The organism is Pedobacter sp. BG31, from assembly GCF_042464845.1.
Classification (GTDB): domain Bacteria; phylum Bacteroidota; class Bacteroidia; order Sphingobacteriales; family Sphingobacteriaceae; genus Pedobacter; species Pedobacter suwonensis.
The window spans coordinates 1-57,671 of record NZ_JBHNZK010000015.1 but is presented as its reverse complement, the minus strand read 5'-3'; the positions used below and the strand labels follow the sequence as shown (position 1 = coordinate 57,671).

At 39.0% G+C, this 57,671-nt stretch carries 48 protein-coding genes (1 of these 48 running past the window's edge); 15 read left to right on the top strand and 33 right to left on the bottom strand.

Annotated elements, in window-relative coordinates; all coding sequences use genetic code 11:
* Nucleotides 1–435, bottom strand: the beginning of a protein-coding gene (locus ACFE6N_RS17090) for an AraC family transcriptional regulator (protein ID WP_378938391.1). 435 nt of this gene lie to the left of the window's left edge; the window shows 435 of its 870 coding nt (coding positions 1–435); it begins with the start codon at nucleotides 433–435; its stop codon lies off the left edge, out of view.
* Nucleotides 436–793: 358 nt separating this feature from the next.
* Between ACFE6N_RS17090 and fucP the strand changes: the two genes are divergently transcribed.
* From fucP to ACFE6N_RS17075, 3 genes are all read left to right on the top strand, one after another.
* Complete coding sequence (gene fucP, locus ACFE6N_RS17085) at nucleotides 794–2,104, top strand: L-fucose:H+ symporter permease (protein WP_378938389.1); 1,311 nt, start codon at nucleotides 794–796, stop codon at nucleotides 2,102–2,104.
* A 7-nt stretch (nucleotides 2,105–2,111) separates the two neighbouring features.
* The gene (locus tag ACFE6N_RS17080; protein ID WP_378938387.1) at nucleotides 2,112–3,749 is read left to right on the top strand and encodes a UxaA family hydrolase; all 1,638 of its coding nucleotides are present in this window, start codon (nucleotides 2,112–2,114) and stop codon (nucleotides 3,747–3,749) included.
* Nucleotides 3,750–3,940: 191 nt separating this feature from the next.
* Nucleotides 3,941–4,723: an SDR family oxidoreductase gene (locus ACFE6N_RS17075; RefSeq protein WP_378938385.1), complete on the top strand. Its 783-nt coding sequence runs from the start codon at nucleotides 3,941–3,943 to the stop codon at nucleotides 4,721–4,723.
* 142 nt (nucleotides 4,724–4,865) lie between these two features.
* On the opposite strand, the gene ACFE6N_RS17070 is transcribed toward ACFE6N_RS17075, so the two are convergent.
* The 4 genes from ACFE6N_RS17070 to ACFE6N_RS17055 all read right to left on the bottom strand — a co-directional run bounded on the left by ACFE6N_RS17070 (nucleotide 4,866) and on the right by ACFE6N_RS17055 (nucleotide 11,357).
* Nucleotides 4,866–6,272, bottom strand: a complete 1,407-nt coding sequence (locus ACFE6N_RS17070; protein ID WP_378938383.1) for a TolC family protein — start codon at nucleotides 6,270–6,272, stop codon at nucleotides 4,866–4,868.
* Nucleotides 6,259–9,453: an efflux RND transporter permease subunit gene (locus tag ACFE6N_RS17065; RefSeq protein WP_378938381.1), complete on the bottom strand. Its 3,195-nt coding sequence runs from the start codon at nucleotides 9,451–9,453 to the stop codon at nucleotides 6,259–6,261. Before ACFE6N_RS17065 ends, ACFE6N_RS17070 begins: the two co-directional genes overlap by 14 nt.
* Before the next feature lie 24 nt (nucleotides 9,454–9,477).
* A complete protein-coding gene (locus tag ACFE6N_RS17060) occupies nucleotides 9,478–10,680 on the bottom strand; it encodes an efflux RND transporter periplasmic adaptor subunit (RefSeq protein WP_378938379.1) in 1,203 nt (400 codons plus the stop codon).
* A 71-nt stretch (nucleotides 10,681–10,751) separates the two neighbouring features.
* Entirely contained in the window at nucleotides 10,752–11,357 is a 606-nt protein-coding gene (locus tag ACFE6N_RS17055; protein ID WP_378938377.1) for a TetR/AcrR family transcriptional regulator, read from the bottom strand.
* Nucleotides 11,358–11,610: 253 nt separating this feature from the next.
* Between ACFE6N_RS17055 and ACFE6N_RS17050 the strand changes: the two genes are divergently transcribed.
* Nucleotides 11,611–11,961 carry a GNAT family N-acetyltransferase gene (locus tag ACFE6N_RS17050; RefSeq protein ID WP_378938375.1) on the top strand — a complete coding sequence of 117 codons (351 nt, stop codon included), beginning with the start codon at nucleotides 11,611–11,613 and terminating at the stop codon, nucleotides 11,959–11,961.
* A 303-nt stretch (nucleotides 11,962–12,264) separates the two neighbouring features.
* Here the strand turns inward: ACFE6N_RS17050 and ACFE6N_RS17045 are convergent, their stop codons facing one another.
* A complete protein-coding gene (locus tag ACFE6N_RS17045; protein WP_378938373.1) occupies nucleotides 12,265–12,906 on the bottom strand; it encodes an NAD(P)H-binding protein in 642 nt (213 codons plus the stop codon).
* Nucleotides 12,907–13,300: 394 nt separating this feature from the next.
* A complete protein-coding gene (locus ACFE6N_RS17040) occupies nucleotides 13,301–13,771 on the bottom strand; it encodes an Lrp/AsnC family transcriptional regulator (RefSeq protein WP_025142637.1) in 471 nt (156 codons plus the stop codon).
* Between the two features lie 124 nt (nucleotides 13,772–13,895).
* Between ACFE6N_RS17040 and ACFE6N_RS17035 the strand changes: the two genes are divergently transcribed.
* Together ACFE6N_RS17035 and ACFE6N_RS17030 are read left to right on the top strand one after the other, a co-directional pair.
* Entirely contained in the window at nucleotides 13,896–14,558 is a 663-nt protein-coding gene (locus tag ACFE6N_RS17035) for a metal-dependent transcriptional regulator (protein ID WP_378938371.1), read from the top strand.
* Nucleotides 14,545–16,410: an Nramp family divalent metal transporter gene (locus tag ACFE6N_RS17030; RefSeq protein ID WP_378938369.1), complete on the top strand. Its 1,866-nt coding sequence runs from the start codon at nucleotides 14,545–14,547 to the stop codon at nucleotides 16,408–16,410. The genes ACFE6N_RS17035 and ACFE6N_RS17030 overlap by 14 nt, the downstream gene beginning before the upstream one ends.
* Before the next feature lie 65 nt (nucleotides 16,411–16,475).
* Here the strand turns inward: ACFE6N_RS17030 and ACFE6N_RS17025 are convergent, their stop codons facing one another.
* Entirely contained in the window at nucleotides 16,476–16,955 is a 480-nt protein-coding gene (locus ACFE6N_RS17025; protein WP_293742517.1) for a redoxin domain-containing protein, read from the bottom strand.
* Nucleotides 16,956–17,788: 833 nt separating this feature from the next.
* Here ACFE6N_RS17025 and smpB point away from each other — a divergent pair.
* The gene (gene smpB, locus ACFE6N_RS17020) at nucleotides 17,789–18,238 is read left to right on the top strand and encodes an SsrA-binding protein (RefSeq protein ID WP_090980211.1); all 450 of its coding nucleotides are present in this window, start codon (nucleotides 17,789–17,791) and stop codon (nucleotides 18,236–18,238) included.
* 71 nt (nucleotides 18,239–18,309) lie between these two features.
* On the opposite strand, the gene ACFE6N_RS17015 is transcribed toward smpB, so the two are convergent.
* The 3 genes from ACFE6N_RS17015 to ACFE6N_RS17005 all read right to left on the bottom strand — a co-directional run bounded on the left by ACFE6N_RS17015 (nucleotide 18,310) and on the right by ACFE6N_RS17005 (nucleotide 22,091).
* On the bottom strand, nucleotides 18,310–18,966 hold the full coding sequence (locus ACFE6N_RS17015) for a protein-L-isoaspartate(D-aspartate) O-methyltransferase (protein ID WP_090980213.1): 657 nt from the start codon (nucleotides 18,964–18,966) through the stop codon (nucleotides 18,310–18,312).
* Between the two features lie 258 nt (nucleotides 18,967–19,224).
* Nucleotides 19,225–21,705, bottom strand: coding sequence for a primosomal protein N' (gene priA, locus ACFE6N_RS17010; protein WP_378938366.1), 2,481 nt, complete (start codon nucleotides 21,703–21,705; stop codon nucleotides 19,225–19,227).
* Entirely contained in the window at nucleotides 21,705–22,091 is a 387-nt protein-coding gene (locus ACFE6N_RS17005) for a DUF423 domain-containing protein (protein WP_090980217.1), read from the bottom strand. Before ACFE6N_RS17005 ends, priA begins: the two co-directional genes overlap by 1 nt.
* Before the next feature lie 90 nt (nucleotides 22,092–22,181).
* Here ACFE6N_RS17005 and ACFE6N_RS17000 point away from each other — a divergent pair, with 90 nt between their 5' ends.
* Together ACFE6N_RS17000 and ACFE6N_RS16995 are read left to right on the top strand one after the other, a co-directional pair.
* Nucleotides 22,182–23,750: a hypothetical protein gene (locus ACFE6N_RS17000; RefSeq protein ID WP_378938364.1), complete on the top strand. Its 1,569-nt coding sequence runs from the start codon at nucleotides 22,182–22,184 to the stop codon at nucleotides 23,748–23,750.
* 29 nt (nucleotides 23,751–23,779) lie between these two features.
* Complete coding sequence (locus ACFE6N_RS16995; RefSeq protein ID WP_378938362.1) at nucleotides 23,780–25,192, top strand: DUF5723 family protein; 1,413 nt, start codon at nucleotides 23,780–23,782, stop codon at nucleotides 25,190–25,192.
* A gap of 2 nt (nucleotides 25,193–25,194) precedes the next feature.
* Here ACFE6N_RS16995 and tsaB read toward each other — a convergent pair whose 3' ends face one another.
* The 8 genes from tsaB to ACFE6N_RS16955 form a co-directional block, all read right to left on the bottom strand.
* Nucleotides 25,195–25,884: a tRNA (adenosine(37)-N6)-threonylcarbamoyltransferase complex dimerization subunit type 1 TsaB gene (gene tsaB, locus ACFE6N_RS16990; RefSeq protein ID WP_378938360.1), complete on the bottom strand. Its 690-nt coding sequence runs from the start codon at nucleotides 25,882–25,884 to the stop codon at nucleotides 25,195–25,197.
* Between the two features lie 305 nt (nucleotides 25,885–26,189).
* Nucleotides 26,190–26,420, bottom strand: a complete 231-nt coding sequence (yidD, locus tag ACFE6N_RS16985; RefSeq protein ID WP_378938358.1) for a membrane protein insertion efficiency factor YidD — start codon at nucleotides 26,418–26,420, stop codon at nucleotides 26,190–26,192.
* Complete coding sequence (locus tag ACFE6N_RS16980; RefSeq protein ID WP_145861087.1) at nucleotides 26,404–26,802, bottom strand: ribonuclease P protein component; 399 nt, start codon at nucleotides 26,800–26,802, stop codon at nucleotides 26,404–26,406. The genes yidD and ACFE6N_RS16980 overlap by 17 nt, the downstream gene beginning before the upstream one ends.
* Before the next feature lie 67 nt (nucleotides 26,803–26,869).
* Nucleotides 26,870–27,028, bottom strand: coding sequence for a 50S ribosomal protein L34 (rpmH, locus tag ACFE6N_RS16975; RefSeq protein ID WP_010601723.1), 159 nt, complete (start codon nucleotides 27,026–27,028; stop codon nucleotides 26,870–26,872).
* A gap of 239 nt (nucleotides 27,029–27,267) precedes the next feature.
* Nucleotides 27,268–28,002 carry a LytTR family DNA-binding domain-containing protein gene (locus tag ACFE6N_RS16970; protein ID WP_090980230.1) on the bottom strand — a complete coding sequence of 245 codons (735 nt, stop codon included), beginning with the start codon at nucleotides 28,000–28,002 and terminating at the stop codon, nucleotides 27,268–27,270.
* Nucleotides 27,980–29,041 (bottom strand): sensor histidine kinase, encoded by a 1,062-nt coding sequence (locus tag ACFE6N_RS16965; RefSeq protein WP_244278715.1) that lies wholly within the window; start codon nucleotides 29,039–29,041, stop codon nucleotides 27,980–27,982. Before ACFE6N_RS16965 ends, ACFE6N_RS16970 begins: the two co-directional genes overlap by 23 nt.
* Nucleotides 29,031–29,378: a DUF4288 domain-containing protein gene (locus ACFE6N_RS16960; RefSeq protein WP_145861086.1), complete on the bottom strand. Its 348-nt coding sequence runs from the start codon at nucleotides 29,376–29,378 to the stop codon at nucleotides 29,031–29,033. The genes ACFE6N_RS16965 and ACFE6N_RS16960 overlap by 11 nt, the downstream gene beginning before the upstream one ends.
* A gap of 23 nt (nucleotides 29,379–29,401) precedes the next feature.
* Nucleotides 29,402–30,157 carry a LiaF transmembrane domain-containing protein gene (locus ACFE6N_RS16955; protein WP_378938354.1) on the bottom strand — a complete coding sequence of 252 codons (756 nt, stop codon included), beginning with the start codon at nucleotides 30,155–30,157 and terminating at the stop codon, nucleotides 29,402–29,404.
* A 132-nt stretch (nucleotides 30,158–30,289) separates the two neighbouring features.
* On the opposite strand from ACFE6N_RS16955, the gene ACFE6N_RS16950 reads away from it, so the two are divergent.
* The gene (locus ACFE6N_RS16950; protein ID WP_378938352.1) at nucleotides 30,290–31,162 is read left to right on the top strand and encodes a ChaN family lipoprotein; all 873 of its coding nucleotides are present in this window, start codon (nucleotides 30,290–30,292) and stop codon (nucleotides 31,160–31,162) included.
* Between the two features lie 46 nt (nucleotides 31,163–31,208).
* Here ACFE6N_RS16950 and mscL read toward each other — a convergent pair whose 3' ends face one another.
* Nucleotides 31,209–31,658 (bottom strand): large conductance mechanosensitive channel protein MscL, encoded by a 450-nt coding sequence (gene mscL, locus ACFE6N_RS16945; protein WP_293742503.1) that lies wholly within the window; start codon nucleotides 31,656–31,658, stop codon nucleotides 31,209–31,211.
* Nucleotides 31,659–31,827: 169 nt separating this feature from the next.
* On the opposite strand from mscL, the gene rpoN reads away from it, so the two are divergent.
* The gene (gene rpoN / locus ACFE6N_RS16940) at nucleotides 31,828–33,300 is read left to right on the top strand and encodes an RNA polymerase factor sigma-54 (protein ID WP_090980240.1); all 1,473 of its coding nucleotides are present in this window, start codon (nucleotides 31,828–31,830) and stop codon (nucleotides 33,298–33,300) included.
* A gap of 339 nt (nucleotides 33,301–33,639) precedes the next feature.
* On the opposite strand, the gene ACFE6N_RS16935 is transcribed toward rpoN, so the two are convergent.
* The 5 genes from ACFE6N_RS16935 to ACFE6N_RS16915 all read right to left on the bottom strand — a co-directional run bounded on the left by ACFE6N_RS16935 (nucleotide 33,640) and on the right by ACFE6N_RS16915 (nucleotide 39,848).
* Nucleotides 33,640–34,650, bottom strand: coding sequence for a type IX secretion system membrane protein PorP/SprF (locus tag ACFE6N_RS16935; RefSeq protein ID WP_378938350.1), 1,011 nt, complete (start codon nucleotides 34,648–34,650; stop codon nucleotides 33,640–33,642).
* A 1-nt stretch (nucleotide 34,651) separates the two neighbouring features.
* Nucleotides 34,652–38,209 carry a PKD domain-containing protein gene (locus tag ACFE6N_RS16930; protein ID WP_378938348.1) on the bottom strand — a complete coding sequence of 1,186 codons (3,558 nt, stop codon included), beginning with the start codon at nucleotides 38,207–38,209 and terminating at the stop codon, nucleotides 34,652–34,654.
* Nucleotides 38,210–38,413: 204 nt separating this feature from the next.
* Nucleotides 38,414–38,620: a hypothetical protein gene (locus ACFE6N_RS16925; protein ID WP_090980245.1), complete on the bottom strand. Its 207-nt coding sequence runs from the start codon at nucleotides 38,618–38,620 to the stop codon at nucleotides 38,414–38,416.
* Between the two features lie 56 nt (nucleotides 38,621–38,676).
* Nucleotides 38,677–38,817: a twin-arginine translocase TatA/TatE family subunit gene (locus tag ACFE6N_RS16920; RefSeq protein ID WP_145861070.1), complete on the bottom strand. Its 141-nt coding sequence runs from the start codon at nucleotides 38,815–38,817 to the stop codon at nucleotides 38,677–38,679.
* Between the two features lie 176 nt (nucleotides 38,818–38,993).
* Nucleotides 38,994–39,848, bottom strand: a complete 855-nt coding sequence (locus tag ACFE6N_RS16915) for an HD domain-containing protein (protein WP_378938345.1) — start codon at nucleotides 39,846–39,848, stop codon at nucleotides 38,994–38,996.
* Between the two features lie 224 nt (nucleotides 39,849–40,072).
* Here ACFE6N_RS16915 and ACFE6N_RS16910 point away from each other — a divergent pair, with 224 nt between their 5' ends.
* Nucleotides 40,073–40,726 (top strand): TetR family transcriptional regulator C-terminal domain-containing protein, encoded by a 654-nt coding sequence (locus ACFE6N_RS16910; RefSeq protein WP_090980251.1) that lies wholly within the window; start codon nucleotides 40,073–40,075, stop codon nucleotides 40,724–40,726.
* A 7-nt stretch (nucleotides 40,727–40,733) separates the two neighbouring features.
* A complete protein-coding gene (locus tag ACFE6N_RS16905; RefSeq protein ID WP_378938342.1) occupies nucleotides 40,734–42,038 on the top strand; it encodes an ABC1 kinase family protein in 1,305 nt (434 codons plus the stop codon).
* Between the two features lie 240 nt (nucleotides 42,039–42,278).
* Here ACFE6N_RS16905 and ACFE6N_RS16900 read toward each other — a convergent pair whose 3' ends face one another.
* Nucleotides 42,279–42,830 carry a hypothetical protein gene (locus ACFE6N_RS16900; RefSeq protein WP_378938340.1) on the bottom strand — a complete coding sequence of 184 codons (552 nt, stop codon included), beginning with the start codon at nucleotides 42,828–42,830 and terminating at the stop codon, nucleotides 42,279–42,281.
* 339 nt (nucleotides 42,831–43,169) lie between these two features.
* Here ACFE6N_RS16900 and ACFE6N_RS16895 point away from each other — a divergent pair, with 339 nt between their 5' ends.
* On the top strand, nucleotides 43,170–43,547 hold the full coding sequence (locus ACFE6N_RS16895; protein WP_378938338.1) for a hypothetical protein: 378 nt from the start codon (nucleotides 43,170–43,172) through the stop codon (nucleotides 43,545–43,547).
* Nucleotides 43,548–43,626: 79 nt separating this feature from the next.
* On the opposite strand, the gene ACFE6N_RS16890 is transcribed toward ACFE6N_RS16895, so the two are convergent.
* On the bottom strand, nucleotides 43,627–43,983 hold the full coding sequence (locus ACFE6N_RS16890; RefSeq protein ID WP_378938336.1) for a two-component system response regulator: 357 nt from the start codon (nucleotides 43,981–43,983) through the stop codon (nucleotides 43,627–43,629).
* A gap of 264 nt (nucleotides 43,984–44,247) precedes the next feature.
* On the opposite strand from ACFE6N_RS16890, the gene ACFE6N_RS16885 reads away from it, so the two are divergent.
* The gene (locus ACFE6N_RS16885; protein WP_378938334.1) at nucleotides 44,248–44,850 is read left to right on the top strand and encodes a GIN domain-containing protein; all 603 of its coding nucleotides are present in this window, start codon (nucleotides 44,248–44,250) and stop codon (nucleotides 44,848–44,850) included.
* 208 nt (nucleotides 44,851–45,058) lie between these two features.
* Here the strand turns inward: ACFE6N_RS16885 and ACFE6N_RS16880 are convergent, their stop codons facing one another.
* The 6 genes from ACFE6N_RS16880 to ACFE6N_RS16855 all read right to left on the bottom strand — a co-directional run bounded on the left by ACFE6N_RS16880 (nucleotide 45,059) and on the right by ACFE6N_RS16855 (nucleotide 57,378).
* Complete coding sequence (locus ACFE6N_RS16880) at nucleotides 45,059–47,485, bottom strand: GAF domain-containing protein (RefSeq protein WP_378938331.1); 2,427 nt, start codon at nucleotides 47,483–47,485, stop codon at nucleotides 45,059–45,061.
* A 142-nt stretch (nucleotides 47,486–47,627) separates the two neighbouring features.
* Nucleotides 47,628–51,242, bottom strand: a complete 3,615-nt coding sequence (locus ACFE6N_RS16875) for a BamA/TamA family outer membrane protein (protein ID WP_378938328.1) — start codon at nucleotides 51,240–51,242, stop codon at nucleotides 47,628–47,630.
* A gap of 424 nt (nucleotides 51,243–51,666) precedes the next feature.
* Nucleotides 51,667–52,581 carry an SdiA-regulated domain-containing protein gene (locus tag ACFE6N_RS16870; RefSeq protein ID WP_378938326.1) on the bottom strand — a complete coding sequence of 305 codons (915 nt, stop codon included), beginning with the start codon at nucleotides 52,579–52,581 and terminating at the stop codon, nucleotides 51,667–51,669.
* A gap of 182 nt (nucleotides 52,582–52,763) precedes the next feature.
* Complete coding sequence (ppk1, locus tag ACFE6N_RS16865) at nucleotides 52,764–54,806, bottom strand: polyphosphate kinase 1 (protein WP_378938324.1); 2,043 nt, start codon at nucleotides 54,804–54,806, stop codon at nucleotides 52,764–52,766.
* Nucleotides 54,806–56,020 (bottom strand): Pycsar system effector family protein, encoded by a 1,215-nt coding sequence (locus tag ACFE6N_RS16860; RefSeq protein ID WP_378938322.1) that lies wholly within the window; start codon nucleotides 56,018–56,020, stop codon nucleotides 54,806–54,808. Before ACFE6N_RS16860 ends, ppk1 begins: the two co-directional genes overlap by 1 nt.
* Before the next feature lie 299 nt (nucleotides 56,021–56,319).
* Complete coding sequence (locus tag ACFE6N_RS16855) at nucleotides 56,320–57,378, bottom strand: hypothetical protein (protein WP_378938320.1); 1,059 nt, start codon at nucleotides 57,376–57,378, stop codon at nucleotides 56,320–56,322.
* Between the last annotated feature and the right edge of the window lie 293 nt (nucleotides 57,379–57,671).

Below are 57,671 nucleotides of genomic sequence, written 5' to 3'. Positions count from 1 at the left end.
TTTTGCTTCGATAATCTGTGGCATTAAATGAGCGATTTTTTCTTTCGAAACTCCTTCCAGCTGAATGCCCTGCGTTGATTGTATCAAAATCTTTTTAATTTCCTGGTTTTCGGGAAGATCCAAAAAATCTCTTCCTAAAAAATCTTCTTTAAAATGGATTACATAAACGTCAACCGGTTCGCAAACATTTTCATCAAAAAACTCCGGGTCAAAACGCCAGTAATGCGGCAGGTTGCTCCCGAGTAAAACCACATCCCCCTCCTTAAAATTTTTGATGCTATCGCCAATAAACTGCGTACCTCTTCCTTTTTTAATGTAAATCAATTCCAGCGCTGAATGGTAATGCCAGCGGTTGTTTACATCAGGCATAACATCTCTCCGGGCGCTAAAAGAATCCACAGAATTGGTAGATACATTAAGTAAATGCGGTTTCATAAAAATCTTAAAAAATCAATCTAATATGCAAAATAAATTCGCAATGTAAAAAATCAAGCTAATATCATTTAATAATTAGATGATAAAGTTAAATTTTTATTAACGCTGAAGGGCTTAATTTGTATAACTGCAACTCACCCGAAACATCTTATGAAAATTGGATTATTTATTTCCTGTTATAGAGACCAATTGCTTCCCAAAGTTGCCGTTGCCACATCAAAGTGGGTGGAAAGGCAGGACTTAGTTTCACCGTATCTACCTAAGATTGGGACTTGATAATCAAAATTTTCAGCGGTTTAAACTATTATTATTTTAATTTTAGCGCCAACCTGTTTAAATCCTTTATAACCAAATAAACATGAGCCAAAATCCATCCACAAACTTTAAAGTATCCAACCAACCAAAAAATGGAAAGGGATATCTATTTCCGTTAATTTTAGTTACCAGCTTGTTTTTCTTCTGGGGCTTTGTCCACAATCTCGATCCGATATTGATTCCACATCTACGCAAAGCGTTTCATCTGAATGTTTTCGAATCCACCCTGGTCGATTCATCTGTTTTTATTGCTTACTTTTTACTGGCACTGCCAGCAGGTTATGTTATGCGCAAATACGGCTATAAAAGCGGTATTATTTTAGGACTCGTTTTATTTGCCATTGGCTGTCTACTCTTTATACCTGCCGCCAATACCGCACAATATATCTTTTTCTTAGGCGCACTTTTTATTATCGCCTGCGGTTTAACATTTCTGGAAACGGCAGCAAATCCTTATGTTACTGTGCTCGGACCGCCTGAAACCGCTACACAACGCTTAAATTTCTCTCAATCCTTTAACGGGTTTGCAGCCTTTTTAGCCCCGGTACTTGGTGGTAAATTTATTTTCACGGAAGTAAAATATACTGACGCCCAACTGGCAAAAATGCTTCCTTTGGAAAAACAGGCTTATATGCTCGAAGAAGCATCGACCGTAAAAGCACCGTATTTAATTTTAGGCATCCTGATTATTGTTGTAGCAATCCTATTCATTTTTACAAAACTGCCCGATATAAAGGAAGAAGAAAACATCGAGAAAAAAACCACTTTCCGCCATGTATTAGGCCATAGCCATTTACGATGGGCAATTATTGGTCAGTTTTTCTATGTAGGCGCCCAGGTTTGCATATTAAGTTTATTCATCAGCTTCGTAACCTCATCAGCAAGTATAAGTCAGGACGAAGCAAAATGGTACGCTGGTGCAGCGGGTTTGGCTTTTATGATTGGCAGATTTGTAGGCACCGTTTTTATGAAGTTTGTAGCCCCAAATAAATTATTAATGCTGTATGCGTTGATCAGTGCAGTACTTACCCTTGTATCTATTCTGGGAAGCGGAATGATTACCGTTTACGCCTTAATCGGTGTTGCCTTTTTTATGTCGATCATGTTCCCGACCATATTCTCATTAGGCATAGCCGGGCTGGGTAAAGATACCAAACTGGGTTCCTCTTTAATTGTAATGTCTATTGTAGGCGGTGCATTCCTGCCTCCGGTTTTGGGCCTTATATCAGATGCTACCCACAACATCCAGTATGGCTACCTGGTACCTTTTGTATGCTTCCTTGTGGTCCTTTACTTTGGCTGGAAAGGATGGAAACCTGATCATATCGAAAAAGAAATAAGTTTAGAAGTATAAATTGACAATGAAAAAATCAGTCATCAAGATTAACAATGCGGATAACGTTTTAGTTGCGTTACAGGATTTGCCGGCAGGCACTGCAATATTGCATGATGGAAATACTTATGTTACTGTTGATGAAATCCCGGCCAAGCATAAATTTTTTATGCAGGATATGAAAACCGGTGATGAAGTAATGATGTATGGCGTTTTGGTTGGAAAAGTACAGTTTGATGTAAAAGCGGGCATGCGGATGAATGTTGATAACACCAAACACGCTGCAGAGCCATTTACGTATCGCCATACTCATTACAAATGGGAAGCCCCTGATGTGCTTAAATATGCCAACCGCAGCTTTAACGGTTATCACCGTAAAAATGGTGAAGTGGGCACTGCAAACTATTGGTTGTTTATTCCTACTGTTTTTTGTGAAAACAGAAACCTGGATATCATTAAGGAATCGCTTTACAGTGAATTGGGGTATGCTGTAGATGATAAATATAAATCTTATACCCATAAACTGGTTCAGGCTTTTGAAAAGGGAGAAGACATCAGTACCATTAGTTTTGAGCCTAAGGTAAATCAAACCAACCGGACTTTTAAAAATGTGGATGGCATTAAATTCCTCACGCATAATGGTGGCTGTGGCGGAACACGACAGGATGCGGATACGCTAAGCAAATTATTGGCCGCCTATGCTCATCACCCGAATGTAGCCGGAATAACCGTTTTAAGTTTAGGCTGCCAGCATTTGCAGATAGCAGATTTTAAACGCGATCTTTTTGCATTGGACCCTGATTTCGATAAACCGCTTTTAATTTTCGAGCAGCAAAAAGCACAAAGCGAAGAACAGTTGATCCAAAACGCCATTCGCAGTACGTTTGAAGGTTTAATGTTGATCAACAAACAAAAGCGCGAAGCAGCACCACTCAGCAAGCTGTGTGTGGGAGTGAAATGTGGTGGCAGTGATGGGTTTAGCGGTATTTCTGCAAATCCGGCAGTTGGTTATTGTGCCGATTTATTGGTAGCATTGGGGGCCAGGGTTTTATTGGCAGAGTTCCCCGAACTTTGTGGTGTAGAACAGGAAATGATCGATAGGTGTGTTGAACAGTCAATTGCCGAAAAATTTATCCGTTTAATGACGGAGTATGACGATCTGGCGCATAAAGTTGGATCTGGTTTTTACATGAATCCTTCTCCGGGCAATATTAAAGATGGTTTGATTACCGATGCCATTAAATCAGCAGGTGCTGCCCGTAAAGCTGGTTCCGCACCGATTGTTGATGTTTTAGATTATACCGAACCCGCAACTAAACCCGGCTTAAGTTTAGTATGTACGCCGGGAAATGATGTTGAAGCCACTACGGGTAAAGCCGCTGCAGGAGCAACCTTAATCTTATTTACCACAGGCTTAGGCACACCAACAGGAAACCCCGTTTGCCCGACCATTAAAGTCGCTACCAATTCCGTTCTGGCCAAACGTATGAGTGATCTTATTGATATCGATACCGGACCTGTAATTAACGGGGAAAAAACCATTAGCGAAATGGGCGAAGATATATTGGAATACTGTATTAAAGTTGCCGGTGGAGAGGAAATACCAAAAGCCGTACAGCTCAACCAGGATGACTTTATTCCATGGAAAAGAGGAGTTAGCTTATAATGAGAGGTGAAATGTCAGATGGAAGATGTGAGATGGAAGGTTTAATAAGAGAAACCATTCATTAACTCCCTAAGCTATCAATAGAGTAAAACGTAAGGGGGGAAATCTAAAACAACTAAATCCACCACTATCCCCTCTGCAAAAAACGCTATGCTCAATGATTAAATAATAAAAGAAAAAGATAACCGAATATGAATTTAAATTTAAACGACAAAATAATCCTGGTAAGTGGTGGGGCCAAAGGCATTGGTGGCGCAATTGTTAAGGCCCTGGCTATTGAACATGCTTTGCCGATCATTATTGGCCGCAATGAAAGCGATAATGTAAAACTGCTTCATGAAATCACAGATCTAGGCTTAAAAGCTGATTATTTCACGGCTGAACTCACACTGCCAGAACATTGTAAAAACATTATTGACGCAATATTAACCAGGTATGGCAGAATTGACGGCTTAGTAAACAATGCGGGCGTTAATGATGGTGTAGGCCTGGAGAGTGGTACATACGAAGGCTTTATCGAATCGCTTCATAAAAACGTGGTACATTATTATCTTTTGGCAAAATATGCCCTGCCAGCACTGAAGCAAAGTAAAGGTTCGATTTTAAATATCGGGAGTAAAACAGCAGAAACGGGGCAAGGTGGAACTTCTGGTTATGCAGCATCCAATGGTGCCAGAAATGCTTTAACACGCGAATGGGCCGTGGAATTACTACCCTTTAGTATCCGTGTAAATGCCATTATTGTTGCCGAAGCCTGGACGCCACTATACGAAAAATGGATTAATTCTTTTGAAGACCGAGATGCAAAACTTAAAAACATCACCGATAAAATCCCCTTCGAAAACCGGATGACCACTGTGGAGGAAATTGCAAATACTGCCATATTTTTATTATCAGATAAATCCAGTCATACCACAGGCCAACTGATCCATGTAGATGGTGGTTATGTGCATTTAGACAGGGCTTTGTTGTAAAATTTTGGCGGTATACTACACGAAATTTGTATTACGACGACTGCACTGAAAAAAAAAGCACCAGGAACATCGCGTTCCTGGTGCTTAAATTTATACACAAGCCTATAAGATCTTGAAGAACTTATAGGTTTAGATATTTCAATTAATTCCAACCGCCGCCTAACGACCGGTACAAGCCTACCACCGCATTAAGCTGTTCTGTTTTAATGGTGGTTAATTCCAGTTCGCTCTGCAATAAATTGCCTTGTGCGGTAATGACCTCCAGGTAATTAGCCATACCGCTTTTAAACAAGAGGTTGGCATTGCGTGACGCTTGTTGCAAAGTTTGTGTGCGTTTTTCAGCAATGCTGTATTGTGTTTTTAACTTCTCTACTTTCGTTAATTCATCAGATACTTCGCCAACAGCGTTTAATACCGACTGGCGAAACTGGATCACTGTTTTCTCCCGGTCTATTTTAGCCAGTTCTAAATTGCTTTTTAACTGTCCGCGTTGAAAAATGGGCTGGGTAATGCCTGCCCCTACCAGGCCGAATAAAGATGCCGGTACGTTAAACCAGTTGCTTGCTTTAAAGGCGTTAATCCCCCCGCTCGCGGTAATTACCAATGATGGATACAAGCTTGCTTTGGCTACACCCACCCTCGCATTGGCAACGGCCAACGCCAACTCTGCACTTTTGATATCGGGCCGGCGGCTCAACATAGCTGATGGAAAACCAGCATGCAGATTTTGTGGGATATTCATCTGATCCAAACGACTCTCGCGGTTAATTGATTTAGGCAACGTACCAATCAGTATACTTAGAGCATTTTCCTGTAAGGTTACATTTTGCTCTAAGCGGGGAACCAACTGTGCAGCAACCAGCTGTTGTGCCTGCGCCTGTTGTATCGCCAGTGAGGTAACCTGACCGGCGTCGAACTGTAAATTAATGATTCGTAAGGTACTATCGTTCAATTTCAAGTTCTTTCTGGCAATTTCCAACTGCGCATCAAGCATCAACAAATTGTAATAGCCCTGTGCAACATTAGCCACCAAACGGGTTTGAACGGCTTTACGTGCTTCCTCGGTCTGCAAAAAACTGGCTAAAGCACCAGCTTTTTGATTGCGGATTTTACCCCAGATATCGGCCTCCCAAACCACACCCAGGTTTGCATTATAATCTTCAATGTGTGTGGAACCTGTAAACTGGTTCAGGCTTAATCCGTTTAAACTATTATCACTCGGACGGCTCGAATTCGCCGATACCTGTAGTTTCAGTTCAGGTAAATAACCCAGTTTCGATTGTTTGAACAATATTTCAGCAGCATCGATATTTTTCAATGCCATTTGCATATCATAATTTTTAACCAAAGCCGTATCAATTAAATTTTGAACGGTAAGGTCGCTGATAAAACTTTTCAGTGGCATTGTGCCAATGCTTGAAGAGTCTGTTGATGAATTATTTCTGAAAAAACCAGGTGCAATATTGGGCAGCGCTGTATTTTTAGAAACTGAACATCCACTCCAGATTAACGCCAGGAGCAAAATGGTAATGATATTAAACCGTTTCATAAACTGTATGATTTATAGGTTCTTCATGGTGGCGAACAACCTCATTTGAAGATTTTTTTGATAATTTTTCCTGTAAAGCCTGGAAGATGACAAAAAGTACCGGAATGATGAACAAGCCTAAAATTACGCCCGATACCATCCCTCCTGCTGCACCGATACTGATAGAATGATTACCCTGCGCCGATGGCCCCGTTGCAATACTCATCGGAAATAAACCGAACACAAAGGCAAGTGAGGTCATAATAATTGGCCTGATCCTTAATCTTGCTGCTTCAATAGCTGCATCAACCAAACTCAACCCTGCCTTTCGCCGCTGCACGGCAAATTCTACAATCAGGATGGCATTTTTAGCCAGCAAACCGATCAACATAATCAGTGCTACCTGAACATAAATGTTGTTTTCGATACCGGTTAAGCCCAAAACCACAAACACGCCAAATACACCTGTAGGAATAGAAAGGATTACCGCCAGTGGTAAAATATAACTTTCGTACTGTGCCGATAACAAGAAGTACACAAATACTAAACAAAGCAGGAAGATCACAGTCGATTGTCCGCCTGAAGAAATCTCCTCACGGGTTTGCCCGGAGAATTCATAAGCATAACCGGTTGGCAATTGTTCTCTGGCAGTTTCTTCTATCGCTTTAATCGCATCACCAGAACTGAAACCTGGTTTAGGGATGGCATTTACTTCAATTGAGTTAAACAGGTTATAACGCGCAGCCGTTTCCGAACCATATACACGGGTAAGCTTAACCAGGGTATTGATAGGTACACTTTCTCCGTTTTTATTTTTCACAAATACACGGTCAATACTTGCCGGATCGGTCCTGTCGGCAACATCGGCCTGAACCACTACCCGGTAGTATTTACCAAAGCGGTTAAAATCTGAAGCCTGTGCAGTACCAAAATAAGTTTGCATGGTTTGTAAGATATCTTTTTTGCTTACACCCAGCTGATCGGCCTTTTCATCATTAACATCCAGTTGCAACTGCGGATAATCTGCCTTGTAAGAAGTAAAGGCATAAGCAATAGCCGGTTTAGCCATTAACTTCGCTATAAAGTTATTCGCCACACCACTAAATTTATCCAGCTTGCCATTGGTTTTATCCTGTAACATTACATTCATGGCTTCCACATTGCTAAAGCCTGGTACCGTTGGAAAACTGAATACAAAGAAGGTTCCTGCAGATATGGCGGCCATTTTAGCCCTTACAATGTTTTGTATCTCATCAATGTTTTTTACTGCACCTCTTTCCTCGTTTGGTTTTAACAATAAGAAAATCTGTCCGGCTGAGGGGCTGTTAGATGCAGTTAAGAAATTGTAACCCGCCAGCGACATCACGAATCTTGCCGATGGCATTGCCCTCAACTCCGCTTCAGCCTGCTTTAATATTTTATTGGTATTGGCTAATGAGGTTCCCGACGGACTCGAAACCGCAATGGCCACAAAACCCTGATCTTCTGTTGGGATAAAACCGGTTTTGGTTCTGCTTACCAACAGTACGGTAACTGCTACAATTAAGGCCAGCCCGGCCATGCTGATCCACTTATTACGGATCAACACTTTTAAGCCACCGACATAACGGTTGGTCATGTAATTGAACCCGCCATTAAAGCCTGCGTAAAACTTTTCTACGAACCCTTTTTTAGGCGCAGCATGACCACCTTCGGCATGTTTGTTCTTTAAAAATAAAGCCGCCAACGCCGGACTCAAGGTTAAAGCGTTAACCGCTGAAATAATGATCGCAATCGCCATGGTTAAAGCGAACTGTTTGTAGAAGATACCTGTGGAGCCAGTCATAAAACCTACCGGTAAAAATACTGCCGCCATCACCAGTGTAATAGATATAATGGCCCCCGTAATTTCATTCATGGCTTGCGTAGTTGCTGCTTTTGGGCTAAGCGAAGGGTTTTCTTCCATTTTGGCATGCACGGCCTCCACCACTACAATCGCATCATCAACCACAATACCAATGGCCAGTACCAATGCAAACAGCGTTAAAAGATTAATGGAGAAACCGAACAACTGCATAAAAAAGAAGGTACCGATAATAGCCACTGGCACAGCAATAGCCGGAATTAAGGTAGACCTGAAATCCTGAAGGAAGATAAATACCACGATGAATACCAATAAAAAGGCTTCGATCAGCGTATGCTCCACCTGGTTGATGGATTCATCAAGATCGGTTTTGGTACGGTAAAACTGGTTGTATTTAATACCTGCCGGGAAATCTTTGGATAGTTTCGCCAATAGTTTATCAATGGCAATCTGAATTTCGTTGGCATTAGAGCCTGATAATTGAATTACACCGATGGTAATTCCATCATGTCCGTTTAAACGGTTAACACTGCCATAACTGTAGGCACCCAATTCTACACGCGCTACATCTTTTAAACGTAATATGGAACCATCCGAGTTGGAACGGATCGCTATATTCTGATATTCCTCCGGTTTGGTCAGCTTACCTTTATATTTAACAATATATTCAAAGGCCTCACTGCTTCTTTCTCCAAACCTGCCTGGGGCCGCTTCCAGGTTTTTATCCTGAATGGCGGCAATCACCTCATTAGGCGTAATTTTGTAGGTAGCTAGTTGACTTGGGTTTAACCAGATCCGCATCGAATAGTCTTTAATCCCCCCAAATACACTGGCAGAACCTACGCCCGGGATACGTTTAAGCTCGGGAATGATATTGATCTGTGCATAGTTGTTGACAAAAACAGCGTCGTATTTTTTTGGATCTTCAGAATATACACCAATGGCACCGATAAAGCTGTTTTGCTGTTTGGTCGTGGTGATACCATACTGAACCACCTCTGCCGGTAATTGACTGGTAGCCTGCGACACCCGGTTTTGTACGTTAACTGCTGCCTGATCCGGGTTGGTACCCTGCTGGAAGTAAACGGTAATGGCCAAAGTACCATCATTACTGGCACTGGAGGTCATGTAGGTCATATTCTCCACACCGTTAATGGCTTCCTCCAATGATGGGGTTACCGAACGTAAAATCGTTTCGGCATTGGCTCCAGGGTAAACTGCAGTTACCAATACCGACGGAGGTGCGATATTTGGAAAGCGCTCTAGGGGCAGCTTGGTTAAACCCAGTATTCCCACTATTACCAATAAGATGGAAATGACGGTCGACAGTACAGGCCTGTCTATAAATTTTTGAAACATGATTGCTTAAACTTTAGTATTTTATTATTTTTTTGTTCTGGCCACAGCTACTTTATCGGCTGCTTTTTGAGGCTGGATTACCATACCTTCCTGTAATTTATCAACACCGCTCAACACAATCTGGTCGCCAACTTTTACGCCTTCTTTAACCAGGTAATTTTCACCGGCTTTACCCACAATGGTAATCGCCTGTTTCTTCACTTTGCTGCTATCGCCAACGGTAAATACAAATACTTTATCCTGCATTTCTACCGTCGATGCCTGCGGCACCAAAATGGCATCATCATGCTGCAGACCTAGACGGATCTTGCCGGTATTACCCGAACGAAGCGTTCCGCTGGCATTCGGAAAACTGGCCCTTAAGGTAATGGCGCCTGTGTTTTTATCAAACTGTCCGTCAATCATATCAATCTTACCTTTAATCGGGTAAGCGGAATTATCAGCCAATAAAAGTTCTACGGCAGGTAAATGTTTAATCCTGTCAGCAGGGGTTTTGCCAGGATAATTTGCGTTGAAATTGTTGAAGTCGTTTTCACCCAGTGAGAAGTAAACATGTACTTCGTGGATATCAGATAATTGTGTTAAAGCAACCTGATCGGTTGGCGAAACCAAACTTCCCTGTTTCTTCGGAATACGGCCGATGTAACCGCTTACCGTAGCTTTAACATTGGTGTAACCTAAGTTGATTTTTGCCGCTGCAACACTGGCTCTAGCCTGCTCGGCATTGGCCTGCGCAATTTTATAAGCTGTTTTAGCCGTTTTTAACTGGATATCTGACACAACCTTGTTCTGTACTAAAGGCGTTAGCTTATCCACTTCCAACTGTGCATTTAACATGGCCGCCTCCGCTGCATGTAAGCTGGCTTTAGCATTGTTTAGTGCTTCGCGATAAGGGTTTTCGTTAATTTTGAATAGCGTTTGTCCCGCGGTTACATAAGCACCCTCATTAACCAGAACGCTTTGTAAATAACCGCTCACCTGTGGCCGTACATCAATATCAACAGCACCCTGAATAGACGCCGGGTATTCAATATAAGTAGTTTCGGTGCTGGCATTAATGGCGCTTACCGGCAAAGCGGGCGGAGGCGGTGCTGCAGCTGACTGATCCGGAGCTGATTTACAGCTGGATAAAATTATTGAAAGCAGCGAAACAGTTAACAATGATTTAACACTAGTAAACTGCTTAACAGTGTTAAGTGTTAGGCGCAAGCGATGTAGAGATTTCATATGGATTAAATTTAATTGAATTATAGTGTATAAATAATTTAACAGTGTTAAGTTACTGTTTAAAAAAAATGCTAACTGTTAATAGATAAGGTGATGCCTTTGATGGCATCTTTTAAAATTTGCTGGTTTAGCTCATCGGTTGTTCTTCCATTCGGGCGCACCAGGTTAATCGAAATCAAACCATGAATGATTGACCAATACGTGTAATACTTCATGCAGATATCATCATCAGAAACTGGTTTCTTCTTGAATAAAGATTCGATTACCTCACCTAACATACCACCTACATTTTCAGCTTCGGGCAATGAATTTTTAACCGTACAACAAACCATATCCACCCCGTACATCAGTTGATAAAATTCTTTATGGGCAAAGGCGAAGTTCCAGTAGGCAATCCACATGGCTTCCATTTTTTCTTCGGGAGATTTGTGTTTATCCCTGGCTTCACGGATATCTTTAGCCAAAATCAAATACCCTCTTCTGGTGAGTTCCAGTAAGATGCCATCTTTATTAGAAAAGTACTCGTAAATGATGGGCGCAGTATATTCAATCTGGTCGGCAATTTTACGCATACTCAATGCCTGCCAGCCCTCTGTTTGAACAATGTTCAAGGCAGCATCCAGAATTTTTGTTCTGGTTTCATCTTTTAAACGTAGAATTCTTTCTTTACTTCCCATGACTGGAATATTAGGTGTAAATAATCTAACACCGTTAAGCAAATGTAGAACCAATTCTAGAATTCACAATCATTCATTTGTCATAAACATTTTATTGCTTAGTTTTAAGATTAATAATCAACGCTTAGCGCATTTAAAAGGCTTTTTCAAATCATTAACTTTCTCAATAACTGATCAAAAATGATTTTTCGCGAGGCAAAAACTACTGACATAGCTGCGATGCAAATTGTCAGGCATACCGTAAAAGAACATTTTGTCTGATCCGGCTTTGGTTACTGACAAAGATTGCGAAGAATTTATTACGCAACGTGGTAAAGGTTGGGTTTGCGAAGTTGCTGGAGAAGTAGTAGGTTTCTCTATTGTAGATTTAAAAGAACATAATATCTGGGCCTTATTTCTGCGTCCGGAGTTCGAAGGCAGGGGAATTGGCAAAAGATTGCACCGCTTGATGATGGATTGGTATTTTAATCAAACACAAGAATTGGTATGGCTAGGTACAGCGCCCAATACCCGTGCAGAAGAATTTTACACCAGGCAGGGCTTGAAAAAAGTGGGGATGGTAAATAAAGGGGAAGTGAAATTTGAAATGAGTGATGCGGATTAGGGAAAACAATGCCTAAATATTGACCCGCAAATAAATCAAGGGTTCTACCTGGCAGATTTCAATATAAAAGGTCGTCATCCCGACTGAAGCGCAGTCCCGAACGTTCGGGAGAGAAATCTATTACATAAAAGACCCTGAAACAAGTTCAGGGTGACGGACTGCAAGAGTAATCGTCTTTGCGAGAAGGCTTTTTCAGCCGACGAAGCAATCTCTCCAGCAGGATCGCTACCATTAAAAATTGCTTTCCCGAGAAATCGGGACTGGCTGTCGTACCTCCTCGCAGTGACGATAAAAGTTATAAACCTAACTATTCCAAATAAAAGGGGCCTGATTTATAAATTTTATTTCTGCTAACTGATCAATAATAAATACCGCCACATTAGCTGCATTAATCTGATCGCCAACGCAATTCACCAGGCTTGTTCCTATCGTCGTTTTTTCATCGGTCTGAATAATTAGAGGCAAGCGAATTAAGGTCCAATCCGAATCACTTTCTTTCAGTAAATCATACTCTTTTTGCCTGTCAGCCGTTGAAACTGGATAATTATCATACATCCATCGGGTAGCAAATTTGGTCTTTTCGTCTTTATCGTCAAAAAGTGTATCTACATTAATGCCGGTAAGCACTAAATAACAATTAAGTTTAAGGGCTTTCATAGCTTTCAGGACGTTTCCTGTTGATTGGGTAAATATTGTTTTTTCACTTGCTGGTTGCCCCAACCCCAGCGCACTGATAACTGCATCGCAACCTTGTATAAGTTTTTGCACAGTTTCTTGATCTTTAACGTCACCGGTTATCATTTCAAGCGAAGAATGATTGATCTGAAGTTTTTCCGGATTTCTGACCAGCACTTTTACCCTGAACTGCTGCGCCAAAAGCGCTTTTAAAATATAGGTACCAGCTTTACCTGTAGCACCAATTAAAGCAATTTTTAAATCTTGCATGATGTTCTCTTTATAGATTTTAGAAAATAATGTTTTAGTCCCAGTTATCGGGCGGATAAGGGAAATTCAGAACGGCGTTCTGTTTTGGGGAATATTTATAAAGAGATTTTAATGATACTAAAATACAAAAATTCTTATCCGAATCTGGGGAATTTAATTTTAAATCAATTCCCTGAAATAAGTTCCGGGTGACGAACCACTAGAGCCGCCAAGCCGGAAACATATAAGGAAAATAAGTACATATAAGCTCCATATCTGACATGTCCTTTCTGTTTCTTATATGGTAAAAAACGATAGCAAAAGTTTAACATCTAAGTCCCTGAAACAAGGGTGACGCGCCCGACAGATACAGTGATTCTAAATGATAAAAGAAGAACCATGCAGGTATTTAAGTCTAATATTCCAACGGAACAATAGGCTCTTTCTTCGTGGTAGACATGATCATCATTGTTTGGAAGGTTTTCACTACAGAAATCTTACTGATTTTATCCATAATTAAACGTTCGTAAGCTTTAATATCCTTCACATAAACCTTTAACAAAAAATCAGCCTGACCTGTAACATGGTGACATTCTGTGATCTCTTTGATTTGATTCACTTCATCTAAAAAGATCTGGATGGTATTGTTTTTATGAAAATCGAGTTGAATCTGAATAAAGGTTTTAATGCCCAAACCCAGTTTTTCTTCATCTACCAATGCATGGTAACTTTTAATATATCCTGCCATTTCGAGCTTGCGGACACGCTCTAAGGTTGGTGCGGGTGATAAACCAATTTCCTGTGATAAAAGCAGATTGGTAATTCTTCCGTTCTCTTGAAGTATTCTTAAAATTTTAAAATCAATTTTATCTAATTCAGATGCCATATGGTGTTAAAGGTATTGCGAATACAAATAACCAAATTAAATTCTAAATTTTAACATAATTTATCATATATATTTTAAGAAATAATTTTTAGATTTACCTAAAAATAAAATTAGGTAAACATAAATGCAAAGCTATACTGAAGAGAACTACTTAAAGACCATTTATCATCTGGCAGAGAAAACCATAAATGTTCAAACCAATGCCATAGCAGAACAAATGCAAACCAAACCTGCATCGGTTACAGATATGATCAAAAAACTGGCAGAGAAGGGCCTGATTGATTATGTTAAATACCAGGGCGTTACCTTAACTGAAACAGGAAAAAACACAGCGATAGATATTGTACGTAAACATAGATTATGGGAAGTTTTTTTGGTTGATAAACTAAATTTTAAATGGGATGAGGTGCATGATGTGGCTGAAGAGTTGGAACATATAAAATCAGTTGAACTGATTGAGAGACTAGATGAGTTTTTAGGTTTTCCCAGAGCAGATCCTCATGGCGATCCGATCCCCGATAAAAACAGACGATTTGCCAAAACCCAGTTTATCAAACTTATTGAATTAAAAACAGGCGATTCCGGCACCATTACCGGTGTGAGTCAGCACAGTTCTCCTTTTTTAAAACATTTGGAAAAATTAGGGCTTACCCTTGGCAAACAAATCCAGGTTAGCGATGTTACCGATTTCGACGGTTCGGTTGAGATCCGGATATCCGATAAACAAGTTAATATCAGTAGAGAAGTTGCAAAACATATTTTAATCAGCAGTAATGGCAAAAACTGAATCGCTAAGTGAAGTACATCAAAGCGTAAATACCGATAAAAGGAAAGGCTGGCGCAGAATTCTGGCCTTTATTGGTCCGGCTTATTTAATCAGTGTGGGTTACATGGATCCTGGGAACTGGGCGACAGATTTGGCAGGTGGAAGTAAGTTCGGTTACCAGTTAATCTGGGTATTACTGATGTCAAACCTCATTGCGCTGCTTTTACAATCGTTAAGTGCCCGTTTGGGTATAGTGAGGGGATTGGATTTGGCGCAGGCTTCTAAACAAGCTTATCCGCGTTGGGCCAATATTCCATTGTTTGCTTTGGCACAAACCGCAATTATTGCCTGCGATCTTGCCGAAATTATCGGCATGGCCATTGGTTTACAGCTACTTTTCGGCTTGCCATTAATCTGGGGCATTAGCATTACGATTTTCGACACCATTTTATTGCTTTTTTTACTCAACAAGGGCATGAGGGCTATGGAAGGATTTATTGTTTCGATGGTTTTTATCGTCGGCATTTCTTTTCTGGTTGAAATGTTTATTGTTGAGCCGTCACTTAAAGAGGTAGCCAAAGGTTTTGAACCTTCTGTTCTCAATGGCGATGCACTTTATATTGCCATCGGGATTATCGGCGCAACGGTAATGCCACATAACCTTTACCTTCACTCCTCTCTGGTACAAACCAGAAAAATTGAACGGAGCAACCAGGGAATTAAAGAAGCCTTAAAATTTAATCTTATTGATACCACCGTTGCATTAAATCTCGCTTTTTTTGTTAACGCAGCCATTTTGATCCTCGCCGCAGCTGCTTTTTACAAAAATGGTTTACACGAAGTGGCAGAAATTCAGGATGCGCATAAATTACTTTCAAATATTTTTGGGAGCGTAGCCCCCGCCCTGTTCGCTATTGCGCTTATCGCTGCCGGGCAGAGCTCTACAGTAACCGGAACTTTAGCCGGACAGATTATTATGGAGGGGCATATCAACTTAAGGATCCAACCCTGGTTACGAAGGCTGATTACCCGATTACTGGCCATCATCCCTGCGTTTTTCACCATATTGCACTATGGCGACGATGCACTTGGCGGTTTGTTGGTGCTGAGCCAGGTGGTGTTAAGTTTGCAGCTGGGCTTTGCGATCATCCCTTTGATCCATTTTACATCAGATAAAAAACTGATGAAAGATTTCGCCATTAAACCGTGGGTAAAGGTTTTAGCCTGGACAAGTGCCATCGTGATCATCGCGCTTAATGTGAAACTGGTTATTGAAGAGATAAGCGGTTGGACAAAAGAAGCCAATCATTGGTGGATTTACGCCATTGTAATACCTGCTTTAATCCTCATTGTGTTACTTTTGCTCTATGTTTTCTTCCATCCTTTATTGGAACAGAAAAAAAATGCATCCAGAAAAATCGTGCCTCATGGAGATGCGTTGGATATCGGCAAAATTGATAAGATCACGTATAAAAAAATTGGAATTGCTGTTGATTTCTCTAAAAACGACCGAAACACGATTAGGCATGCTTTAATTCAAGGCGGCAAAGATGCACACTATTACCTTATCCACATCGTAGAAACAGCTGCCGCACGCTATTTGGGTAAGGAAGTGATGGACCACGAAACGCAGAGTGATTCGGTTAACCTCGAGCGATATAAAGCTAACCTGGAAAACCTTGGCTATGATGCTACACCATTTATTGGTTTTGGAAACACAGGAAAAGCCATAGCCGATATCAGTAACCGAAACGGAATGGAACTCCTGGTGATGGGTGCCCACGGACATAAAGGTTTAAAAGACCTTGTTTTTGGCACTACAGTAGATTCGGTGAGGCACAAAGTGAATATCCCGGTGTTGATTATCAGGTAGATTGTTGAGCGTTGAATTATAATCAAAGCACAGCTATGACTGGCGTGAAGCTGTGATTGAAATGATTATTTACCCACTACCGTCAACATCTTTTTGATACCACCATCGCCAGATTGGTACATTAGCAATTTGCCGGCAGGCGAGTATAAATACATTGCCGGATATTGTTTAGGTAAAAATGTTGGAATAAATATCCTTTTTTTATCCTGCAACACCAACACATTTGGTTTTGTATTTAAGCCTTTGGCATACGAATTAAAAAACTGTGGAATGATATAAGCTTCATCCATTGTGATCATATAAATATTAACATCCTTGAACTTGGCATAATTCGCGTTCAGGTTTTTACTTTCCCGCTGACAGTGCTCACAGGTACAATCAAACAATATAAAGAGGTTCTTTTTTCCTTGTTTAATATCGCTGTTTGAAAAAGGTTTCCCATCCAGTTTATAAAAGGTAAACTGCGGCAATAGTGTGGGTTGCTGTGCATTTACCTGAAAAGTTACGGCTAACAATAAGATTAAAAGTAAGTTCCTGAATTTCATTTTAGATATTTTAAGTTCAAACTTAAACCAATAAATACGAACATAACAATATATGCCCTAGCTTTTACAAAGAGATGAATATTTTTTCCAGAAGAAGTCAAGTTTAAATATGCACTATGCGATAAAACCTGACTTCTCTTTAATGCAAGTATCATCATTAGAAAATGAATGTCAGTTTTTCATCGGTTCTGCAGCCCCGCCATCCGCTTTACTCCGTTGCACTGCGTGTTCGCTCCTGTCGGGTTTAAGGATAAGGGCTTGTAAGCTTATGAAAAGCCTGTTCCCCTTGCAAAAGCCTATGTTAAATAAACATGATTGCCGCGAAAACCAAAAGCTTTTTCTGGTTTTGGTGCGATAAAAAGTATGAATGAAGCTGCCAAAAGCACTGTCCTTACATTCTCCTAACTAAAACGCACGAATACAGAGATTAAGGTTTAACATACTTGCCTGGAGTCGTCACCCTGAACCGAGCGTTAGCGAGCTCACCGAAGGTAATTTATTTCAGGGCCCATCTACATAAAAATGCTGACCAGGAAGTAGCTACAAGACAATTGAAAATATCACCTCTATTTGTAAAATAAATTCAGCCTAACGATCGCATTAAGCCCGAAATAAATTAAAACTAAATTATCACACCAATTTTTAAGATATTTGCAGCTGTTAACTGCGAATTACATTAACGGCCTTCATTCCTGGACAGATGGTGATCAACTTTATTTCAGGAACTCATAAAAGATACTGAAACAAATTGAGCATGGTGAGGCGCATTTGTAGTTCAAACATTTTGTTTTACATACCGTTGTATATACTACAATAATACACTTATTAAAATTTTGAAAAACGATATCAACATCAAGAATAAAAGAGCATATTTTGATTATAATCTTTTAGATAAATACGTAGCCGGGATTGCACTTTTAGGAACAGAAATAAAAGCAATCAGACAAGGTAAGGCCAACATGACTGATGCATTTTGCATGTTCATTGGTGGGAATCTCTATGTGCGCAACCTCCATATTTCTGAATATAGCCACAGTTCTTTTTACCACCATGATATAAAACGTGACCGGGCATTACTCCTTCAAAAGAAAGAAATCAGAAAACTAAAGCTGAAAGGCGAAGAAAAAGGTTATACCATTGTTCCTTTACGCATTTTTATCAATGAAAGGGGTTTTGCCAAGATGGAAATTGCACTGGCCCAGGGTAAAAAAGAGTTCGACAAACGCGATAGCATTAAGGAAAGGGATAACAAGCGGGAGCTGGATAGAGCCATGAAAAGGTAGTTTGGAGTTCGGAGCTGGGAGTTTAGCGTTAATGTAACTCCCAACTCTAAACTCCAAACTCCAAACTGAAGTCACCATGCCTGGTCTCCAACCAATGGTACAAATCTAAAAGTATCCAATACAATTTTGTCGTAATCTGTTTCGCTTACACGAATCACCGTAACCATTTTCTGGGTTTTCTCATCACCGACCGGGATCACCAGAATGCCACCAATTTTTAATTGTTTTAATAAAATTTCCGGAACCATTGGCGCACCAGCGGTAACGATTATTTTATCATATGGTGCATGGGCGGCAATCCCTTTGGAACCATCCCCGCAATAAAAAGTAGGTCTATACCCCATCCCAGGTAAAACCTGAATGGTTCTGTTGTAAATATTCTCCTGTCTTTCGATGGTAAAAACGGTAGCGCCCAACTCCATTAAAATGCAGGTTTGATAGCCCGATCCTGTTCCGATTTCGAGCACTTTATCGCCTTTTTTAATGTGGAGCAATTCACTTTGGTAAGCAACCGTATAAGGCTGAGATATGGTTTGTCCATCGCCTATGGGGAAAGCAATATCTTTGTAGGCCTGGTTCCAAAACGTTTCATCAAAAAAGAAATGACGTGGAACTTTACCAATGGCCGCTAATACATTTTCATCTTCAATTCCACGGGACCTTAACAACTCAACCAGTTTTTTTCTAGCTCCACGTTCTCGGTAATTATCAACAAATTTATATGCCATGAGCTTCAAAATTAGCTTTTTTTAACTGTGATTCAAGGTTAAAATAAGAGAATGATTGAATTTGTGAATGGATTGGCTGAGTTTGAGAATGATACATTATCCACATAAAAAGGATTGAAGGAAAGATTGAGAGAAGGATAGAATGAGGGAATCATAGAATGACAGAATACCAAATGATTGAATTATAGAGTGAGAGATTTATAGAATGAGAGGCTGAAAAACCATTCACTCATTCAAAACTCAATCATTCAATCATTTCTAGTACGGATCTACATCGATTTGCGTAAAAATCCCCTTAAATTCTTTAGTGGCATTAAACTGTGTAAGCGTTTCCCTTAACGCATCCTTAACTTTTTGAATGGCGGTGTGCTTATCGGCCTTAATAATAATCTGTTTGATATAGAGATTACGTACACGGCTTACGAGTGGTTGTTCCGGACCTAGAACACGCTTACCGAATTTTCCTTTTAAAATATTGGCCAGAGTAAGTGCGGCCTGATCCAGAACAGGAGAATCTTTATGTTTGATATATAAAAAAATCATCCGTGAAAACGGCGGATAAAGGAATTTCTCGCGCTCCAGAATCTCATCATTATACATCCCCTCATAATCATTGTTCACTACCTGTTTGATAATCCGGTTTTCAGCGTCATAAGTCTGGATACAAACATTGCCCTGATCGGCTCGTCTGCCTGCCCTACCCGCAACCTGCGCCAGCAGCTGGAAACTCCTTTCGTAGGCACGAAAATCGGGATAACCTAAAAGCGTATCGGCATTAATTACGCCAATCAGGTTCAGGTTGTCGAAATCCAGGCCTTTGGCCACCATCTGCGTACCGATTAAAATATCGGTTTTCTTTTCCTGGAAATCGTTTAAAATCTGCTGTAAACCATTTTTGGTCCTCGTACTGTCCATGTCTAACCGGGCAATAGTAACATCTGGATAAAGTAACCTGAGTTCTTCTTCAATCCGCTCGGTTCCAAAACCTTTTTGCTCTACGTGTACCGATCCACAGGCCGGACAAATGTTTATACTGCTCTGCTGGTAACCACAGTAATGGCAATGCAGTTTACCACTGCTTTTATGATAGGTTAAACTTACATCGCAGTTCACGCATTTTGGAGTATAACCACAGGTAGCGCAGATTAAAATTGTAGCGTAGCCCCTCCTGTTCTGAAACAATACAATCTGTTCTTTTTTAGAAAGTGCCAGATCAATATCTTTGATCAATACGCTCGAAAAATACGAGCTCATTGTTTTTTTCTTCGTTTCTTCTGCAATGCTGACAACCTGTTGGTTAGGAAGCTGAACCCCGCCAAAGCGCTCTTTCATTTCTACAAGGCCGTATTTGCCCTGCAGGGCATTATAATAGCTCTCAAGGGATGGTGTAGCTGAGCCTAAAATAACCTTGGCATGATGCAGATAACCGAGATATATGGCCGCATCACGGGCCTGATAGCGGGGAGCCGGATCATACTGTTTGTAAGAAGGTTCGTGTTCTTCATCAACCACAATCAGTTTCAAGTCTTCAAACGGAAGAAAAACTGCCGAACGCGCACCAAGAATTACTTTATAGGCACCTGTTCTTACCTTGTTCCAGATTTCTACCCTTTCGCTATTATTAAACTTAGAATGGTAAACCCCAATCGCATTGCCAAAATAACGTTTAATACGTTCTACAATCTGCGTGGTTAAGGCAATTTCGGGCAACAGAAACAGTACCTGTCCATCTGTATTCTGAATAATCTCTTCAATAAGTTTAATATAAACCTGCGTTTTTCCTGACGCGGTTACGCCATGCAGCAAAACAACTTCTTTTTCCTCAAAATGCCGGTTAATCTGCTCCAAGGCTTTTTGCTGACTTCCGTTCAGTTCAAAATTAACACTAAACTCTTCATCATGGGAAGCCAAACGGCTAACCGGCCTTTTCATCACCAAAAAAATATCTTTGTCTGTTAAGGCTTTTAATGCCGCCGGCCCACAACTGCTTTCTGCTAAAAGCTGCTCTTTAGCAATGGGCAAATTTGTTTTTCGCAATTTCAGGTAAGCCAATAAAGCGTCTAACTGTTTAGGTGCCTTTTCCAGAACATTAAAAAGCTGCCTCAGATTTTCTTCGTCATTATAAAAATCATTTAAAACAATAAACGATTTGAGCAATGGTTTATATTTCTGCACCACCTCTTCTGCCACCAGCACCAATTCCTTATCCAATAGCTGATTGATAATTGGATATACTGTTTTCTGTCCCAGCAATTTAGAAACATCATTAACCGTAAGTTTCTGTTGCTGTTTAAGTGCATTGATAATGATTTCTTCTTTATCGGTAAGCACAGACGCTTCATTATAATCATCGCGAAGAAACAGGATGGTTTCACTGGCCAATTTTAAACTGGCAGGCAGGGCAGCCGACATAACATCGCCCTCGTTGCACATGTAATAATTGGTCATCCATGTCCAGAATTTAAGCTGCATCGGTGTAATTACAGGCTCGGCATCTACAACGTCAATAATGTATTTAGCCTCATAAACCGTAGGTGGCACTTTGCTGACTGCACTAATTAAAGCCGTATAAATTCGATGCTTTCCAAACTGTACCACTACACGTTTTCCAATGGCAATCTGATCATTTAAATCGAAAGGTACCCGATATGTATAGTTTTTTGCCAACGATAAAGGCAAAATAACTTCCACAAAAAGTGTTTCTCTTTCTGAAAAAATATCGTTTTCGAAAGTATTCATTACTTATCTTTAAATGCTGCAAAAAAGAGCATTATCCATCCCAATACAAACAAAAGCCCACCAATTGGCGTTACCGGACCAATAAATTCTGTAAATCCTAAATGCGTTATGCTTCGGGTAGCCAATAAATATAATGACCCTGAAAAAAGAATAATCCCAAATGTAAAGCAGAAATAAGCAATATTAATCAGCTTGTTCCGATAACGGGCAAAAGTAGAAAGGTATAATAAAGCAAATGTATGATAAAACTGGTAGTCGACACCTTTTTGCCAGATTTCCAATGATGGTCCATCAATTAAAGCTTTTAGTCCATGGGCACCAAATGCCCCCAACAAAACGGCAACAGCACCAAAAAAAGAAGCAGTAAGGATTATTCGTTTATTCATAGTTATTTGCAAGTAGCAGTCGCTAAATTAATAAATTGGCAAAGAACTTCTCACTAATCAATGTAATAAATTAAATTTGTTGCTTAGCAGATGAAAAAAATCGTAATTCTAACAAGTGCATTATTTTTAGGTGTAGCCTTTATGGCATACCTCTATTTTTCGAAATTAGGGATTGATAATGATGCAAAAGACCTGGCACTCCAATCGGCAACCAATAATGCAGCACTGGTATTTTCTTTTCGAAACGACAAGGGTTTCTACGATATTCTGGAAGGACAACAACTGATCCAGCAGGTTTTAGGCAAAGATAAAATGAGCCTCCTGAAACAGCTAAAAGCAAACATAATTGATGACAATCTGCTTAACAGATATCTGAAAGATCAGCAGGTTTATATTAGCTTGCTACCTGACTCCAATAAAACACTTAACTTCCTCATCACCTTACAGATTCAGCCAGAAAACGACATCAAAAAATTTCACGAGCAATTAAAATTAAAACGGTTAATTACCGAAAATTCAAAGGAACTTTACACCGTTAAGATAAATGATAGCTTACAGGTTTATTTGGGCGTACACAATCAGGTATTAACCGTTTCAACTTCTTTAAAACTGATTAATGATGCCAATATCCGTTTAACTGAAAATCCTTTCACAGAATACATTAAAGAGAATAACCGCCAGATTAAAAACGTGCTGGCTAACATTTATATTAATTTTAACCAGGCTCCCTTATTGCTAAAAAACATTATTGCGGGTAACATTAATGGAGAAATTGCCCTATTTAATCAACAGAACAGTTATGCTGTACTCCATTATAATTTTAGTAAGGAAAAAATTCTGTTTAACGGGAGTACCGAAATAAAAGATCAGCACAATTACCTTAAGTTATTTGAAAACACCGCTGCACAAAATACATCTATTCAAAATATCCTGCCCGATAATACCGCAAACTATGCATTATATGCTTATGATGATTATGGAAAATGGTTTAGGAAATTAAATACCTGGCAGGAACAGACGAAAATACTTTCAAAAACAAATGCGGTAATCAAAGCAGTAAAGGATAATTACAGAACAGATTTAAGCTCCATATTTACTACGTATACCAAGAATCAGTTTATTCTTTTTCAATTAAGTACGGGCGAAAAACTAGGCGCGGTCTCATTATCGGATGGCGAAAAGACAAAACAGTTATTATTTGACGTCAGCACGGATTATAACGAAGAAATTAAACTTTTTAAATCAGCCGATATTTTATACAGTTATTTTGGTGAGCCCTTTAAAAAATTCGCGCGGCCTTATTATGTTATTATCGATAATAATTTGGTTGTGGCCAATAATGCAAGTACCATACAGTCATTTTTAAATAACTATAAAAAGAACCGGCTTTTAATACAAACACCTCAATATTTAGCTGCCGCGAACGAGATTTCTACCACTTCTAATGTAAGTTATTACATCAATACCCAAAATTCGGCAGATATTTTCAGGCATAATATTCAACTGAGTTTCTACAGGCACCTACGGGCCGACAGCGGTTTAAAAAGTTTCGATACATTTTGTTACCAGATGACTGCAGATAAAAACAAATTCATTACTAACTTGCTTCTAAACAAATATATACAACCAAAAATACCAGATTCATTAAGTAACCGTTAATAAGGAAACCATCCCAATAAACCCTTTACATGAAGAAACTTTTACTTGCGTTACTGGCGATAGCCAGCTTCGGGATTGCAAATGCACAACAATATGCACTTTTTGGCACCAAAACCATGTTCGATGCATTCGAAAACCCATCTCAGAAATCTTTCACCCTGGATTCATCCAGAAAATTTTCTTCCAATTTCTTCTTACCTTATTTCGGAACGAATGCAGTTAACAAGGGAAGTTCTGAATTTGCCGTTAGAAAATTAGCTCAGGAAGGCGTTTTTGATACCAGAAGTTTACCCATTGGCACCGGCGAGGTTAATCATTTTTTTGAAAACAGTAATATCTATGTAGCAACATTCAGGCTTTTCAAATCTTATAAGTATCAGGAAGAAATGGGCTTTTCATGGCAGATCAGGTCTGATGCCCATATTGATTATACCAACGAAACTTTGGCTATTTTTGATTCCTTTGAACGGTTTGATAGCAACAAGCTATATACAGGAATTTTTGATACCAAAGGTTATCAGCAAAGTTACCATCAGCTTAGCTTTACCTACCGCGAAAACTGGAACAAAAGGCTTGCATTTGGTTTAAAAGCCAGTGTATTAAGTGGGATACTTTATAATAAGTTAAATATTTATGATTCTAAATTATACATTGATCCTGAGACGGATGCTTTGTTAATTGGTTTGAACGGGACCTACTCGGCCAACTTCTCCGATTTTAATGAAATAAATAAGAAAAACTTCTTTCCAAACTTTAAAAACCCAGGTTTATCATTTGGTTTTGGGACCAACTATACCACTAAAAAAGGTTTATTTTTAATGGCCAACATTAAAGATTTAGGATTTATCTGGTGGCGCAGCAATACCCAACGTACAACCATCGTTCAATCAAAAATTATTGAGAATATCGAAAACAACCAATCGAATACCAATCAGCAAATACAAGATATTTTCTTGCAGGCAGAGGAACCTAAAAAATTTCTGGCTCCAACAAATGCTAAATTTGATTTTTTTATGTCTAAACGTTATGGTTTTTACAAACCCGCTTTGGCCGTTTCAAAAAACCTGTTTTATAAAGGTGGTGATGTTGCATTCGTAAATACTTTTATCGTTAACGATTTTTCAGGGAGCGTAACACCTTTATACAATTTTAATGGTGTTTTTATGGTTGGGCTGCAAGGAAAATACCAGACGCCTAACTTTGAGTTGTTTATGGGTACAGATAATCTGGTTTCTACAGGTTACCAAACTTATGGCCTAATTAAAAAAAATGCCTATACAGGCAAGGGGCCTAACGGAGCCTCTTTTTATATGGGCGTAGGCATCAAATTCGGAAACGTAGTGAATCATCCCCAGTTTGCTGACATAATACCGGGTATTAATGATAAAAGTGATGGTGGCGGTTTCTTCAAAAGCCTTTTTTCGATTTTTAAAAGAAAGTAGGTTTATGCCTGCTGCTTTTTAGATTGTGTAATTACAAAATCTTTAAGGTAAAAAGGTTCAAAGTAGGCTACATCTTCAAAATTGCGGTTATCAAACGCCTCGTTAGCCAAACGCGACATATACGTAGCAGAATTGAAATTTCCCGCATCAAATTTCGCATTTTGATGTGTTAAAACGGCTGCACATTTGGCTGCACCATCGCCTAAGAAGGTAATGAGGTGATTGGAAAGAAAATTATTAAAACTCGTGTCATCAATAATTTTAGCTTCAGTGGGTATGGCTACATTTAACAACGGATCCAAAACTGTTGTATATACTTCCATCCTTCTGGCATCAATCATAGGACAGATTAATCCTGAATAAGCCGGATTTTGAGACAAAAAACCAGCGGCCATCATTTCCAATGTTTCAATCGCAATCAAAGGTTTATCCAGGGCATAACAAAGTCCTTTAGCGGTTGAAACACCAATACGCAGGCCTGTGTAAGATCCAGGGCCTTTACTTACCGCAATGGCATCTAATTCCGGATAGCTTAAGCCTGCAGTTTTCACTACCTCATCAATAAACAGCGTCAAATTTGCTGCATGCAGGTTCTGCCCTTGCTCCTCTTTAAATGAAATTGTTTCACCATTAACAGATAACGCCACAGAGCATATTGCCGTAGCGGTTTCTATTTGAAGTATTTTAGCCATGGAACAAAGATAAATAAAAATGGAAGATGTAAGATGAACTACGGAAAATGGGTCCTGAATAGTCCGCAGTCTTGATTAATGGGTCAATTATTAGTTCGAAACGTACCTTCCTGAGCGTATTCGCAATTGATAGCATTATGCCGTCATCCTGAACGCAATGAAAGGATCTTTATAAAATCGAAACTTGACTAAATAGATTTCTCTCCTGAACGTTCGGGACTGCACTTCAGCCGAAAGGAAGACCGCGATTAAGATTGGCGCCAGGAACCAAAAATAACTAATCAACTCATAACAAATGAACCTTACTATGGAACCGGGTCGTGCCCGTGTTTACCCCATGGATGACAACGGCCAATACGTTTTAATGCCAGCCAGCCACCTTTAAACGGACCATGCTTTTTAATGGCTTCGATGCCATATTGAGAGCAGGTTGGCGTAAAACGGCAATTTGCACCCAACATAGGCGAAATGCCGTATTGATAAATTTTGATCAAACTTAAAAATAACCATCCAAAAATTTTATTGATGAATTTCATTGGGCTTGATTAAATTTTGGAAACGCTTAAAGGTAGCGATCAGTTTCTTCTCGATAAAAGCAAATTCATACTTATCCTTTCCCACAAACTGGATGGAAAACAACAGCAATCCCCGGTCTGCCGGTAAAGAAATGTACAACTGATCCTGTTTATTTAGCCGATAAGCTTCGCGGATGCGACGCTTGAGCAGGTTACGATCTACTGCCCGCTTATATCTTCTTTTAGGTACATTGATTACCACCTGCGCTTGCACATCAGTAACAACGTCAACAAAAAGATAAGAAATCCGAAAAGGATATAATAAAAAAGAAGAACCGTTTTTAAACAACAGGTCTAAATATTTCCTGCTGCATAACCGTTCTTCTTTCCTGAATGTGTACATATATTTTTGATTGATAACTGCAGATTTTGATCTGCCAATCCCGAGTTAACGGAAAAGCAATCAAAAATTATGCTTTATGCTTGCGTTCGTCAGAAACTGTTAATCTTTTTCTTCCTTTAGCACGACGTGATGCTAATACTCGTCTGCCGTTAGCTGTTGCCATTCTTTCGCGGAAGCCGTGTTTATTTCTTCTCTTTCTTTGCGAAGGTTGGTATGTTCTTTTCATGACTGTATATTATCTATTGTAAAATTAAGAGGTGCAAATATAAAGCGATTTCTCTACAAATGCAAGAGTGACTAATTATTATTTTATATTTAATTGCAAAGCTAAAGAATCTTTTGAAAACAAATGCGATGAAAATACTTTTTGTTAGCCTGAGGGATAATGGCTAGTGTTATGCCATTGCGAGACGGAACGCACAACCAACCATAAATTTAGCTGTTGATGCTTGCCGGATAACCAGCTTAAAGCCCAAGCGCGGCCTTCAATTTCACATATCCTGTTTTGCTTACAGGAAGCCAGATATCAGACTTTAACAGTACCACATAGCTATCTTTTTCTTTTAGTTCTATTTTAGTTACCTGTGCCAGGTTAATGATGTATGATCGGTGTATGCGGATAAACTGGCTACTATCAAGGGTTTGTTCAAAATAAGCCATGGTTTTGTTTTTATAGAAAGCACCGTCAACAGTACTTAATTTCACGTAATCATCATCAGCCTCTAAGTAGTTAATATCGGCAACCGGAATGATTTTAATTACACCATCTTTTTTAACCACTACCCTATTGTTTTGGGCCGGGCTTAAAGCTGCCGCATCCAAAACAGCTTCTGTATTTTCGGCCTGGTTTAATTTGCCGGGTATTTTTTTGATGGCGGCATCGAAGCGCGATTTATCAATCGGTTTAAGCAAATAATCTACTGCATTAACCTCAAAGGCTTTAATGGCATACTCATCAAAAGCAGTGGTAAAAATTACGGCGGGCTTATCTTCTACCAGTTCGAGCATTTCAAAGCCACTAATTTTAGGCATTTGTATGTCTAGAAAAATTAAATCGGGCTTATGCAAGGTAATGGCTTTCAAACCTTCAAATCCGTCACCACATTCGGCTACAATTTCTATTTCTGCATGATCTGAAAGGTAATATTTTACAATATCTCTCGCTAAAGGCTCATCATCAATTAGTATTGTCCGGATCATTTTTTTGTGGAATTTTTAGGGTGGTAATATATAAATTATTTGCCTCAATATCGGTTTGTAATAAATGGGTATTTGCAAATAACAGATATAACCTGCGTTTAATAGCACTTAAACCGAATCCTGTACCGCCTGCAGCTTTCATTTCCGGATCGAAAGGATTTTGAACGCGCAATTGTAAAATATTATATTCAACAGTAACGTCAATTTTGATCGTTATGCCGGCTGAAGTATTATAAAGGCCAAATTTAATGGCATTTTCCACAATAGGTTGCAACAATGTACCTGGCAAACAGAGTTTTAAGGTATCTTCAGCAACATTTACTTCTACATTTAATCTATGGCTGAACCTCACTTTCTCTATATCAAGGTATAATTGAATATATTCCATTTCTTCCTCTACCGAAACCCATAATTCATCGTCACGTTTTAGGGTGCCGCGCAGAAAAGAAGCTAATTTCGTAATCATCACGCCAGCTTCTTTTGGATTAACCATGGTGAGTGCAAATACCGAATTTAAACTGTTAAAAAGAAAATGCGGTTGCAACTGGTGCCGGAGCTTATTTAACTCAGCCTCTTTAGCCAAACTTTTAGCCGCAGATAGTCGCTCGTGCGTTTCTGACTGTTCTTCTAACCTATACCATAGTATATTGGCTAACGCACACCAACCTAAGCACATAAAAGAAATCAGCCCCCTAAAGGCAAAAGAAAAATTATAAAAATCTTTATATTCTTTATAATCTGTAAAAATATAAAGCAAGCCATATTTGGCAGTATAGATAATCACTAATGTGAGCGCCAGTGTAATAATCAGTACATAGAGAATACGTTCATTTTTTGGCTGGTAATAACCCAGCATATTGCTTACTCCTATACAGGCCAATGCCAGCAAAAAATTACTGGTTAAGCTATCAGTTATGGCTATCCACCAGGAAAAATTAACTACATAATGTAATCCAGCGGCACAAATTATCGTCCATAGGACTGCTATGGCCAATGATACTTTCTGTATTTGCGGAACGGATAAAGGTCTAGTTGTCAAAATGAGTTTGATTAGTTAATGAATTATTGCGATACGCCAGCTCTTCCAGATATCGTGCAACCGAAGTAGGCTCAACAATTCTGGAACTTACTTCTGCACCATCTTTAAGTGCTGCAACTTCAGATATCCCACCTACACCTAAAAACTTCCATACTATTTTATCTCCCTGGCAATTGTTAAGAGAAGGATTAAAATGCATGGCATTCAAATTAGCCTTGCTTAAAGCCTGCCTGATACCATCCGCCTGGATTAAACGTATCTGCTCGTTAAACTGTGGCGTATGTTTGCCTTCACCGCAAATTACCTGATAGATACAATTTACTGCAAACCATTTCATAAGGCGTTATTTATCATGAATATTTAGAAACTTTTAATTTCAATCCCACCAAATAAAGCCGTGCCATCTAAAACCAATGTCTTTTTTAGCTCCGCAACCGGCATCACATGCGATCTTTTATCTTCAACACTGCCAAATAATGCAGTTACATTTGATTTTATTGCCCAGTTTTGTGGTACAATCAATTTAATTCCACCAAAAACGGCTGTTACATCAAGCGATACAGCTTCAGGAAAATCAGCCTGGGTCATTACAATATCTGCGCCTCCAAAAACGGCTGTAACATTTCCACCCTGGAAGTTTTTGGTGTATACCGTTTGATGACTACCTCCAAAAACAGCCATTACATCAATCACATCATTATTACTTATGTTATCCTGGTCTGCAACACTTTCGAAATCAAAATCAGCCTTTTTCTTACCTTTTTTCTTTAAAGACGAACAATGCTTTGGTTTGATAATTAAAAAGCTACCTATAATTACTAAACCAAGGCCCAACGCATATTTTGACAAATCGATGTCCAGGCCAGGTATACGAATTAAGGTATTGTAGGCACCGACTAAAATTAAGACCAGCCATCCTATCCCCTTAAAGTTACGGCGAACGCCGATAAATACACCTAATAAAATTAAAAAATTAGACCAGCTGAATATCCATCCCGGAATATCTAATCCTATATTGTTTAATAAAAATGCAAGCCCAATAATGATGATGATGAAACCGCTCCAAACCCGTCCTGAGTTGTTAAGCTGGTGATTATTATGATTTAAATTTTCCATTTGTGCTCGTGTTTAATAATCCAAAAGTATTGATCAGCTCCCGATCGCCACATAAGCAACATGTAAGAAACCGGCAAACGGCGGTAAGCGACCTTATTTTGTCGGTGAAAATTATTTTGTTATTTTGAAAGCATGAAATTTATACTATTTGTGTTTGTTTTTGCTATTTCTACCGGCTTGTATGCGCAGGAAATAAGCAGCCATTACAAGATCTATGATGTAAAAAAACAAAAATCGATCTCAATAGATGATATTATTGATGATATGGAACATGCTGATGTTTTATTTTTTGGAGAAGACCATAATGATTCTGTAGGACACCACCTCGAAGCGGAACTTTTCAAAAAACTCGATTCAAAATATCCGCGCAAAGTGGCGTTATCCTTAGAGATGTTCCAAACCGATGTACAGCTTGAGGTAGATGAATACCTGGCAGGATTGATCTCAGAAAAGAACTTTGTTAAAGAAAGCAGGGCCTGGGGAAATTATAAGGATTACAGACCTTTAATTGAATATGCCAAACAAAACAGTTTGAAAGTTATCGCGGCAAATGCGGCAACACGTTACAGCAATGCTGTTACACTTAATGGTTTAAAGGTGTTAGAAAAGTTCCCTAAAGCATCGTTCGGCTTTTTACCTCCATTGCCTGTTGATACCGCGCAGGGTAGGTATTATGAAAAATTCACAGAAACCCTGGGCGGGCATAACATGGGCACGATGAAAATTTACCAGACCCAAAATTTATGGGATGCGACCATGGCCTGGTCTGTCAATAGGTTTATTAAAGCAAACAAAGGCATTAAGGTTTTACAGCTGAACGGTCGTTTCCACAGCGATGAAAAGCTTGGTACAGTGGCCAAACTCAAAAAACTCAATCCAAAATTGGCGATTTTGAATATCTCGTCGTTTTCCGATGAAAGTTTTGCCAATCCCGAATGGCAAAAATTTCGTTCTCTTGGTGATTACATCATCATCACCGACCCAAGGGTAAAAAGAAGTTATTAAAACGAAAAAGCTCCGCATCTGGGATTGGTGAGCGGAGCTTTGTGTTTTATGCTTTTGCTTTTAGCAAATCTCTGATTTCTGTTAGAAGCACTTCTTCTTTGGTAGGCGCAGGTGGTGTGGCTACAGCAACCGCTTCCTCTTTCTTTTTCATTCTGTTAATCGTTTTCACCATAATAAAAACAATCAGGGCAAGTAAAAAGAAATTTATCGCAACCGTAATAAAATTTCCATAGGCAAATATAGCGGCGTCGGGTGCAGCCTTTTTCGCCTCAGCTAATGATGCACCCTTCGGAATTAGCTCTGATCCTTTACCCATGGCAAAATAAATGCTGCTAAAATCGGGTTTGCCAACCATAGCAGCCACCACAGGCATAATCAAATCTTCAATTATACTGGTCACAATCTTACCAAAAGCCCCGCCAATAATAACTCCGACTGCTAAATCGAAAGCATTGCCCTTAATGGCAAACTCTTTAAATTCTTTTACAAACCCCATATTGTATTAGCTTAGTTTTATTTATTTACTAAAATAGCAAACATTAAACTCAATGCAAACGTTTAGCAAATAATTTTAAAAACCGAACATATCAATAGGCATTTGGGTCAAATCAGCATAATATCTGAAATCTATTGTTTATTTTTGCGCTATTCTTTTTTTATTTACTATGCTAAAACAACATTTACAACAAAAATTATTACAAAAGTTATCGCCGCAGCAAATACAGTTTATTAAATTGTTGCAGGTGCCAACCGTTGCTTTAGATACCCGTGTAAAAGAAGAACTTGAAGACAATCCGGCGCTGGAAGATCCAAGTTTAATGACTCAGGATGAGCCAAAAAGCGAATATGATGACTTAAATGATAGTCCTGATGATTACGAACAATCATCAGAAGACACCAGCATGGACGAATTTAATGTAGATGATTATTTGCAGGACGATTCGGCGAACGATTATAGCACCAACTATAATAATGGCGACGACGACGAAGAGAAAAAAGAAACGCCAATTGCCATTGAAAGCACCTTTTTTGAAAGTTTACAGGAGCAATTAGACCTTATTCCTTTATCCGATCAGGATTTTATTATCGGTAAACAGATCATTGGCAGTTTGGATGATGACGGCTATTTACGCCGTCCGTTGGGTTCCATGATCGATGACCTTGCTTTTTCTCAGAACGTGATGGTTGAGGAAGAGGATGTATTGGAAATGTTAAAACTGATCCAGGGCTTCGATCCTCCGGGTATTGGCGCAAGAGACCTGAAAGAATGTTTATTGATCCAGTTAAAAAGAAAGGACACCAACAATCCGATTATAGTTAAAGCAATGAATGTTGTAGAAAACTATCTGGACGAGTTTACGCGCAAACATTACGATAAATTAGAAAAAAGTTTAGGCTTGGATAGTGAAGAGCTTAAAGAGGTGGTAAATGAAATTTTACGTTTAAACCCGAAACCGGGTGATGCCAACCAGGTAACCACAAAGCAGATGCAGATTATTCCTGATTTCCACATCAGCAATAATGATGGTGTTTTGATTCTGACTTTGAATTCAAAAAATGCCCCTGAGCTGAAAGTGAGCAGATCTTACCAGGAAATGTTTGAGCATTATGATAAAGCCTCATCTAAAGATAAAAAGTTGAAAGAGGCCGTTCAGTTTGTTAAACAAAAATTAGATTCTGCAAGGTGGTTTATTGATGCGATTAAACAAAGACAACAAACTTTGTTAAAAACAATGAACGCCATCATGCACTACCAGTATGAATATTTTTTAACAGCTGATGAGCGTAAGATGCGTCCCATGATCTTGAAAGATATTGCAGATAAAATCGATATGGATATCTCAACCGTATCGAGGGTGGCAAACTCTAAATACGTACAAACCGAATTTGGTACATTTTTATTAAAATCTTTCTTCTCCGAAGCGATACAAACCGAAAATGGTGAAGAAGTTTCGAATAAAGAGGTTAAAAAAATATTAGAAGACTGTATTGGTAACGAAGATAAACGCAAACCTCTGGCAGATGAAAAACTGACCGAAATTTTAAAAGAAAGAGGTTATAACATTGCCAGAAGAACGGTTGCCAAATATCGCGAGCAAATGAATATCCCTGTAGCCAGGCTAAGGAAAGAGCTTTAATATAGGAGTTACAGAGATTAGCATTTGAAATGCTATATGATGAGCATTTTGGCGATGAAATCGCCTTTCTCATTCATCAAGATTGCAAATCGTGACGATGGAAAATAGTTATTAATAACTTCTGGCTTAATAAGAACTTAATGAGTTAGCAGTTTTCAATTATTAGTTATCTTATATAAATTTTATATAGTCCTCGTTTACAACGAGGATTAAAGATATTGGCATTTGGAATGCCATATCGTGAGCTTTTGCCGATAAAATCGCCTTTCTCATTCATCCCGATTACAAATCGGTACGATATTATCGAATTTCAAATGTTAAGCTGCCAATGGGAATAACCTACCACATTTTGATATACGATGGAACTTTATAGACATTGTTCAACAATAAACCCAATACGATTTCATGGCTTCCGTTGCTTACCTGGTTCAACTGTGAAGTGGTAAAATCGTAAGAATAAGTTAGGTTAACCATCTTTCCAATATTGAAGCCTGCCATTGCAGCAAAAGAATCGTCTTTACGGTAGCTTCCGCCTAACCATATTTTATCTTTAAAAGCCAGTTTCAGGTTAACATCTACAGAAACGGGGGCAGGCGATACATATTTTACCATAACCGAAGGAATGGCTGAAATTTCGTCATCAACAAAAAATTTATATCCTGCGGTAGCAAAATAATGCGGCACCTCTTTACCTAGATTATAATTGTTATCGCCTGTAAAACTTAACTTTTGAGGTAAAATTTGCTGCACAGAAACACCTGCAAACATCCTGGCCCCATATAACCATAATCCTACACCCAGATCAGGTTTAACCTGGTTAATCAATGCCCTGTTCATAACCGGATCTATCGGTGTATCGAAAGTAAGTGCATTTGCATCTAATGCAATACTCGAAATACCTGCCGCCACCCCGGCCGAAAGGTTAAAATTATTACTCAGTTGTAAATGATAAGCATAAGTAACACTGGCATCCAGCCTTTTTATCGGACCGGCTTTATCTAAAACAGCGGTAACTCCCATTCCATGGTGAGGTGGAGACGACATATAATTTTGCGTATAATTCCTGTCCATGGGATTCCCCGTTTGCTCAGGAAAAGCAGTTAAAGCATTGCTCCATAACTGGTTATCGCCCAAGGCCCAGTGCGCTGAAACAAAAGATGTTTGAGGAGCATCTGTAATGCCCGACCACTGTTTACGGTAACCAGCTTTAAAATCGAGGTAATTTTCAATTCCGGAGAGCGCTGGATTTAGCAGGTACTGATTAAAAATGTATTGCGTATACTGTGGCTTTTGCTGTGCAAAAACGTTAAGTGATGCAAAAAGTGCAAATGTGGTGATGAGCTTCTTCAATTTATCTGATTATAGTGAGCGGTCCTGTTATGGTTTTACGTCCATTCTGTGGATTGATAATGTAATAATAAACGCCTACTGGTAACGGTTCATTCTGGTACGTACCATCAAACGGAACTTTATAACCTTTACTCGAAAATATTTTTAGGCCATTTCTGTTGAAGATATCTACCGTAGCATTTGGGTAAGATTCTAAATATTTAATCATCCAGGCATCATTGACATTATCGCCGTTTGGGGTAAAGGTGTTAGGTGGATTTAAGGCCTCCAGAACTTTTACCAATACTTTCGAGGTAGCTGAACAACCGTTGGGTTGCGTGGTTGCAGTTAAGGTATACTCTGTGTCTTTATCTGGTGAAGCAATTGGATTTAACACATCTGTTTTAGCCAAACCGGTTGCCGGCGACCAGCTATATTTCAGATTTATTCCTTCAGCAGTTGCCGGAATTTCAATCTGTCCACCAGCCAGTATGTAAATCAATGTACCTGCATTAGCCACAGGAGATGCATACACCTCGATCGTTTTACTTATTGAAGAAGAACAATTGTTAGCACCTTTAAAAGTGTAAGTAATGATATGTGATCCAACACCGGCAATTTTCGGATTGAAGGTACCGTCTGTCTTTATTCCATCTCCTTTATATTCGCCGCTACCACCGACCACTTCTTCCTCATCTTTCTGCTTCGCTTGTGTAATGAGCACGGTTCCATCTGCTTCGCAAACAGCTGGCATATCATCAAAAACCAATTGTGGAACCGGTTTTAAGGTAACTCGTTTCTCTACTTCTTTAGCGCATTGTTCTCCGGAATAAGCCACTAGCCTAACATTAAAGCTGCGATCTGAGGTACCTCCAAAGGAATTGTACTGAATTTCTATATCACTATCGTCCGGATAAGGAATGGTTTTATAAATACTGGTTTCATTTGGGTAATCCCTGTAAATCTCAATTTTCGTAATCCTGCCAGCAAAAACGGTAGATTTATTTTTGATGATGACCTTATCACTCACACAGACATTATTTTTTACGATATCAAAATCGGCAGCTCTAACTGCACCATTAACCGTAAATGTACGTGTTTTTGACATTTCACAGCCATCTCCATTTTTAACAATCAAAGCTACGCTATAATTACCGGTATCGATGGGAGAAAAATAACCGTCAAAATCTGTTGAGGTTGCTACTATAACTCCGTTATAGGTATAGGTCCATTGTGCTGTTAAGCCAGTTGTACTTCCATCAGCATTTTTGGATGTATTTTTAAATCTCGCTACACCATCAGCCAGACAAAAATCAGGCATTTCAAAATCAGCAGATTGTGGATTAATGACAGTTACATTTTTGCTTTTTGTTTCGCTTACACATCCTTTATCACTTTCGGTAATCAGGGTAATGGTGTAAGAGCCTGTTGCAGTGTATTGATGAATGGGATGCTGTTCAGTGGAAGGTGCGCTTCCGTCGCCAAAGTTCCAGGTCCACTTTACAATGCGCCCGGGATTATCAATCTTCGAGTTTTCGGCTAAAATAACCGGTTTGCCTATACATAAACTTGTTACGTCAAAATCAGATAAAGGCTTAGGGTTAATTAAAATCGGGAATGCAGCAGACGTTTCTGAACATTTTGAATCTGTTGTGGCCGTTAAAACCACATTGTAAGTACCTGGGCGTTCATAAATATGGACAGGGTTCTGTTCTGTTGAAGGAGTACTTCCATCGCCAAAATCCCATAGCCACTGTGTAATGCTCCGCGAGTTTGAATTGGATTTGCTCTGATCAGTAAATTGAATGCCGCTTGATTGACAGCCGGTGGCTGGATATTCAAATGCAGCAGTAGGCTGATTATCAACTGAAAAATCAATAATCAATTCTTCAATATTACCACAATTATCGGCACTGGGTTTGGTAGCGACTACTTTGAACTGATAATCGCCCGGATTTGGATAGTTAAGCTGGTTAGGATATTTGTATGTATAATAAATATTATTATCATTAGGCCTTGTAAAAAAATTAACGACTTCAGGTTTTGGATCACTAAATTTTGGAGCCCCCTGAATGTCCCAATCTAATTTGGTGGCCTTATAGGGTAGATTTATGGTTAAACTGATGGGCTCACCCAAACATCCACTGGTTATCAGTTGTCCGGTAGCTGTACTGGAAGGCTGAAAGGTGAAATTCTGAATGTTGGCGCCTGCAAGGTAAGCATACGATTCTACCGAACCATATCCGTATGAAATGGCAGAAAAACCGCCGGCAGCCGATAACCTGTGTTGCGGCTGCGTATCGCTCACATTAATTACCGCAAAGCTAAATTCATTATCAATAGCAATAAAATTGTTTACCGGATTACCATCAAGCCTAAAGGACGCGATATCTTTTGTTTTGATAATGACATTTAAATAGTAGTCAGAAATCTGAGTAGGTACTTTAACCGATTTCAGATCTGAAAAAACGGTAATGTTATTTAACGTTTGCTCCACAGGATTAAGCACAGTTATTTCAGGATCGCCTAAAAATGAGCCTCCCTGCCTTGTATCTTGTGCATTGTTTGGGTTGCAGGTTTGTGAAGTCTGGTATTGTGCAACAGAAATAGGCCTGGAACCAGAAATGACATTGGCCTTAGTAGAGAAAAAAGTAACCACCGCACCTTTATTATAAGGGTTAGAAAGTGGAGTGCCATTGGCATCAGTTGCACTTCCATTAACGGTTAATGTTGTATTATCTTCGGCAACAATTATCCTCATAATATCGGTATTACCATGTAGGGTATTGTAAAAAGGCGCGGTTACAAAATTTCTTCCCCATGCAGCAACCGGAAAAACTTGTTGATAGAGGTTATCTCCTCCACTTGGTGTACGGTTGTTGCCCTCATTACAAAATGCTGCCCAGGTATTTCCGGAAAATACGGCTATCGGATTACAATTCAGCGCTTTAATGTGGCTTCCTGTTAAGTCGCCTACTGATTGATATTGATAAATATCACCTTTATTTAATTTAATGGTAAAGGTCGTATTGGCAGTTCTTCCTCCATTTCTTTCATTCTGTTTGGGCGTAATTTCTATATCTGTATTATCAGCTGTGGCTACAATGGTAAATTGTGAAAACCCCGATTGATTTCCATGATTTTCATAACTGAAGGCATAATATTCCTGCCCAAGTGTATTTGTTGGCAATACCAGGGTACCACCCGTACGGGCATTATTTGAAATAATACTATACAGCGAGATTGCTTTAGAGGTAACTACGTTGATGGCTTTACTGCGCTCAACTACATTTGAGCTGCTCATTAATACGTTGTATGCAGTCGGATCAATTACAAACGGCAGGCAGGTATTGGCTGGTATCGTTGCGCCAACCGGAGATACCAGGACTCCTCCAATATAAACTTTATAATCAGTTGCCTGATCTGCTGATAAAAACAACGTTAATCTGGAGTTATTGCCATCAATATGGCCAGCATAAGGAACATAAAAATCTTTTCCCTTGTTCGATGTATTTTGCGCTAAAGAAAAGAGGCTGGCAGAAAGCGAGAAAAACAAGACCAATAACCAATGCTTATTCATCACTTATCAGCCTAATTTAAAAACGTCACACATGTTTGTTTGATTAGATATGCAATATACTACTAATCAAACTACATGAAAAAAAATTATTGAATTTTAAACATTTTTAAACAGAAAAACCCAGTTTGGTGTAATAAAACGAAGGCTTAGTGTAAAAAATTTTAGGATTCAAATCGTTTATACACGCAACTACATAATAAATAGTCAGTCATTACTTTGATCGGACTGGTCTCCGCTTCCATATTTTTCAGAAAAATCTTTAGCCTTTTCATCTGCCTGAACATCGTTATGGGCTTCAGGCTCCAGATTATCCTCTAACCGGTCGTTCCAATTGTCAAGTCCTTGATCAGGATGTTTGGCATTTTCTTCGGTGAAATTAGATTTTGCCTGGTCTTCTTTTTGATTTTCCATTGTGAGGTATTTATTAAATAAACAGTGCCAGTTTAGGAATGTTTTATTGGCAAAAATTATTTTACCGGAGGCTCATTTTTGGCATCCTTAAATTCTTTTACGCTCTTCCCTACCCCCTTCATTAATTCAGGCAGTTTTTTACCACCAAAAATAAGCAGGATAACCACTCCGATTAAAATAATTTCTATTGCAGACATATCGTTATATTTTCCACAATATACGTCAATTCTTTTGAATTGGATTCGTTGATTAGTGGTCGCTGAAAAATGAGTCATTGGTATTCTGGCATTCCAGGATTAATTAAGCTGGAAAGATCCTGGAACATGTTCAGGATAACGGAACTAGTTTATTTGAGACATCAATACCAAGCTAATTAAACCAATAAGGCATTTAAAGTTCGTTTTTTAATTTTTGGTACAGCGCCGTGCCTGATAAATTCGGCAAAACCTTTTAACTGTTTAATAGCTTTAATGGATTCATAGCCCTCATATGATGTTCTGATTTTGTTCAACAGCATGGTATCCGTTTTAAACAGATCGCTTTCAACCAATATGCCCTTATCCAGGAATCGCTTAATCAGTTCGGCAATTTTTCCATTGGCATATAAATGAAGGGGTAAGTTAAACACATCATTGTTCAGCTTCTCGAAAGCTTCGTTAACCCAGGCGACTTCACTTTCTGCATTCACCGCTACTTTACCATTTTTCAGAACAACAGCAGTTAAAAATTCGCGGGCGCGCTGACGGGAAATCACCCCAGCATGAACACCATCACGTAAAGTATAATCTAAACGATCGGCACAGAGTGCTGGCAAGGGCTGTTCTAAAATATCAAAGGTACCATGCAGAATCTGGCCCACATTATATCCATATTTCAGCAATACACCGGGTACTTCCGACTTGCATAAAACCTCGGCAAAAACCTTTTCATGATAATCCTCTTCCGTATTGCCGAAAACATAATCGCCCACATGCGAAAAAGCCGTATGTGAAATATCGTGCAACAGGCCTGCAAACTGTTCCAGTTCTGAACCGCCTAGCATCCTGATGAGCATGGTCACCCCGACGGCATGCTCTAGCCGTGAATGGCAGATATCTGGATTGACCAGGAATATCGCACCGCTTTGATGGATCCCACCCAACCTCTTTAAAGCATCGGTATTCAGCAGGTCTGAAAATAACGTAGGCAGTTCCATTTTACCGTATAAAAAATCGTTTACCTGGATCATATTGGCGTGTTTTAACTGAAAGGATTATAAAAACAAAGATACCAAAAAAATTAGTTTTATCACTATAAAATCCCAATTTATCAACCTCAACAAACTAAAATAATTAGCTAAATAATAACTTTCAATTATTTTGAAAGCTATTATTACAATTTCATGATTAAGAAAAAACAGGTCAGCAGAACAAGGCATTTAATTAAACGTTATACTTGTAAAAAACAGCTAATATGGCAACTGCTCAACAAATTAGAAAAGGGTATTTAGATTATGTTTTAACGAATGATGAAAAGCCGAAGTCGGTTTACATTTTTGTAAAAAAACTCAAAATTACTGAGGCCGATTTTTATCAGTTTTTTTCTTCTTTCGAAAGCATCGAAAAAACGATCTGGTTTGAACTCACATTCGAAACCATTACTAAAATCAAAGCGCAGGAAGTTTGGCTCCAATATACGGCGAGAGAAAAAATGCTTTCTTTCTTTTATAGTTATCTGGAAAATCTGAAGAATGAGCGCAGTTTTGTAATTTACAGCCTAAAACATCACCGTGGTAAATTTTCTACGCCTGACGTTTTGACCGGAGTAAAACCTATTTTTGAAAACTTCGCACAGGAGATTATTGAAGAAGGTTTAGATAGCGGCGAACTTGCGGAACGTCGTTTTCTAAGTAAAAGATATAAAGATGCTTTGTGGGTGCAGTTCGCCTTTATTCTAAACTTCTGGATCAATGATGATAGCGAAGGTTTCGAGAAAAGCGACGAAGCCATTGAAAAAGGTATTAATGTTACTTTCGACCTTTTCCAGCATTCGCCAATAGATAATTTATTGGAGTATGGCAAGTTTTTATCAAGGAACGGGAAATTTGCAGAAAAGATGAGGTTTTAAACACCAAATGAAGACACAAAAAACTATTCCGACCACCAAAGTTGAGCGTTCGGCAAAATTCGTTAAAACCGGCATCCAGATCGGTGGTAATTACATCAAACATTATTCAAAAAAGCTCTTCAATCCTGATCTCGATCGTGAACAGCTTAATGAGGATAATGCGACCGATATTTATAAATCGCTGAGCGAGCTCAAAGGAAGTGCCTTAAAAATTGCACAAATGCTGAGCATGGATAAAAATATTCTGCCAAAATCCTACGTAGATAAATTTAGCCAATCGCAATACAATGCGCCTCCTCTTTCAGGTCCGTTAATTGTGCGTACCTTTACTAAAAACTTCGGTAAAACTCCTGAAAACATTTTTGATAGTTTTAATTTAAATTCCAGCAACGCGGCCTCTATAGGGCAGGTGCATCAGGCTACGCTTAACGGCAAAAAATTAGCTGTAAAAATACAATATCCGGGCGTTGGCGATAGCATTTCATCTGATTTAAAACTCGTAAAACCTTTTGCATTCCGTTTATTGGGCATGTCTGAAAGGGAATTGAATATTTATATTAAAGAAGTTGAGGAGCGTTTACTCGAAGAAACGGATTATGAACTGGAAGTTAAGCGTTCCATCCAGTTTTCTGAAGCCTGTAAAAACCTCAATCATGTGGTTTTCCCGAAGTATTACCCAGAACTATCGGGAAAGCGCATCATCACGATGGATTGGATTGATGGCCTGCACTTAAAAGAATTTTTGCAAACCAATCCACCTCAGGAACTTCGGAATAAAATCGGCCAGGCATTGTGGGATTTTTATAACTTTCAACAACACCAACTCAGAGCGGTGCACGCAGATCCGCACCCTGGAAATTTTATGATCACACCTGATGAGAATCTTGGCGTAATTGATTTTGGCTGTATTAAGGAGATGCCGGATGATTTTTATTATCCTTTCTTTTCACTGATTTCTACCGATGTGATCAATGATAAGCGGAAAACAATCGAAGCTTTTAGGAAGCTCGACATGATCCATGCAGACGATTCTGCCGACCAGGTTGAATTTTATTATAAATCGTACAGGGAGATGATCAGTCTCTTTGCCAAGCCTTATACCAGTAAATCATTTGATTTTAGTAAACCTGATTTTTTTGAACAGCTTTATGCATATGGCGAAAAGATTTCTAAAATGCCGGAATTTAAACAAGCCCGCGGGGTTAAACATTTTATCTATGTTAACCGGACTAATTTTGGGTTATATCAGATTTTGCACGAGCTAAAGGCTATTGTACATACGGACACCTATCAACCAACATTACAGAGGTAACGATATGGACAATTAATGTAGTTTGCCGTTAATCGCTATAACGTAGCGACTTATTTTTCAGGCAAAAACAATATTTAAGGTGAGTTATCTTGCTTAGTTTAAGCAGACAGATCCTGAAATAATTTATCTCAGGTTTGTGCTGGATTACCGGTATAGGCGATGCTCCGCAGACAGTTGATCATGCGGAGTCTGCTTTACACCTTTACTGCATACATAATAGAGTTTAAATTAGATACAGTATTAATTACACAAAGCACCGGCAAAATCTTTCGATGCATAAGCCTTGAATATATTTTTTGCAGTTGCTATTGACTCACTCGCTTTAGAATCAGTTTTTATAATCCTTTTTCCTTCCATTGCTTTTAAAATGCTGCCATCTTTGATATAAAACCGGTATTCTTTTTTAGTCACCTCCCCGATCGCAGGTCCTCCGGTAATTGTTTCAAAACAAAAGATGACCTTGCCAGATTGATAATAATATTCATTTACCCAACTGCCATCGCCTATTGAACCCGACTCTACAATTTTAACAATGGCTTTTCCGTCGAAATAGTAATCCACTATACCCTCCTCCACGCAACCATCAGCTTCATAAGTATGGTGTTCCTTCTTTAGTTTCTTTGAATTGGTATTTTGCACAGCTTCCCGAATCGATAGAATGGCTTGCTCAGCCATTTGTTTGTCCGATGTTAAATTTTGCTGCGATAATCCGGGTTTCCTTATTTGTGCAAATGCCCCGATTGTTACATTAAAAGACAGTGCAATTAACATGAGCGTTTTGTAAAAGGTCATATATGTATTTTAAATTAACGAATCTTTTGGTAACAAACAATCCAGTAGCCATTAGGTTTACCGTAAAATAAATTTCGCTTCCGAAAGTCCCACAAAAACATAAAGCCTTACTTATCAACCAGTTAAAAGATCATTAGAAAGTGTTATTTTTTATGTTGAGTAAAACAATCTTTATACTTTGATGTTGATTCGTACAAATCAGCTTGCAATATCTCCTCATAAGACATGACTTTTAGAATCACAACTCTCTTTTCAAAAATCTTTATTTTTCTCGGTTTTACACTGATGCTTTCTAGTTGCAAAAAGCAGAACTAAGTTTCCCAACCGGATAAGCTCACCTTGCTCAAACAGCAAGTTGCCGGAGAGTGGGAACTTACCGGTGGAGTGTATATCATGTATGATGAGACAGGAAAGATTTCGTATACGGAGAAGCTGCCTTTTGAAACTCCGGCACCATGGTACGACTTTAAAAACCCAGAGACACTTTATCTTTCAGACCGACACGGAAGGCAGGCACTTGCATACAAAATTTCTATTTCAGATGATATGGTCCAAAGAATGGACATTGCCGCTACAGATTTTGATATTGCCAAGACCTTTGAAATTACCAAGATCAATGAAACGAGTATGACCTGGGTAATCGACCAGCGATATGATCATCCCGGACCCGGTTTCGCTTCGCGCGTTTACACGGAATATAACTTCACCAAACGGTAAAAGAATCAACTTTAAGGCATCAAAGAATATTAATCAGGTTAAGCTTTTAGTAGAAGCGACTATTTTATAAGTGTGCAGCCTAAGCATTTTTCTTTACTACATCAACCATGTGATCGATATCAAATGGTTTTTCGATATAATCATCAGCTTTGCAATCTTCTGCCTGTTGGGGCAAGTTATTTGATGTTGATGTGAGTACGGCAGATACATCTTCTGTTTTGGGATCAGATTTAAGTTCTTTAATTACCTGCGAACCCTTCTTTTTACCTTTAATGTGATCATCCACGATCACCACATCGGGTTCAATTTCATCTATTTTTTCTATAGGCTCGGTTGTTAAAGATGGGGTAACTTCAAACCCCTCCTCTGCTAATACCTCATCCATTATATCAAGGATATCTTTATTATCCTGAACAAGCACAACCTTTTTCTTCATAAATAAACAACCAAAATTCTCATTAAAGATAAAAAAAAAGCGCAATCCAAAAATACATCTTAAAATATTTTACAAACCGTTGGTAATTATTTCAGGCATTGGTCTTGAATAAATGTCTGTTCGTTGAATATTATTGGTGGCTTGTATAAAAATGCATTTTGCCTGCAACGTATTTTTATTTCACAGCGTCTTATCAGCAGAACAACAAATAAAACCTAAATACTTTAAAACCAAATAATTGACATTTAAGCATTACATAAAATTATGAAAACCTCTATCAAAACCCTGCTCCAAGTTTCACTTACAGTCCTCATTTTGTCTTCAGTGATATTTACTTCCAACGTTTATGCCATAAAAAAAGGAATAGATGACAAAATCAAAACATCGTCTTTTAAAAGAATTTATGTAAAAGGCAATATTGAAGTAACCATTATCCAGGGAGGAGGTTATGGTATTTCTTATCCTGATGATGACATGGGAGCAGCAAAAGTTATACAAAATGGCTACGATTTAAAAATAACCTCAACCGGTACCGAAAAAGCAAAGTTAACGGTATATGTAAATGATTTCTACAGAATTGAAGCTTCAGAAAATGCCATTGTTAAAACAGAGGGAAAACTGAACACCAAATATCTGCAAATCTTTTTAAGAGGAAATGCCCAGGCAGAGATCAATACCAGTTCAGAAGGTTTGTATACGGTGATTTCAGATCATGCTGATCTAAAATTAAGCGGTTCTACAGATTGCCATACCTTGGTAATGGGTAAATCACAAAAGTTAACCATAGATAAATTTGCTGCCTTAAAAACCAACATCAGTTCAACAGAAACCGCTGCTCTGGAGCAGGAGTTGGCTGCAATTAAATAAAATACACAAAAACGCAAATGAAATTACGGCTTCCTGATTTGATCAGGAAGCCTTTTTATTTCCAGGGGATTTCTGGCAGCATAATGTTTTGAAAGGTCGTCATTCCGGTGAAAACGGAAATCCTAATCCGATAGAACGGCAAATAAGTAAGTCCCTACCTATCTTTAAGATGCCCATCCGATAATACAGCTTTTTCCAAACAATCTGTTTAATGCTGTAATACATTAGCAATTTCCTTTTCGATTGACTTGATCTCTTTAGGCTTAAGTTTCTTAGCCGCATCTGATTTAGTTGCCGCTTTATCTTCCAGGTACTTTACCCCTACCCTTAAAGCTCTTAAACCTGAAACGCCTTGAAGCTCATCCAATTCAAGCTGCTCCAAATCATCGTTCAAATAACCCTGAACCTGCATATATTTAATATATTCAATATACTCCTTTGCTTCTTCAGGATTAAAGTAAACCATCGAAATTTTATGCGGCTGGGTTAAGCGCTCTGTTGTACCTTTTATCAGCACCTTATCAATACGCTTTTTAACCACTTCATAACGGATGTTATAAGCTCCTTCCACATCAAAGCGGCGCTCATCGTTTCTGAAACTAATATCAATAGCATTTGAATGGATAAAAATCAATTGCGTGGTTTCGAGCGTGCATGGCATCTCGGCAATTAAACTTTTTGACAAACGGGCAATATCAACCATTGAGGTAAGCTGCCACAAACGGATATTTTTCAGGTAAAGCAAATCGAACGGTTTTTCGGGTGCAATATCCTGACCGATGTAAATATCGTATTCTACGCCATCCGTCCTGAACTTGGCAAAATAGCAAGGATAAGAAGCCTGGAGTTTCGACTGCGATTTTTCCAGGTATTGGCTAACTTCGGTATTGATCAGCTGCATAGAAACTTCAAGCTGCCTGCGGTTTTCGAATGCGGCACCGGTTTCTGGCACCACCACTTCGAAATACTGATCTATGACCGCTGTAGTATCAGGATGGTTCGCTTTAATGATAGACAGGAAAGGATAAACCTCCACTTCCAAAAATTCATTCAACTGGCTTTCTTCATTGGAAGATGCAAAATCGCCTATTCTTTTAATCCAGTCTTTGCAGTTGAAAATCAGCTTATCAATAAGCGCTAAAGAAACATTTTTACTAATAAACTTTAAAGTATCAATCAGGGTATTTAACTGTACTTCCAAATCATTTTTTAGCGCCTTGTTACGCTCGGTAGTAGAATTGCGGATATCAATAGCCCCAAAAAGCGGATAAAGATGCCTAAATGTAATGGTTTCGATTTCCTTTAACTTATGATAACCATTATTCTGTTGTAGGAAATGCCAAACGGCCTCGTTAAATTTCCATTGAACCGAAGGCTGCAGCGCAGTAAATTTATCCATCAGGATTTCATCCATCTTGGCATTAAATTCTTCAATGCTGTACTGGAAAAGCTGACCAATCAAAGGCATAGCCGGACGCAACCTTGATAACAACTTATCATCAACGGCTACTTCCTCTTTAGAATATACTTCCAGCACGCCCGCCAACTCTTTATTGTAATAGACAGGCAGTATGGAATAAGAACTAACGCCCGCAGCTTTTAAAACCTTTAAAAAAGGATCCTTTTCTATCTGTTCTTCTTTTATGGCACTTACAAAAATGGAACGCGGGTTTTCCTTGTATTTATCAACCAGGGCATAAAAAACCTCTTCTTCTAAATTAGAAGCTTTTGCTGAATTGATGAGCATGCTCTGAGAAAACTCCTGGTTATCAAATACCAGCTTATTATTAACCGTTAAAAAAGGCATTAAGCCAAATTCCAACTTACTGTTACCGCTTAATGTCTTCAGTGCATGTATAACATGGCTGTAAGCTTCTGTTTGATAGTTATGATCAACAAGTGCATCACGAATACCGTCAATAGCATGTTGTAGTGTTACATCGGTAATAGAAATAATGCTGAAACCTTCGAAATGAAAATCACTTAACGGAAGGTTTTCCAATAGATATTCCAGTTCCGTTTCTTCCTGGAAATGTTTGCTCAAAGCTTCAAAATTAAGTTCAGGCAAATCGCCTTTGTGCATAATTTCGACAAATTTGGTATCTGTTTGGATATTGTAATACTGCGTTAATTTAGTTTCCTGATTAATGTGCGCATAAATGATCTCATTTTTCAGTACTGATGTAAAATTGTAAAAACGACCAAGAATGATGTTGTAAATAAACTTAAGCTGTTTTTTCTCAACAGGCTCATTATCCTTAGTCACCTTATTTTTAGGATCGTGATCCTTAAAAAAATTATAGAATGCATTGGTACTAAAGAAAATCTGATCTGGAATCGGTGTACTTAATGCCCAAAACAAATCATTTTCATTATCCATTAAGGGTGTCAGGATCGTAAAAATTAATTCTAAGGTATCTTTATATTGAGACAAATCCTCAGGGCTGATGTTGCCCAGCAGCACATCGTCTTTTTCAATTTTTTGAAGTAAAAACCTGTAAAATTCAGATTTAACCGATTTTTCTGTTTTCAGCCTGCTTTTTAAATACTCCACAAGGGGGCGGAAAGACAGAGAAGACTCTACCTGGCAATGTATACATTCGTTTTTATGTATTTGTATGACATTGGTATTCATTGTATAAGTTCTGCTATAGGATAAAAATTATAATTTTCTAATATGTTACTAATCAACTGCAAAGATAGCTACTGCCACATGTGTTGTTAGTCTGCTGAACGTAAATACTTCAGGCAAACATCCATCATAAGTCATTACAAATTTAGTACCTAAAATTGATTGAAACGTATGGATACCAGCCATCTGTTGAATGTCCCATCACAAATCGTACAACTGTGAGTGATGCAGGGGCAAAATAAACCCCGGCTCCAACGCCATGGTGCCATAAAGTTGATTTCTCATCACTTTTCCACACCCTGCCCACATCATAAAAACCGAGCAAGCCAACTTGTCCGGGTAAAACATAACTTACTAAATCGCCGAGCTTTGCCCTGAGTTCTAAATTGTTGTAAAACATATGTTCACCAGCGAACCTAAATTGCCTGTAGCCTAAAAGATTGCCTTGTCCGCCTAAAAACAAAGCCTGGTAAAATGCAGGTTTACCTATGGTTACACCTCCGCCAAAACGATCGGCAAGAATAAAATTCTTTCTGCCGTCCAGATTTTTATATAATGCTATACTTGCTGTGAACTGTCCATAAGAGTTAGAATACTTATTTACGCCTTTGTAGCCCAAAAGTTTAAAATCTACAAAGCTGCCTAAGGTTGGTAAGAGATCATTATCGCGGGTATTATTGGTAAAATTCACAAATGCACCAGCAAACATCTTTTCATTTCTAACGGTAAGTGAATCTGAAGAATGCAATAACGATGGATTTTCGATAAAACGGCCATTGTTATCTTCCTGATTATATTTATAATACTGATATGAAGGACCAAGGCTAAAAGTAGATTTAGGGCGGCGCCAGCGGATGGCGGCATCTACCTGATACAGATTAAAGCGTGCACGGTAATACCTGATATTCTCATCGTCATCGCGGCGTTCGTCAAATGGGGTTTCATTACCTAAACCAAAGAAATTTTGCGTATTATTCGGGGCGAAAGCATCTGCCTTCAACACAAAATCACCTTTACCCAAAGCTTTTAACCATTCCCCTTTATAATTGAACCTAAAGGCTTTTGTAGAGAATGAATGCAGAAAAGAAATGGTTTGCGAATTGCCATAAGGTTGCTTTCTGAAACCAGGGTTGGTCTGTTTATAAATCAAACCCAATAATATCCCGTCATCCTGATTATAACCGGCATTTAATAACCACGAATTCCGGCGGTACATATCTTTAGGGATGTAGCTGAAATTTGACGTATCGTTTGAAATAATTTTCCGGATCTTATCCTGGTCATTACCCATGTAAGTTGCTTTGGTGGTCCGCCCGTAAAGCTTTACTGTACCATTGCTGTTTGCAAAATCGTAAACTTTATTACCCTTGCCACCAATAATCCGCAATTTAATGTCCGAGTTTTTATTATCCAGTATCAGGCTATCATTACCGTTGTGCATATATACCCTGATCTCTTTGGTTACCTTAGGATCAAATTTCCGATCAAAAAGCTCATCCTTGATATTACCTTCCTTAGATATTTTATTGATTTTTACACGCAATCCGTTATTAGCAGCATCAGTGATCTTAATCAATTCATTTTTGTTAGTCACTTCTATATCTACAATTCGGTTGAAGAAATGGTAATATTGGTTCATTAATTTTGGCAGCGTAGCAATCCGGTTACGCAGCTGGGCCATAAAGGCATCATGATGTAATGAATAGCTAGGTTCAGGCAGTTTTTTCAATGCCTTTTCAAAAACTTCATCGTTATAGTTCGCGCAGAAATCTTTTACAATTTTATCGAATTCCTCCTCATTTATATTGGCAGTCCAGCGGCTGCTGATTTCTCTTCCTTCCCACAAAAACCAATTGATATCTTTTATGCCACGTTCATAGCCCTGCATCATAGGCAATAACGAAGAAGATTGCGTGTACCGTTGTAAAAGCCCGTCTGATCTGAAAAATACCTGGTCACGATCTCGTGGCACCGGAGAATAAAGCGAACCATCTTTAGTCTTGGTTTCCTTCCACCGCCACTGGTCTTCATGTCTGTCCCAATCGCCCAATAACACATCAAACGCCCTGGCCCTCACCCAGGCTGGCCCATCTAATCTATTATCGTTATCTTCTGTCAATTTTTTATCCATTTTAGGAGAATTATCTGATTCTCCTGTAGGTTCCCTTTCTTCAAACAAACACAACGTGTTGGCAAACGCAGGTTCAAATTCGCCCAGGTTATCATCCGGAGAAACCCAGCCGATAATGGGGTTGCTATGTGCAATGCCACCCGCTTCAGCTAGCTCCGGAACTACCAGCGCTGAAAAAGGATGCTGCGCAGACATATTATCTTTTAAAATATCTTTAGCAAAAGTTTCGCGCAATGCTGCAGGTAACAATACCTCCGGAAATTTTTCTACGCTGCGCAACACATATTCTTTACCATTTTTATCTTCTAAACGCAAAGATCGCGATTGGTTACCTCCACCTCGTTTTGTTGCTTTTAAGCCCCCCATCATCTGGGAAATGCGCAGCACAGGGACTTTGGTTTTCGCAGCATATTCCTTGCGATAATTTTCGCCAAAAATAATGCGGTGAAAACGACCAACGCTATCGTATTCCGGCTTTACACGCACAAAAATACTGTCAGCCGTAATCGGTTTATCCCTATTCCGTATGGTTTTAGGTATGGTTTCGAACTTTTTGATGTAACTGTAAACTTTTTTAACACTTGTATCTGAATAAATATAATAGTCGTAGCGCATATCGTTGTTATTCAATTGATCGGCCACCACATAACCTTGCTGCATTTCGTGAAACAACGACGTTTTGCCTTCTTTATTTGGTGATACTTTTGACCCTGAACCACTGATTACCTGCAATTGTTTTCCCTTAATCAACTGAAGGCCATGTTCATGCCCTGCAACATAAGTTACGTTTGGATAATCGCCAAAAACTCCGGTAACCGATTTAATCATGTCCTTATAAGCCGGATGGTTTAAATCTTCGGGGCTTAATAAGGTAGAACGTAACAAAGGGTAAACAGAACCCAAACCAGGCAAGGGGATGTAAAGATTTTTATTTAAGGAAGTTAAGGGGAAAAGATGGTTCCTCAAATTAAAGTAACCACCATGTGGGCCATAACTCTGAAAAGGATGGTGTGATGCCAGCAGGATTACCTTATCTTTATTTTCGGCCAATAACTCGTCCATTTTTACCAGCACCTCATCTTTTGTGTGGCAATCACAATCGTCATTTGGGTTGGTTTTGTTATATGGAAATAACCACCATTCGCTATCATAGGCAATGATGGTGAGTTTATCTGTTAATTTAATGGCTATTGGATCTGGGCAGCCATTATCAGGGATAAGTTTAAGCAGAGGGTCATTCTGTTCCCTCAGGTAATCGCCCTGCGCTTTTATTTTGGCCAGTCCTTTTGGCCCCGATTTATCCCAATCGTGGTTGCCGGGAATAAAATAGACCGCAGCGCCCATTTTACGCATCGGTTCGAACTGCGAGCGCAGAATCTTTTTGGTTTCTTCTTCTTCTACACTTCCGGGTAACCCCATCCCGGTTGGGTAAATATTATCGCCCAGATATAAAACGGTGGTTTTTTGGGGAAGAATCTGCTTAGCTGCATTTTTTAAATCCTGAATTTGGGCAGCATTCATCTCTCCTGCATCGCCAAAAAGAATTACGCGGTATTTTACATCATCCTGCGCAAAGGCAATGAAGTTGATTAAAAATAAGATGGTAAAAAGGGTAAATCTTTTAATCATAGACTCGGCATTTGTATAAAGGTAGTTATTTTAAAATTTAATTTATTTCTCATGAGCATCGTTCCAAAAAGATCGTCATTGCGAGGAGGAACGACGAAGCAATCTATCATGCTAGAATCCTTGCTATAAAGATTGCTTCGTCGGCTGAAAAAGCCTTCTCGCAATGACGATCCCTCGGGAGATTTATTTAAAGGTAACAACTCCACCATCAAATTCTACTGTCCATTCATATTGATTTTATAAATAAATATCTCCACCATAGACAGAATCTATCAGTACGGCCGTCATTCTCGCACAGGCGGGAACCACGGAGTGCTCAGCAAAGCTAATCTTAAAGCGTCTGCATTAGGATTCCCAATCAAGTTGGGAATGACGATTCCTCGCAACTTATAGAATGATCGCCTTAGGATACCACTACAGAAATTTATTTTTTCAACTTAAACATTAAAATATTTCCTGCAGATAGCGTTCCGCCCTCATTGGAGATATATAGATTATTATCGCGATCAAAAGCGATGCCTTCTGGCTGGTTAAATAATTGCGGATCGAGGGGATATGTGGTTTTAACCTTGAAATCAGCATCTGTAACGACCAATAGTTTATTTACGGATGAAAGGATGTACCACTCATTAGTTTGGGGATTTTTAGCCAATGCAGATGGACGGAACCGTGATTTTGAACTTCCTGATGCTTTTTCGATTGCTTTATGTGAGAGGCTAAATTCTCCAGCTGCCGTTAACGAAGCATCATCAGCAACTTTAAACCCATAAATACTGGATGCTTTTGCTTTAGAATCAGCTTTACTATCCTTAGTCAGCACATAAATCATATTGTTTTTTTCATCGGCGGCCAAGCCTTCATATTCGGCTTTTGGTACCAAATCTTTAGTTTTGGTTACATTGCCGGCTTTTGGTTTGCCTAATTCAGCAATTGGGAAAGTATGTAGCTCGCCATTACTTTTTAACACAACGAAATAATTTTCAATGATGGTTACATCTTCATAATCGCCTTTACCACCAAATTTGGTAAATTTCGATTCTTTATCGCCCAAACCCAGATGAAAAAGATCGCCATCTTCATCCTGAATGGCAAAAACTTCCCTGGGATCGCCATTATGGAATACAATACCCGAAATTTCAAATAGATTTTGCGGCATATTATATTTTACCGGTTTTGTTAAATCGTAAGGTAAATTCGATTTTTCTGCTCCGCTTACTGATGCAGTTGTACTGTCTGAATCGTTTTGTTTATCCTCGCGATTACTATTCACACAGGATACGCTAAGAAAAGCTGAAGCGATTAAAAGACCTGAAGCCAAAAGAGTTTTATTGTATTTCATAACGGTAAATTTAATTTTTACTTGTCCTGATCTGTGTCCTCAAAAACCAGGGATAAAATCATACTAACTAAAATCATGCTAACCATAATAAAGTGGTCTGTGAGGACACAGACCACGGCATATAAATGACACAAACCATGGCATATAGCGGACACAGACTACGGTATATCCTTGGCGTATTATTATGATTTATTTTTTAAAAATTCGTAAATGGCATATTGAGACGAAACCAGCTTTTGATCTGCTTCAACCGGTATATTATCCATGTTTTCAGCTATACAAACCGCCTGCACGTTATCTTGTTTTTGAATTTCGATAATATCCATTATTTCTTTCTTAATCTGCTCATTACAAACCGGAAAACAAACTTCAATTCTTCGGTAAATATTCCGGTTCATCCAATCGGCAGAGCCCAAATAAACATCATACTTACCCAGGTTATTAAAAATAAAAACACGTCCGTGTTCCAGATAACGATCTACAATGCGGGTAACTTTAATATTTTCGCTCATTCCTGCAACCCCCGGAATCAGGCGGCAGATGCTCCTTACGATCATGTCGATTTTTACTCCCGCTGAAGAGGCTTCGTAAAGTTTGTTTATCAATACTTTCTCTTCCAGATTATTCATTTTAATGGTAATGCCTGATGGTTTGCCTTGCCTGGCGTGTTCAATTTCCCGATCAATAAGGTTGAGAAAAACCTGCTGTAAATTAAACTGGGCCACCAGTAAATGATTGAATTTAATCTGATCAGGAGATGAAGGCTTAACCCGTTTAGCCAGAAAAATAAAAAGCAGTTCTACTTCCCGTAGCATTTCTTTATTAGCCGTCATTAAGATGTGATCGGTATAAAAAGCAGCGGTGCTTTCGTTGAAGTTTCCGGTAGCAAACAAACCAGCGTAACGCATTCTATTCCCTACCCGGCGTTTTACCAGGGCTACTTTTGCATGCACTTTAAGCGCAGTGACACTATAAATAATATCAACGCCGGCATCTTTCATTTTTTTTGCCCATTTGATGTTATTGGCCTCATCAAAACGGGCTTTAAGCTCAACCAGAACGGTAACTTTTTTACCGTTCTTTGCTGCGCTGATTAACGCATTTACAATTTTAGAATCGCTGGCCACACGATAAAGCGTAATATAAATCTCCCTCACATCGGCATCAATGGCAGCTTCATTAAAAAACCGCAAAACACTATCATAACTCTGGTAAGGCGTGTGTATAATGATGTCGTTTTTATAAATGGCTTCGGTTAACGATCCGTCGATCCGGTCGGTATTACAGATCTTTGGCCAGTTTTGGTTGGACAATTTTGGTAAACTCACCGGAAAGGCCATAAAATCTTTCAGGTTATGATACCGTCCTCCTTCTATCCTATTTGCCTTTTTTAGGTTAAATAGTTTTTTAAGCAGTTCAAATACATTGGCCGGAATACCAGGTTGGTGAAGAAAACGTGTGGCTAAACCCAAATCGCGTTTCATTAATTGTTTTTCGAGCTGTTCTGATAAATTACCAGGGTATTCATCGTTAAGATCTAATTCTGCATCTCTGGTAATTTTAAAGCTATAACATCCGGTTACATCAGCCTGCGGAAAAACGCGGTCTAAATGAAAACGTACAATATCATCCAGAAACACCACAAAGGTTTGATCTCCTGATTCTACCTTATAAAAACGCGGCAACTGGTTGGAAGGGATATTTAAAATCACTACTTCGGCATCTTCTTTCGTTTTTAATGTAATCAGAAAGTAAAGCTCATTATTAGAAGGAAAAAAATCGGAGCTGGCATTTACATACACCGGCTGCAAAAAGGCCATTACCTGACTTAAAAAATACCTGGTGATACTTTTCTGAATGTCTGCAGGAAACGGCTCCCCGTAGATTAAGTTTATTTGATTTTCTTTGAGCAATGGGATCAGATCTGACTGAAGTACCTTGCCATAGCGCTGTTGCTGATCAGAAATGAGCTGATTGGCCACAGTCAATAAATGATCATCAATCCTGATATCGTTATCTTCTTTGCTGCTCAATTTTTCCAAAGCGAGCAGTACCGGCATCCTTACCCGATAAAATTCATCAAGATTGGAAGAGAAGATAGCTAAAAATTTAATCCGTTCCAGTAGCGGAACGGTGCTTCGCTCTGCTTCCATCAGAATGCGCTCGTTAAACTTTAACCAGCTTAAATCCCGATTAAAAAAAGAGGTTTCTATCAACTGTTCCATTAAAGTTTACCGTAAGCTGCGTAAGCAATTACAAATGCCAATACCGCTGCAATTAAACCAAACATGAAGATATTATAAGCCAGGCGGATAAGTTTATATTTCCGGCCTAATACCACCCCTTGCGAGTATACATCCGTAATTAAGGTGCCGTATAAAAAATCTTTATCGTTCATCACCTTAATCATACCCTCGGTATAACTCGGCAAACTCATTTTGTAGAAATTGCCAAAAAACAGGAGGTTTACCTTTTTCTTATCCATATCTTCCTGCGTAAACTCTCCTTTTGGTATGGATGGACGGGTTGATAAAATGGAAACCACTACGCAGGTTAAACTCACCAACAATAAAATAAATGTCGGGATAATCAGGTTGCCATGATCTTCCAGTCGCCTTAACAATAAACTCACGATTAAGGAAAGCATAATTGAATTTACGGTAATGAGGATGTGTGCCTTGTTATCGGCCATATCGCTCAACCTCTGGTTATTGGCCGATGTAATCCTGAACATTGTTTCAATTCCCTTATCTGGCCTGTTGTCTTTATCTTTTTTCTTTTTGTCAGTAACAATAACCGGTGCAAAGTTTTTTGGTTCCTGAAGCTCGGTGTTGATTACTTCCTGTGCCGTTAGTTTGCTTTTCAGTTTTTCGATGTTTTTTTGTTTCTGATCGCTTAATAACAGATTGGCATAATCGGTATGGTAATGGTGCGCTTCCAGAAACTGGATATCTTTTTTGCGCCAATCTGATTTACTGATGTCTTTTTTGTAGATCCGTTCATTTTCTTTATGCATCAGCTTCCCTTTTGCACGAAAATCAGCCTGACCCAAATGAAATAAATCTGCATCACAAAGGATTTTATCAATCTCATTTTTAGGGTTTTGAGGGATTTTGGTTGCCAGTATTGCACTTTTAACCTGATCGCGGATTTCCTGGTTCACCTGATGGCTGGCGAGAAAATCATCTGCCAATATTGCTCCTTTTGCTTCGTGGTTTAACGCGTCTTCAAAATATCCCGTATCATGAAAATAGGCAGCAACCATTACCGTAAAAAAATCCTGTTCGTTTAACTGGTAATGATTGGCTATCTGCTGTGCGGCATTTACCACTTCTTGCGTATGTTCCAGGTTGTGATAAACCAAACGCGGATCGCTATGGGTATGGAAGTAATTAACCACATGCTTTTCTACATCTTCCTGTAGTTTTTTATAGTTCATGAGCGTATTGTGATTGTGATGATTGGATTGGATGATGGAAATGCATTTTCTTGAAAATATTTAAAACTGAAAACCTGGATATCATTTATAGAGATAAAATTAAGTTATTTTTTTAAAAACGATACAGATCGGCGCTCAACAATAATAATGCCCTGTTTATTTTACAATCAGATTAAGGCCGCAGCACACAAACGATGTTTTTGATCGTCCAACAGTAAATTCTTTAACTCAATAAACTTTAGCAAAGGTAGGTTTTCTTTCAGCATATTGCCTGATACATATCTGATGGAAAAATGTAGCTACTTTTTAATGACGATAATTTTGTGGAGCAGTGCCGATGCTGATCCATCGGTAAGTTGCACTACACTACCATTTTTCCAATACTGGGCTACTCCAAATTTTCCATTGCTCCCGTCACGGTACCCACCTGCAAAAACATCAGCACCAGAAACAGCTATAGATAAAGCGTAGGCACTTTCCGGGCCATTGGATAAAATGACCGATGATCCGTTTTTCCAGTATTTTGCCACAACTGCATTATTTCCATTAACAGCACCCGATCCTGCAACATATACATCGCTCCCGTTTACAAAAATTGAATAGCCCCTCACATCTGCAGTACCATCGCTAATAAGTACCGGACTGCCCAGGTTTTTACTATACCTGGTTTGTGACTGCCCGGCACTATTATAGGTTTCAGACCAGAGTAAATATAAATCGTTACCTGATACGGCTATCGCCTGACTGTCAGCAGTTCTAGTCTGGTCTGATAGGTCAAAAAGCTGTCCGTTCTTCCAATAAACCGTAATCGGACTAAGCCAATCCAAATTCCTTCGCTCACCAACTACATAAATATCATTTCCAACCAGGGCGATCCCGGTGGCAATAGAAGACTGTGTATCATCTGTTAATACTACAGGGGTTCCGTTTTTCCAGTATTTCGCCTGGTAGGTCGATTTACCAGGTGCCATTTCCTGTCCGGCAATGTACACATCATTTCCCTGTATAAATATGTCGTTTGCAAAAGCATCCCGGCTCCCATCGGTTAGTGAGGTTGACACGCCATTTTTCCAATATTTGGCCACATATTTTCCGGAGGCATTTACTTCGTAACCTGCAATGTGCACATCATTTCCGGCTATTACCATAGCATTTGCATCAGAAGACACACCAGCACGACCAAGATTAACTGCTTTCCCGTTTTTCCAGTATTTGGCTACATAACCTTCCCTACCTGCGGCATAAATATCAAATGGATCAGGTGGAGTAGGTTCATCTATGGTTTTCTTCTTGCACGCCGGCAATGCTATGCTGAATGTGATTAAGAACAATAAAGCTGTTCGTAAATGCTGCCTCATATTTTGATTTTATTTTGAAATTCAACAACCAAAAGTGTATATAGTTTCGACGGCAGAAATTTATTTTTAAAGTAGAGCTATCGGATTCATTTTAAAAAGAAAAAAAATATTTTCATTTTTTTATCTGATACCAGATCGTATCTTTTTCAAAAGATGCTGAAATAAATTCACTGTTGTCCGGTTAAAATTTACAAAGAAGAAAATACTTTGTTTTTAGGCTAATTGGGTTAGGTTATGTTTTAAAATCAATTTCCAAGGCGCCTCTTTTTAGACCGCTGTTATCTCTCCGTCCA

What these genes read in the sequence shown, in the direction of transcription:
- fucP (WP_378938389.1), top strand. Translation starts at nt 794, where the DNA reads ATGAGCCAAAATCCATCCACAAACTTTAAAGTATCCAACCAACCAAAA.
- ACFE6N_RS17080 (WP_378938387.1), top strand. Translation starts at nt 2,112, where the DNA reads ATGAAAAAATCAGTCATCAAGATTAACAATGCGGATAACGTTTTAGTT.
- ACFE6N_RS17075 (WP_378938385.1), top strand. Translation starts at nt 3,941, where the DNA reads ATGAATTTAAATTTAAACGACAAAATAATCCTGGTAAGTGGTGGGGCC.
- ACFE6N_RS17070 (WP_378938383.1), bottom strand. Translation starts at nt 6,272, where the DNA reads ATGAAACGGTTTAATATCATTACCATTTTGCTCCTGGCGTTAATCTGG.
- ACFE6N_RS17065 (WP_378938381.1), bottom strand. Translation starts at nt 9,453, where the DNA reads ATGTTTCAAAAATTTATAGACAGGCCTGTACTGTCGACCGTCATTTCC.
- ACFE6N_RS17060 (WP_378938379.1), bottom strand. Translation starts at nt 10,680, where the DNA reads ATGAAATCTCTACATCGCTTGCGCCTAACACTTAACACTGTTAAGCAG.
- ACFE6N_RS17055 (WP_378938377.1), bottom strand. Translation starts at nt 11,357, where the DNA reads ATGGGAAGTAAAGAAAGAATTCTACGTTTAAAAGATGAAACCAGAACA.
- ACFE6N_RS17045 (WP_378938373.1), bottom strand. Translation starts at nt 12,906, where the DNA reads ATGCAAGATTTAAAAATTGCTTTAATTGGTGCTACAGGTAAAGCTGGT.
- ACFE6N_RS17040 (WP_025142637.1), bottom strand. Translation starts at nt 13,771, where the DNA reads ATGGCATCTGAATTAGATAAAATTGATTTTAAAATTTTAAGAATACTT.
- ACFE6N_RS17035 (WP_378938371.1), top strand. Translation starts at nt 13,896, where the DNA reads ATGCAAAGCTATACTGAAGAGAACTACTTAAAGACCATTTATCATCTG.
- ACFE6N_RS17030 (WP_378938369.1), top strand. Translation starts at nt 14,545, where the DNA reads ATGGCAAAAACTGAATCGCTAAGTGAAGTACATCAAAGCGTAAATACC.
- ACFE6N_RS17025 (WP_293742517.1), bottom strand. Translation starts at nt 16,955, where the DNA reads ATGAAATTCAGGAACTTACTTTTAATCTTATTGTTAGCCGTAACTTTT.
- ACFE6N_RS17015 (WP_090980213.1), bottom strand. Translation starts at nt 18,966, where the DNA reads ATGGCATATAAATTTGTTGATAATTACCGAGAACGTGGAGCTAGAAAA.
- priA (WP_378938366.1), bottom strand. Translation starts at nt 21,705, where the DNA reads ATGAATACTTTCGAAAACGATATTTTTTCAGAAAGAGAAACACTTTTT.
- ACFE6N_RS17005 (WP_090980217.1), bottom strand. Translation starts at nt 22,091, where the DNA reads ATGAATAAACGAATAATCCTTACTGCTTCTTTTTTTGGTGCTGTTGCC.
- ACFE6N_RS17000 (WP_378938364.1), top strand. Translation starts at nt 22,182, where the DNA reads ATGAAAAAAATCGTAATTCTAACAAGTGCATTATTTTTAGGTGTAGCC.
- ACFE6N_RS16995 (WP_378938362.1), top strand. Translation starts at nt 23,780, where the DNA reads ATGAAGAAACTTTTACTTGCGTTACTGGCGATAGCCAGCTTCGGGATT.
- tsaB (WP_378938360.1), bottom strand. Translation starts at nt 25,884, where the DNA reads ATGGCTAAAATACTTCAAATAGAAACCGCTACGGCAATATGCTCTGTG.
- yidD (WP_378938358.1), bottom strand. Translation starts at nt 26,420, where the DNA reads ATGAAATTCATCAATAAAATTTTTGGATGGTTATTTTTAAGTTTGATC.
- ACFE6N_RS16980 (WP_145861087.1), bottom strand. Translation starts at nt 26,802, where the DNA reads ATGTACACATTCAGGAAAGAAGAACGGTTATGCAGCAGGAAATATTTA.
- rpmH (WP_010601723.1), bottom strand. Translation starts at nt 27,028, where the DNA reads ATGAAAAGAACATACCAACCTTCGCAAAGAAAGAGAAGAAATAAACAC.
- ACFE6N_RS16970 (WP_090980230.1), bottom strand. Translation starts at nt 28,002, where the DNA reads ATGATCCGGACAATACTAATTGATGATGAGCCTTTAGCGAGAGATATT.
- ACFE6N_RS16960 (WP_145861086.1), bottom strand. Translation starts at nt 29,378, where the DNA reads ATGAAATGGTTTGCAGTAAATTGTATCTATCAGGTAATTTGCGGTGAA.
- ACFE6N_RS16955 (WP_378938354.1), bottom strand. Translation starts at nt 30,157, where the DNA reads ATGGAAAATTTAAATCATAATAATCACCAGCTTAACAACTCAGGACGG.
- ACFE6N_RS16950 (WP_378938352.1), top strand. Translation starts at nt 30,290, where the DNA reads ATGAAATTTATACTATTTGTGTTTGTTTTTGCTATTTCTACCGGCTTG.
- mscL (WP_293742503.1), bottom strand. Translation starts at nt 31,658, where the DNA reads ATGGGGTTTGTAAAAGAATTTAAAGAGTTTGCCATTAAGGGCAATGCT.
- rpoN (WP_090980240.1), top strand. Translation starts at nt 31,828, where the DNA reads ATGCTAAAACAACATTTACAACAAAAATTATTACAAAAGTTATCGCCG.
- ACFE6N_RS16930 (WP_378938348.1), bottom strand. Translation starts at nt 38,209, where the DNA reads ATGAATAAGCATTGGTTATTGGTCTTGTTTTTCTCGCTTTCTGCCAGC.
- ACFE6N_RS16925 (WP_090980245.1), bottom strand. Translation starts at nt 38,620, where the DNA reads ATGGAAAATCAAAAAGAAGACCAGGCAAAATCTAATTTCACCGAAGAA.
- ACFE6N_RS16920 (WP_145861070.1), bottom strand. Translation starts at nt 38,817, where the DNA reads ATGTCTGCAATAGAAATTATTTTAATCGGAGTGGTTATCCTGCTTATT.
- ACFE6N_RS16915 (WP_378938345.1), bottom strand. Translation starts at nt 39,848, where the DNA reads ATGATCCAGGTAAACGATTTTTTATACGGTAAAATGGAACTGCCTACG.
- ACFE6N_RS16910 (WP_090980251.1), top strand. Translation starts at nt 40,073, where the DNA reads ATGGCAACTGCTCAACAAATTAGAAAAGGGTATTTAGATTATGTTTTA.
- ACFE6N_RS16905 (WP_378938342.1), top strand. Translation starts at nt 40,734, where the DNA reads ATGAAGACACAAAAAACTATTCCGACCACCAAAGTTGAGCGTTCGGCA.
- ACFE6N_RS16900 (WP_378938340.1), bottom strand. Translation starts at nt 42,830, where the DNA reads ATGACCTTTTACAAAACGCTCATGTTAATTGCACTGTCTTTTAATGTA.
- ACFE6N_RS16890 (WP_378938336.1), bottom strand. Translation starts at nt 43,983, where the DNA reads ATGAAGAAAAAGGTTGTGCTTGTTCAGGATAATAAAGATATCCTTGAT.
- ACFE6N_RS16885 (WP_378938334.1), top strand. Translation starts at nt 44,248, where the DNA reads ATGAAAACCTCTATCAAAACCCTGCTCCAAGTTTCACTTACAGTCCTC.
- ACFE6N_RS16880 (WP_378938331.1), bottom strand. Translation starts at nt 47,485, where the DNA reads ATGAATACCAATGTCATACAAATACATAAAAACGAATGTATACATTGC.
- ACFE6N_RS16875 (WP_378938328.1), bottom strand. Translation starts at nt 51,242, where the DNA reads ATGATTAAAAGATTTACCCTTTTTACCATCTTATTTTTAATCAACTTC.
- ACFE6N_RS16870 (WP_378938326.1), bottom strand. Translation starts at nt 52,581, where the DNA reads ATGAAATACAATAAAACTCTTTTGGCTTCAGGTCTTTTAATCGCTTCA.
- ppk1 (WP_378938324.1), bottom strand. Translation starts at nt 54,806, where the DNA reads ATGGAACAGTTGATAGAAACCTCTTTTTTTAATCGGGATTTAAGCTGG.
- ACFE6N_RS16860 (WP_378938322.1), bottom strand. Translation starts at nt 56,020, where the DNA reads ATGAACTATAAAAAACTACAGGAAGATGTAGAAAAGCATGTGGTTAAT.
- ACFE6N_RS16855 (WP_378938320.1), bottom strand. Translation starts at nt 57,378, where the DNA reads ATGAGGCAGCATTTACGAACAGCTTTATTGTTCTTAATCACATTCAGC.